The organism is Streptomyces mayonensis (assembly GCF_018982965.1).
GTDB lineage: Bacteria > Actinomycetota > Actinomycetes > Streptomycetales > Streptomycetaceae > Streptomyces > Streptomyces mayonensis.
Map to the genome: position 1 here is coordinate 1 of NZ_JACBYP010000005.1, position 57671 is coordinate 57671.

The 57671-nt window shown below is 72.2% G+C and carries 37 protein-coding genes (1 of these 37 running past the window's edge); 6 read left to right on the forward strand and 31 right to left on the reverse strand.

Features of this window, described 5'->3' with window-relative positions:
- Positions 1–128: 128 nt before the first annotated feature.
- The 26 genes from HZS56_RS02795 to HZS56_RS02920 all read right to left on the reverse strand — a co-directional run bounded on the left by HZS56_RS02795 (position 129) and on the right by HZS56_RS02920 (position 44863).
- Positions 129–929, reverse strand: a complete 801-nt coding sequence (locus HZS56_RS02795; protein WP_216719041.1) for a dimethylarginine dimethylaminohydrolase family protein — start codon at positions 927–929, stop codon at positions 129–131.
- Positions 930–1030: 101 nt separating this feature from the next.
- The gene (locus HZS56_RS02800) at positions 1031–1978 is read right to left on the reverse strand and encodes a methionyl-tRNA formyltransferase (RefSeq protein WP_216719042.1); all 948 of its coding nucleotides are present in this window, start codon (positions 1976–1978) and stop codon (positions 1031–1033) included.
- 64 nt (positions 1979–2042) lie between these two features.
- Positions 2043–3128: a 3-deoxy-7-phosphoheptulonate synthase gene (locus HZS56_RS02805; RefSeq protein ID WP_216719043.1), complete on the reverse strand. Its 1086-nt coding sequence runs from the start codon at positions 3126–3128 to the stop codon at positions 2043–2045.
- Positions 3128–4486, reverse strand: a complete 1359-nt coding sequence (locus tag HZS56_RS02810; RefSeq protein WP_301542970.1) for a DHA2 family efflux MFS transporter permease subunit — start codon at positions 4484–4486, stop codon at positions 3128–3130. The genes HZS56_RS02805 and HZS56_RS02810 overlap by 1 nt, the downstream gene beginning before the upstream one ends.
- A gap of 68 nt (positions 4487–4554) precedes the next feature.
- Positions 4555–14667: a non-ribosomal peptide synthetase gene (locus tag HZS56_RS02815; protein WP_216719044.1), complete on the reverse strand. Its 10113-nt coding sequence runs from the start codon at positions 14665–14667 to the stop codon at positions 4555–4557.
- A gap of 1 nt (position 14668) precedes the next feature.
- Complete coding sequence (locus tag HZS56_RS02820) at positions 14669–15454, reverse strand: ABC transporter ATP-binding protein (RefSeq protein WP_216719045.1); 786 nt, start codon at positions 15452–15454, stop codon at positions 14669–14671.
- Positions 15451–16473 carry a FecCD family ABC transporter permease gene (locus tag HZS56_RS02825; RefSeq protein ID WP_374201061.1) on the reverse strand — a complete coding sequence of 341 codons (1023 nt, stop codon included), beginning with the start codon at positions 16471–16473 and terminating at the stop codon, positions 15451–15453. Before HZS56_RS02825 ends, HZS56_RS02820 begins: the two co-directional genes overlap by 4 nt.
- Positions 16470–17486: a FecCD family ABC transporter permease gene (locus HZS56_RS02830; protein WP_308407974.1), complete on the reverse strand. Its 1017-nt coding sequence runs from the start codon at positions 17484–17486 to the stop codon at positions 16470–16472. Before HZS56_RS02830 ends, HZS56_RS02825 begins: the two co-directional genes overlap by 4 nt.
- A 5-nt stretch (positions 17487–17491) precedes the next feature.
- Positions 17492–18502 carry an ABC transporter substrate-binding protein gene (locus HZS56_RS02835; protein WP_216719047.1) on the reverse strand — a complete coding sequence of 337 codons (1011 nt, stop codon included), beginning with the start codon at positions 18500–18502 and terminating at the stop codon, positions 17492–17494.
- Positions 18503–18625: 123 nt separating this feature from the next.
- Positions 18626–19618 carry a siderophore-interacting protein gene (locus tag HZS56_RS02840; protein ID WP_216719048.1) on the reverse strand — a complete coding sequence of 331 codons (993 nt, stop codon included), beginning with the start codon at positions 19616–19618 and terminating at the stop codon, positions 18626–18628.
- Entirely contained in the window at positions 19615–19854 is a 240-nt protein-coding gene (locus HZS56_RS02845) for a phosphopantetheine-binding protein (RefSeq protein WP_216719049.1), read from the reverse strand. Before HZS56_RS02845 ends, HZS56_RS02840 begins: the two co-directional genes overlap by 4 nt.
- Before the next feature lie 155 nt (positions 19855–20009).
- Entirely contained in the window at positions 20010–21206 is a 1197-nt protein-coding gene (locus tag HZS56_RS02850) for an isochorismate synthase (RefSeq protein WP_308407965.1), read from the reverse strand.
- A 250-nt stretch (positions 21207–21456) separates the two neighbouring features.
- A complete protein-coding gene (locus HZS56_RS02855) occupies positions 21457–21675 on the reverse strand; it encodes an MbtH family protein (protein WP_216719050.1) in 219 nt (72 codons plus the stop codon).
- Positions 21676–21746: 71 nt separating this feature from the next.
- On the reverse strand, positions 21747–23135 hold the full coding sequence (locus tag HZS56_RS02860) for a lysine N(6)-hydroxylase/L-ornithine N(5)-oxygenase family protein (protein WP_216719051.1): 1389 nt from the start codon (positions 23133–23135) through the stop codon (positions 21747–21749).
- Between the two features lie 165 nt (positions 23136–23300).
- Complete coding sequence (locus tag HZS56_RS02865; protein ID WP_216719052.1) at positions 23301–23933, reverse strand: isochorismatase family protein; 633 nt, start codon at positions 23931–23933, stop codon at positions 23301–23303.
- Between the two features lie 12 nt (positions 23934–23945).
- The gene (locus HZS56_RS02870; RefSeq protein ID WP_308407966.1) at positions 23946–25718 is read right to left on the reverse strand and encodes a (2,3-dihydroxybenzoyl)adenylate synthase; all 1773 of its coding nucleotides are present in this window, start codon (positions 25716–25718) and stop codon (positions 23946–23948) included.
- A 166-nt stretch (positions 25719–25884) separates the two neighbouring features.
- Entirely contained in the window at positions 25885–26688 is an 804-nt protein-coding gene (locus tag HZS56_RS02875) for a 2,3-dihydro-2,3-dihydroxybenzoate dehydrogenase (RefSeq protein ID WP_308407967.1), read from the reverse strand.
- Between the two features lie 968 nt (positions 26689–27656).
- Positions 27657–28958: a hypothetical protein gene (locus HZS56_RS02880; RefSeq protein WP_216719054.1), complete on the reverse strand. Its 1302-nt coding sequence runs from the start codon at positions 28956–28958 to the stop codon at positions 27657–27659.
- Positions 28959–30314: 1356 nt separating this feature from the next.
- On the reverse strand, positions 30315–31436 hold the full coding sequence (locus tag HZS56_RS02885; RefSeq protein ID WP_216719055.1) for a hypothetical protein: 1122 nt from the start codon (positions 31434–31436) through the stop codon (positions 30315–30317).
- 30 nt (positions 31437–31466) lie between these two features.
- Positions 31467–34940, reverse strand: a complete 3474-nt coding sequence (locus HZS56_RS02890) for a hypothetical protein (protein WP_216719056.1) — start codon at positions 34938–34940, stop codon at positions 31467–31469.
- Entirely contained in the window at positions 34937–37105 is a 2169-nt protein-coding gene (locus HZS56_RS02895) for a hypothetical protein (RefSeq protein ID WP_216719057.1), read from the reverse strand. The genes HZS56_RS02890 and HZS56_RS02895 overlap by 4 nt, the downstream gene beginning before the upstream one ends.
- 8 nt (positions 37106–37113) lie before the next feature.
- Complete coding sequence (locus HZS56_RS02900) at positions 37114–39678, reverse strand: DUF6603 domain-containing protein (RefSeq protein WP_216719058.1); 2565 nt, start codon at positions 39676–39678, stop codon at positions 37114–37116.
- Between the two features lie 789 nt (positions 39679–40467).
- A complete protein-coding gene (gene dctA, locus HZS56_RS02905; RefSeq protein WP_216719059.1) occupies positions 40468–41826 on the reverse strand; it encodes a C4-dicarboxylate transporter DctA in 1359 nt (452 codons plus the stop codon).
- 246 nt (positions 41827–42072) lie between these two features.
- A complete protein-coding gene (locus tag HZS56_RS02910; RefSeq protein WP_216719060.1) occupies positions 42073–43131 on the reverse strand; it encodes a tartrate dehydrogenase in 1059 nt (352 codons plus the stop codon).
- Positions 43132–43201: 70 nt separating this feature from the next.
- Complete coding sequence (locus HZS56_RS02915) at positions 43202–44107, reverse strand: LysR family transcriptional regulator (RefSeq protein WP_216719061.1); 906 nt, start codon at positions 44105–44107, stop codon at positions 43202–43204.
- A gap of 78 nt (positions 44108–44185) precedes the next feature.
- The gene (locus HZS56_RS02920; protein ID WP_216719062.1) at positions 44186–44863 is read right to left on the reverse strand and encodes a GntR family transcriptional regulator; all 678 of its coding nucleotides are present in this window, start codon (positions 44861–44863) and stop codon (positions 44186–44188) included.
- A gap of 107 nt (positions 44864–44970) precedes the next feature.
- Between HZS56_RS02920 and HZS56_RS38870 the strand changes: the two genes are divergently transcribed.
- From HZS56_RS38870 to HZS56_RS02940, 4 genes are all read left to right on the forward strand, one after another.
- Positions 44971–46137: a mandelate racemase/muconate lactonizing enzyme family protein gene (locus HZS56_RS38870; protein WP_308407968.1), complete on the forward strand. Its 1167-nt coding sequence runs from the start codon at positions 44971–44973 to the stop codon at positions 46135–46137.
- Between the two features lie 168 nt (positions 46138–46305).
- Positions 46306–47655 carry a cation:dicarboxylate symporter family transporter gene (locus HZS56_RS02930; RefSeq protein ID WP_216719063.1) on the forward strand — a complete coding sequence of 450 codons (1350 nt, stop codon included), beginning with the start codon at positions 46306–46308 and terminating at the stop codon, positions 47653–47655.
- Between the two features lie 71 nt (positions 47656–47726).
- The gene (locus HZS56_RS02935; protein ID WP_216719064.1) at positions 47727–49142 is read left to right on the forward strand and encodes an NAD-dependent malic enzyme; all 1416 of its coding nucleotides are present in this window, start codon (positions 47727–47729) and stop codon (positions 49140–49142) included.
- 41 nt (positions 49143–49183) lie between these two features.
- Positions 49184–50068: a fumarylacetoacetate hydrolase family protein gene (locus tag HZS56_RS02940; protein ID WP_216719065.1), complete on the forward strand. Its 885-nt coding sequence runs from the start codon at positions 49184–49186 to the stop codon at positions 50066–50068.
- Here the strand turns inward: HZS56_RS02940 and HZS56_RS39010 are convergent.
- The gene (locus HZS56_RS39010; RefSeq protein WP_374201064.1) at positions 50014–50721 is read right to left on the reverse strand and encodes a DUF3556 domain-containing protein; all 708 of its coding nucleotides are present in this window, start codon (positions 50719–50721) and stop codon (positions 50014–50016) included. The two genes, HZS56_RS02940 and HZS56_RS39010, sit on opposite strands and share 55 nt — an antisense overlap.
- Before the next feature lie 123 nt (positions 50722–50844).
- Between HZS56_RS39010 and HZS56_RS02950 the strand changes: the two genes are divergently transcribed.
- Both HZS56_RS02950 and HZS56_RS02955 read left to right on the forward strand, forming a co-directional pair.
- Positions 50845–52131 (forward strand): PucR family transcriptional regulator, encoded by a 1287-nt coding sequence (locus HZS56_RS02950; protein WP_216719067.1) that lies wholly within the window; start codon positions 50845–50847, stop codon positions 52129–52131.
- A 346-nt stretch (positions 52132–52477) separates the two neighbouring features.
- Positions 52478–53419 carry an alpha/beta hydrolase gene (locus tag HZS56_RS02955; protein ID WP_216719068.1) on the forward strand — a complete coding sequence of 314 codons (942 nt, stop codon included), beginning with the start codon at positions 52478–52480 and terminating at the stop codon, positions 53417–53419.
- Between the two features lie 382 nt (positions 53420–53801).
- Here HZS56_RS02955 and HZS56_RS02960 read toward each other — a convergent pair whose 3' ends face one another.
- The 4 genes in view from HZS56_RS02960 to HZS56_RS02975 are tightly spaced (each overlapping or abutting the next) and all read right to left on the reverse strand, a layout consistent with a single transcriptional unit that may run on beyond the window.
- The gene (locus HZS56_RS02960) at positions 53802–54965 is read right to left on the reverse strand and encodes an MFS transporter (protein ID WP_216719069.1); all 1164 of its coding nucleotides are present in this window, start codon (positions 54963–54965) and stop codon (positions 53802–53804) included.
- On the reverse strand, positions 54962–55774 hold the full coding sequence (locus HZS56_RS02965) for a thioesterase II family protein (protein WP_216719070.1): 813 nt from the start codon (positions 55772–55774) through the stop codon (positions 54962–54964). Before HZS56_RS02965 ends, HZS56_RS02960 begins: the two co-directional genes overlap by 4 nt.
- The gene (locus tag HZS56_RS02970; protein ID WP_216719071.1) at positions 55771–57531 is read right to left on the reverse strand and encodes a non-ribosomal peptide synthetase; all 1761 of its coding nucleotides are present in this window, start codon (positions 57529–57531) and stop codon (positions 55771–55773) included. The genes HZS56_RS02965 and HZS56_RS02970 overlap by 4 nt, the downstream gene beginning before the upstream one ends.
- Positions 57516–57671: the end of a hypothetical protein gene (locus HZS56_RS02975; RefSeq protein ID WP_216719072.1), read on the reverse strand. It continues 630 nt past the right edge of the window; the window shows 156 of its 786 coding nt (coding positions 631–786); its start codon lies beyond the right edge, outside the window — the gene reads right to left on this strand; the stop codon is at positions 57516–57518. Before HZS56_RS02975 ends, HZS56_RS02970 begins: the two co-directional genes overlap by 16 nt.

The window sequence follows — 57671 nt, forward strand, 5'->3', positions numbered from 1 at the left end:
TCGTCGGCGTCGTCCTCATCGGCTGGTCCTTCTGGTCCTCCGTCCGCCGCAACAAACGCCTCGCCGAGGCCGGCCCGAAGAGGCCCAGTGATCCACGGTGACGCCGTCGGCGCGGCGGTGCCGGAGCGCTAGTGCTGTGCCCGATGGTCCAGTGTCAGCGCCGTGCAGCGGATTCCGCCGCCGCCCTTGGCCAGTTCCGTGGTGTCCAGCTCGACCACCTCGAGCCCGCGGTCCCGCAGCTCGCCCGCGAGCCGTGGGACATGTCGCGCCATGGTCACGGTGGTGCCGTCGCTCACGAGGTTGAGGGCGAACCGTCCGGCCTCCTCCACGCTCACCTCGACGAGGTCGGCACCCAGTCCCCGCAGGGTGTCCAGGCTGCGGGCGTCGAGGGCCTCGGGGCAGTACGCCAGCGTGTTGTCACCGATCACCCCGACGGCCAGGTCGAGGTCGTACCACCGCGCGCCGACCGTTCGCAGGGGCACCACTTCGCGGCCCAGCTCGCGGGCGAGCACGGGGAGCATCCGCTCGTCCGTCCGCTGCCCGTGCCCCACGAGGAGCAGCGGGCCGAAGGCGAGAGCGTCGCCCTGGCCGCTGAAGGCGTAGGGCGCCTCGACCGTCTCGATCCCGCGTCCGGTCAGCCACTCCCGGAAGTGGGGTGTCTCCGACCGGCGTTCCTGGGGTGGGCAGCCCAGCACGGCCCGGCCGTCGCTCACCACGGCGGCGTTCGCCGTGAACACCATGTCGGGGCACTCGGGCACCGACGGCAGGTACTCGACCTTGCGGCCGGCCGCGAGGTGCGCGGCCACGATGGCCCGGTGTTCCGCCGCGGCCGCCTCCGGCGTGGGCTGTGCCCCGATGTGCATGTAGGGGTTGATCTCGTAGTCGACGCGGAAGTGTGCCGTGTCGGAGACGAGCAGCTCGCTGTTCACGATGCCTCTCTGCGGTCTGCCGGGGCCCGCGGGGTGTGCGGGCGCCGGCGGTGTCCCGGGACGGGGGCGTGGTACGGCCCGGCCCGGCTTCCCGGCGGTGGTCAGGGGCGGTCGGTGAGGTATCCGCCCATCCTGGTGAAGTACTCGGCGGCGGGCAGCTCCCGCCCGTCCTCGGTGCGTACGCGGGTGACGGCGAGACCGTGGTTCCGGCCCGTCCTGGCGTCCGCGCCGGCGACGATCACGACTCCTTCGCCCTCCCGGTAGAAGATGCGTCCGGGGGTCCCGCCGTAGCGCTTCTCGGAGACCACGGCGGCGAGGATCTCCAGGCGCCTGCCCCTGTGGTGGGTGAAGGCCGCGGGGTAGGGCGCCGACTGGGCCCTGATCAGCCGGTGGAGGTCCTCGGCCGGCCAGTTCCAGTCGATCCGGATGTCGTCCTCGGCGCGCTTGTGGAAGAAGGTGGCCTGCGACCTGTCCTGCGGGGTGAACTCGGTGCGCCCGGACGCGATCAGCTCCAGGGAGCCGACGGTGACCGGGGCGATGAGGTCGACGGTCTTGTGGAAGAGGTCGGTGGCCGTGTCCTCGGGGCCCACCGGGACGGAACGCTGGAGGACGATGTCGCCGGCGTCGAGTTCCTCGTCCATCAGGTGGCCGGTGACCCCGACCTCGGACTCGCCGTTGATGAGCGCCCAGATGATCGGCGAGAAGCCCGCGTACTTCGGGAGCAGGGAGTCGTGGACGTTGAGGGTGCCGTGCCGGGGCAGGTTGTAGACGCGCGGCGGGATCCAGGTGCGCCAGTTGTTGGCCACGATGATGTCCGGGTCGGCGTCCTTCAGGAGCTGGAAGAGCTCCTCGTCGTCCGGCCGGTTGCGGATGATCACCGGGACGCCGTGCTCGGCGGCCAGGTCGGCGACGGAGTCGCTCCAGATCCTCTCGTAGGCGTGCTCGCTCTTCGGGTGGGTCACCACCGTCACCACGTCGTGCGGGGAGTCGAGCAGTGCCTGCAGGGTGCGGTGGCCCCAGGTCTGGTAGCCGAACATGACGACGCGCATCAGGTCGTCCTTTCTGAAGGGTGCGGGTAAAGGGGTACGGGAGAGGTGCGGTGGGGCGGTCGCCTCAGACGGGCGCCGCGGTGGCGGGCGTGGCGGTGGCGGGCCCGGTGGGCGTGTTCCGGCCGGGGCTTCGGGAGTTCCGGCTGCGCCGGTGCCGGGAGGCCAGGGCCAGGGCGTCGAGCAGCGGTTCTGTGCGTGCCCAGCCCAGGCAGGAGTCGGTGACGCTGAGGTCGCGGCGCAGTGGCTCCGCGGTGGGCTCCTGCCGGCCGTCGGAGAGGTAGGACTCGATCATCACGCCGGTGAGGGCCGGTTCCCCGGCGTCGACCCGCCGTGCCAGTTCGGCGACCACCTCCGTCTGGCGGTTGTGGTCCTTGCCGCTGTTCCCGTGGGAGGCGTCCACGACGACGGTCCGCGGCAGGCCGGACGCCGCGAGCAGGTCCGCTCCTCTCGCCACGTGGTCCGCACCGTGGTTGGGGCCGGCTCCGCCCCGGAGCACGAGGTGCGGGTGGGGGTTGCCGAGGGTTTCGGTGACCACGAGCCGCCCCTCTGGGGAGAGCATCGGCAGGGCCTGGGGGTGGGCGGCGACCTGGGCCGCGGCCACCGCGGGGGCGAGGTCGCCGGAGACGCAGTTCTTCATTCCGACCGGCATGGGCAGCCAGGAGGCCAGGCCCCGGTGCGGCTGGCTGGCGACGGTCCGGGCGCCGATGGCGGCCCAGGAGACGGTGTCCGCCACGTACGGGGCGAGTACCGGGTCGACGAACTCGTAGGCGAGGGGCAGTCCCCGGCCCGCGGCCTCGACGAGGAAGGAGCGTCCGGTCCGCAGTCCCGTGGCGAGGTCGCTCTTCCCGTCGAGGGCCGGCGCGTCGAGCAGGCCTCTCCAGCCGAGCCCGGTGCGGGGCTTCTCCAGGTAGGCGCGGAGGACGATCACGAGGTCGTCGCCGAGACGGCGTGCGGCTTCGGCGAGCAGGTCGGCGTAGTCCAGGGCGGCCTGCGTGTCGTGGACCGAGCAGGGGCCGACGACCACGAGCAGCCGTGGGTCGCGGTGGCCGAGGACCGCGGTGACGGTGTCCCGGTGTGCGGCGACGGCCTCGGCGGTCGCCGGGGGAAGAGGGACGGCCGTGTGGAGCTCGGCCGGGGCGGGCAGCAGCATCACGTACTCCTGACGGCATGGGTTCTGGGCAGCCGGGTGGTCCCGGCCGCGGCGAGCAGCCCGAGCCCGACCACCCACCAGAAGGTGTCGGAGAACGCCGCGGTGGCGTCCTGGTGCCGGGCGTCGAGGCGGCTCTGCAGGACCACGGCGAGGGCCGCGGTGCCGAGCGAGCCGCCGACGGTGTTCAGCAGGCTGAGGGCGCCGGAGGCACGGGCGACGTGCGCGGACTCCATCCGGCTGTAGACGATGTTCATCAACGGGGCGCTGATCATGGCCATTCCGAAGCCGCGCACCGCCAGGGAGGCGATCAGTACGGCGTCCGGCAGTCCGTGGTCGAGCTGGGTGAACGGGACGGTCCCGGCGAGGACCAGGCCGACCCCGGTGACGACCAGGGTCCGGGGAGGCACGGCGCCCACGGTCCGGTTGACCAGTACCGAGCCCGCCGCCGCGCCCACGCCCTGGGGCGCCAGCACCAGCCCGGCCTGCCAGGCCGACAGCCCCTCGCCCGTCTGCAGGTAGAGGGGGAGCAGGAAGGCCGTGCCGAACACCGAGGCGCCGAGGACGAGCAGGGCGAGCGCGGCCGGGCCGAACGGCGGACGCGCGAAGAGGCGCGGATCGATCAGCGCGGTGCCGCGGGTCCGCAGCCCGTGCGCCACGAACGCGGCCAGCATCAGCACGCCCGCGCCGGCGCCGAGGACGGCCGGCAGCCGGCGCCCCTCGGCGGCCTCGGTCAGCCCGTAGACGAGGGCTGCGAGGCCCGGGGAGAGCAGCAGCGCGCCGCGTACGTCGAAGGGCACGCCCTTGGCCGCGGGCGCCACGGCGGGTACGTACCGCCGTGCGAGCAGCAGGGCGAGTACGCCGATCGGCAGGTTGACCAGGAACAGCCACTCCCAGGACGCCGCCGCGAGCAGCGCGCCGCCCGCCACGGGGCCGAGCACCGGTGAGAGCAGCGGCACGACGGCCACGACACTGATCACCTTGCCGATGCGGGAAGGGCCGGCGATGCGGGCGAGCAGTGCCTGTCCGGTGGGCGGCAGCAGTCCGCCGCCGAGGCCCTGGACCACGCGGAAGACGATCAGGCTGGTCGCCGACCAGGACAGGGCGCACAGCGCCGAACCGGCCAGGAACAGGGTGACGGCGGCCAGCCAGACCCGCCGTCCGCCGAAGCGGTCGGCGAGCCAGCCGGAGGCCGGCACCGCGGTGACGACGGCCAGCAGGTAGGCGGTGCCGACCCACTGGATGTCCCCGACGGTGGCGTCGAACTCCTGCGCCAGGGTGTCGATGCCGACGTTGACGATGGTGGCGTCCAGGGTGGCCATGAAGGTGCCGAGCACCAGGACGAAGGCGGTGCGGAGCAGGCCCGTGCCGGTCCCGGCCGGCGGCGGGGCCTGTGGTGGCGGGGCCTCGGGCGGCCCGGACGGCTTGCTCACTCTCCCTCCAGCAGCGTGCGGACGTCGCGGTCGAGGTGGTCGCCGAGCGAGCGCAGTGTGGCGAGGAACTCCTCGGCGAGCGCCTGCGCGTCCACCCCGGCCCGGTGGCCGAGGACGCAGGTCCAGCCCTCGCCCTCGGGCATCACGGTGAGGGTGACCGGGTGGTGGGTGGCCTCGCGGAAGCGGGTGCCGGCCAGGGTGAGGCCGGGGGCGGGTTCGCGCAGCTTCTCCCGGTCGACGGGGTAGTTCTCGAAGACGACCATGCTGTCGAAGAGCCGCTGCCTGCCGGTCAGCCGCTCCAGCTCGGACAGGGCGACGTGCTGGTGGTCCAGCAGCGCCCGCCGGCCGTCCTGGAGGGCGGTGAGCACCTCGGCGAGGGTGCCGGTGAGCCTGGCCCGGACCGGGACGGTGTTGGCGAGCAGGCCGATGATCTCCTCGACGCCCTCCAGCTCCGGGGGGCGGCAGGCGACCATGGCGCCGAAGCAGACGTCCGTGCGGCCCGCGTGGCGTGCGAGCAGGACCGACCAGGCGCCCTGCACCAGGGTGTTGGGGGTCCATCCGCGTGCGGCGGCCAGCCGGCCCAGGTCGCCTGCCAGTCCGGCGCCGACGGTGACCACCGCGGGCTCCTGCCAGGCGGGGCCGGGCGTGCCCGTGCCGAAGTGGTCGCCCTCGGGCAGGTCCGCCAGTTCCTCCGCCCAGGCGGTGAGGTCGGGACGGTGCGCGGCCCGCCAGTCCAGGTACCGCGTGAACGGCACGGGCTCCGGCAGCTGTGCCTTCTCCCCCGTCACGCGGGCGGTGTAGAGGGCGAAGAGCTCGGTGAGGATGCGCGGTGCCGACCAGCCGTCGGAGAGGACGTGGTGGGTGGTCAGGACCAGGTCGAAGCGGTCCCCGCCCTGCCGGTTCACGGTCAGCCTGACGAGCGGCCCGGCGCCGAGGTCGAAGGGCTCGGCCAGGTCGGCGGCGAGGACGTCTCCGGCCGGCCGGTCGAGGACCCGGAAGTCCGGCCGCGCCGACTGCGGGACGAGCCCGAGACCGCCGGGGAACACGGCCCCCAGGTTCGGGTGCCGGGCCAGCAGGTCCGCCCCGGCCTCCCGCAGGGCGTCCGTGTCGAGCGCGCCGCTGAGGGAGAAGCAGGACTGGACGGTGTACGGATCGGGGCGTTCGGTGCGGGAGTGCCGCAGCATGACCGCCTGCAGCGGGGAGAGCGCCTGGACCTCGGCGACCCGGCGTCCGTCGCCGAGGGAGACGAGGTCCCCGGCGGCGGCCGCCGTGTCCCGCAGGGCGGTGTGCAGGTGCCCGGCGAGTTCCTCGATCTCGTCGGCCGTGAACAGCTCACCGGGCCAGGTGAGGCGGACGGCGAGCCGGTCGTCCCGGACCAGGGCGTTGACCGTCAGGGCGTGCGGGAGCGGCAGTTCGTCCGTGCCGCCGGAGCCGAGCGGGTCCGCGTCCGGCGGGGACTGCCAGGGGGTCTCCCGGGCGGGTGCCCCGGCGTAGCGGCCGAGGTAGTTCCAGGCGATCTCCGGCCGCACCGGGTCGAGGAGTCCGGCCGTGGTGAGGATGCCGTGTCCGAGTCCGTCGCCCTGGGCGCGCAGCCGCTCCGCCACCGCCGCCGGGTCCTCGGCGGCGTCGAGCAGCACGGGATGGACGGCGGTGAACCAGCCCACGGTCTGGGACAGGTCCACGTGTGCGGGCCGGCCGTGGCTCTCCAGGGCGACCAGCAGCCGCGGGTGGCCCCGCCAGGCGTGTACCGCCCGGGCGAGGGCCGGGAGCAGTGCCGCGTCGGGGGTGGCGCGCAGGGCGCCGGGCAGGGTGGTGACGAGCGCGCGGGTGGACTCGGCGTCCAGGTGGATCTCGTGGTGCACGGCGGTGGCGACGGTGTCCCGGGCCGGGTCGAGCGCCCGGGCCGCCAGTGCCGGGGTGGGCGTGATCCGCCGCCAGTGCGGGAGTTCGGACCGCCGGTCGGCCTCGCGCAGGGAACGCGCCCGGGCGAGGAACGACAGACCGTGCCGGGTGAGGGAGCCGCCCTCGTGGGCGTGCCGGAGGTCGTCGACGAGGATCCGCCAGGAGACGCCGTCCACCAGGAGGTGGTGGGCGATCAGGACGAGCCTGCCCGGTGCCGAGGGTCCGGCGTCCACCCACAGGGCGCGCAGCAGCGGACCGCGGGCGGGCGCCATCTCCGCGCGGGCCCCGGCGGTCCACGCGTCGATCAGCGCGCGCAGTTCCCCGGCGGGCAGGTCGCCGCTGACGGGGGTGCGGTGGAGCACCTCGGCCGCGGTGACGGCGCCGGCCGGCGGGATGCGCAGCAGGTCGCCGGCGAGGTGGGCGCGGAGCACGTCGTGCCGTTCCAGTACGGCGTCGAGGGTGCGGCGCCAGCGTTCCTCGTCCCCGCCGGCGGGGACGGCGACCTCCGTCCACTGGCAGAAGCCGTCGGCCGCCGTGCCCGCGCGGCGCAGCAGGTCCCGCATCACGGGGGTGAGCGGGGCGTCGCCCACCGCGGGGGCCTCGGCCTCCTCAAGGGTGCGGGCGCGGGCGGCGATCCCCGCGATCGTCGCCCCTTCGAAGACGTCGCGGGCGCGCAGTCCGAGCCCCTGCCGGCGGGCCCGGGAGACGACTTGCAGGGAGACGATGCTGTCTCCGCCGACGGCGAAGAAGTCGTCGTCGGGGCCGATCTCGTCGGTTCCGAGGATGTCCTTGAGGACGGCCAGCAGAACGGTCTCGGCCGGGTTCGCGGCCTCCCGGCGCCGGGTCGCGGCGGTCTCGGGGGCGGGCAGCGCCGAGGCGTCCAGCTTGCCGCTGGGGCTCAGCGGCAGCCGGTCGATCACCACGAGGGCGGTGGGGACCATGTGGTCCGGCAGCTGCGCCGCGAGGTGGGCGCGGACGTCGGTGACGTCGGGGGTGGCGCCGTCGGCGGGGATCAGGTAGCCGACGAGGCGGCCGTCGCGCACGACCGCGGCGCCGGCGCGGACCTGCGGGTGCCGTGCCAGCGCGGACTCGACCTCGCCGAGTTCGACGCGGAACCCGCGGATCTTGACCTGGTGGTCCACCCGCCCGAGGAACACGAGTTGTCCGTCCGGACGCCACTGGACCAGGTCGCCGGTGCGGTACATCCGCTCGCCGGGCGGTCCGAAGGGGTCGGCCACGAAGGCGGCCGCGGTCAGCGCGGGCCGGCCCAGGTAGCCCCGGGCCAGGCTGGGGCCGGCGAGGTGCAGCTCGCCCGTGACGCCGGTGCCGACGGGCTGCAGCCCCCGGTCGAGTACGTAGGCGCGGACGTTCGGGTCGGGCCGGCCGATGGGCAGCGGCCCGGCGTCGTCCGGGTCGTAGTGCCAGGTCACCGAGTTGATGGTGACCTCGGTGGGGCCGTAGGCGTTGAAGAGCGCCCGTCGGCCCCTGCCCCAGCGGCGGGCGAGTGCGGGGTCGAGCCGTTCGGCGCCGACGACGAAGAAGACGTCGGGGTCCACGGTGCGGTCGTCGGGCATGGCCGCCAGGAAGGACGGCAGCAGGTTCACGCCGGTCACCCGGTGCTCGACGATGTAGTCGAGGAGTTCGTCGCCCGGTACGCGCACCTCCTCGGGGGCGATCACCGAGGTGCCGCCGGAGAGCAGCGGGACCATGGTCTGCCAGAACGCCACGTCGAAGCCGGTCGAGGCGAAGTGCAGGTAGCGGTCGTGCTCGGTGACGCCGACGACCTCCTCCTGGAGGGCGACCAGGTCGGGCACCCCGCGGTGGGTCACGCCGACGCCCTTGGGGCGCCCGGTGGTTCCGGAGGTGTAGATGACGTACGCCAGGGAGTCCTCGGTCAGCCCGGCCCGCGCCTCGGCCGGGTCGGTGTCCGGCACCCCGTCGAGGGTGGCCGGGTCGTCGAGCCGCAGTACGGGGATCCCGCGTTCCGCGGGCAGGGCGGCGCCGGTGGTGACGGCGGCCGCCGGGGCGAGGTCGTCCAGCATGTACGCCAGCCGGTCCGCGGGGTAACTCGCGTCCATCGGCACGTACACCGCGCCCGCCTTGGCGACCCCGAAGAGCGCCACGGTCATCTCCACGTCCCGGCCGAGGAAGACGGCGACGGGATCCTCGGGCCGTACCCCGCTGCGCAGCAGCGCGTGGGCCAGCCGGTTGGCCCGCCGGTCGAGTTCCTCGTACGTCAGGCTGCGGTCGCGGCAGACCAGGGCCTCGGCGGTGGGCTTGCGGCGTACCCAGGAGGCGAAGACGTCCAGCCAGGGGCCGTACTCGCGGGCGGGGACGGCTTCGGTGCCGGTGCGCAGCATCCGCTGCCGCTCCTCCGGTTCCAGCACGGGCAGGGCGAGCGCCGGCCGCAGCGGGTCGCGGACGATCTCCCGCAGCAGGTGGTGCAGCCAGCGGCCGATGTCGCGCACCCGGGACTCGGGGAAGGCGCTCGGCTGGTAGCCGAGGCCGAGGGTGATCGCCTCGTCGGGGAGCACGATCACGGTGAGCGGGTAGTGGGTGGCGTCGGTGATGTCCACCGCGGCGAGGTCGAGCCCGGGAGCGAAGGGGGTGCGCCTGCGGCTGGAGAGCGGGAAGTTCTCCATCACCAGCATGGTGTCGAAGAGTTCACCGGCTCCGGCGAGGCGCTGGATCTCGGGCAGGCCGAGGTAGTGGTGCTCGGCGAGCCGGACGCTCTCGGCGTGCACCTCGGCGAGGAGGTCGCGGGCCGTCTGGTCCTGGTGGTGGCGTACCCGGACCGGGATGGTGGTGCCGAGCTGGCCGATCATGGACTCCACGCCTTCGACCTCGGCGGGCCGGCCGGACACCGGTCCGCCGAACACCACGTCGGTGCGTCCGGTGAGCCGGCCGAGGAGCAGACCCCAGGCGGTCTGGAGGACCGTGGTCAGGGTGACGCCCTGCTCGCCGGCGAAGGCGCGCAGCCGGTCGCTGAACTCCGTGCCGAGGTCGACGGAGATCCGCGCGGGCCGCTCCACCGCGGCGCCGGCCGTGGCGGGGGCGAGCCGGGTGGCTCCGTCCACTCCGTCGAGTGCCTGCTGCCAGGCCTTCTGTGAGGCGGTGCGGTCGCGGGCGGCCAGCCAGCGGTGGTAGGCGGACAGGTCGGCGGCCGGCGGTACGGCGGGGCCGCCGCCCAGTTCGGCGTAGAGACCGAGCAGGGCGCGGCCGACCAGCGGCATGGACCAGCCGTCGAGGAGCGCGTGGTGGTTGGTGATGGCCAGCTTGTGCACGTCCGGGCCGGTCCGGGAGAGCAGGAAGCGGATCAGCGGCCCGGTGGTGGGGTCGAAGGGGCGCGACAGCTCCTCGCGTGCGGCGGTCTCGAAGTCGTCGTCCTGCCGCCACCGGGGTGCGGCCTCGGCGGGCACCACCTGCACCACCTCGTCGCCCGGGGAGGCGAGGTGGATCCTGAGCGAGGGATGGCGGCGCAGCAGTTCCGTCGCCGCCTCGGCCATGCGCGCCGGGTCGAGGGCGCCTTCGAGGGTAGTGACGGCCTGGACGACGTAGACGTCGGTGTCGTCCTCGTCACGGAGTTCGGTGTGGAGGGCGAGCCCCACCTGGAGCGGGGTGGCGGGCCAGACGTCCGCCAGCGGGCCGCGGCTCTCCAGGGCGGTGATGGTCTCCTGGTCGAGGCGGACGAGCGGCAGGTCGGAGGGGGTGAGTCCGCCGGTGGCGTGCCGGGCGTGCTCCGCCAGGACGGTCAGGGCACGGTCCCAGGCCTGCTGCAGCCGGGCGAGGTCCGCGGCGGCGAGTATCCGGCCGGCCGCCGTCCACTCGACGGCGAGGCGCGGCTCGCCGTCCTCGTGGACGAAGCAGTTGAGGGCCAGCACCTGTTCCAGTGCCTTGGCTCCGGGTTCGAGGACGGAGAAGGCGTCCTGCTCCGGCAGCCGCCAGCCGTCGCCGGAGGAAGTGGTGAACCGGCCCAGGTAGTTGAGGAGCACGTCGGGGGCGGGGACGGCGGCGAGCGGGGCGCCCTGCGGGTCCAGGTGGCGCAGGACGCCGTAGCCGAGGCCGTTGCCGGGGGTGCCTCGCTTGGCCTCCTTGGCCGCGCGCAGCACGTCCGCCGGTCCGCCGGCCGCGGGCACCCGCACCGGGTACTCGCTGGTGAACCAGCCGACCGTGCGGGAGAGGTCGAGGTCCTCGCGGCCGTGGCCCTCCATCGTCACGGTGACCGTGTCGGCGAGGCCCGTGCGGCCGTCGTGGTTCCCGGTCTCGCGGAGTGCGAGGACGAGCGCCGCGAGCAGGACCTCGTCCACGCCGGCCCGGTAGACCGCGGGCAGCGTGGTCAGCAGGGCCCGGGTGACCTCCGGGGAGGCGTGGGTGACCGAGCGGTGGGCCGTGGCGACGGTGTCCCGCGCGGGGTCGAGGGTGCGGGGGCCGAGCCGGGTGGCGGAGTCCAGCACGGGCTGCCAGTGGGCGAGTTCCGCCCGGCAGGCGCCGGTCCGGGCGCGCTCGGCGAGGAGTTCGGCGTGCCGCCGCCAGGAGGCACCGACCGGCTGGGGCTGCCCGCCGGTCGAGGCCGGCTGGGACTGCCGGCCGGTCGAGGCCGGCTGGGACTGCCGGCCGGTCGAGGCCGGCTGGGACTGCCGGCCGGTCGAGGCCGCTTCCAGGTCGGGGACGAGGATGCGCCAGGACACGCCGTCCACGGCGAGGTGGTGGACGACCACGACCACCTCGTCGGGCCGGCCGGCTCCGGTACGGATCAGGGCGGCGCGCAGAAGGTCGCCGCGGCGGGGGTCGAGTTCGCCCGCCAGCCGCTCGGCGACGCTCCCGGCGTGCTCGCCGTGCACCTCGGTGACCCGCGCGGAGACCGTGCCGCGCGGCAGCACCTCGGTACCGGAGTCGCCGGCGGACAGGCGCAGGGCGTCGTGCCGGTCGAGGACGGTGCGCACGCCGGAGCGGAGGTCGTCGAGGGCGAGTTCGCCGACGCGCAGGGCGGTCCACTGCGCGTAGCCCGCGACCACGTCCACGTCGGGGTGGAGGTCGAGCAGCTGGCGGACGATGGGCGGGGCGGTCACCGGGCCGGTCGGCTCGTCGGCCGGTTCGGCGGCGGGGACGGCCTCGGTGGCGGTGGCCGCGAGAGCGGCGAAGGTACGGCGGGCCAGCAGGTCCCGGGGGCGCAGGGCGAGGCCCGCGGCGCGCAGCCGGCTGCTGACGGTGATCGCGGTGATGCTGTCGCCGCCGAGGGCGAAGAAGTCGTCGTCGACACCGACCCGTTCGGTCTCGAAGACCTCGGCCAGCACCCGGCAGAGCACACGTTCCTTCTCGGTGCTCGCCTCCCGGCCGCCGCCCGCCGCGGCGGGAGCGGGCAGGGCGGCCCGGTCGAGCTTTCCGTTGGGGGTCAGCGGCAGGGCGTCGAGCACCACCACGGCGGCGGGCACCAGGTGGTCGGGCAGCCGCTCGGCGAGGGCGGCGCGGACGCCCTCGGGGGTGACCTCGGAGGTGAGGGGGCCGGCGGGCACCACGTAGCCGACCAGGCGGCCGGCGCGGACGTCCGCTCCGGCGGCGCCCACCCCGGGCAGCGCGGTCAGCGCGGACTCGACCTCGCCGATCTCCACCCGGTGGCCGCGCACCTTCACCTGGCCGTCGGCGCGGCCGAGGTAGTCCAGTCCGCGTCCGGGCACCCAGCGGACCAGGTCGCCGGTGCGGTACATGCGCGAGCCCGGCGGGCCGTAGGGGTCGGCCACGAAGCGTTCGGCGCTGGTTGCGGGCATGCCGAGGTAGCCGCGGGCCAGGTGCGGGCCCGCCAGGTACAGCTCGCCGGTGGCGCCCGGGGGCACGGGCTGCAGGGCGTGGTCCAGTACGTGGACACGGGTGCCCGCGAGGGGGTGCCCGATGGTCGGCTCCGTACCCGACAGGACGGCGGTGGTGCTGTCGACGGTGGCCTCGGTGGGGCCGTACATGTTGCGGGCGCTGATCCCGGCGGCGGTGATCCGCCGCCACAGGGCGGGCGGCGTGGCCTCGCCGCCGAGCACGAGCAGCGTCGGCCGCAGGTCGAGCAGTCCCGCGTCGAGCAGCGGGACGGCCATCGAGGGGGTGGTGTCGACCACGTCGACGCCGTCCGCCGCGCAGGCCGCGAGCAGCAGGTCGGCGTCGCGGACCGTCTCGGCGTCGTAGACGTGCAGTTCGTGTCCGCACAGCAGCCAGACGAGGTGGTCGAAGGCGGAGTCGAAGGCGAAGGAATACGTGTGGGCGACCCGCAGCGGCCGGCCCGCGGAGCGTTCCGCCTCGGCGACGACGGTGGAGCGCTGGTGGTGCAGCAGGGCGGCGAGTCCGCCGGACCGGCCGAGCACGCCCTTGGGGCGGCCGGAGGAGCCGGAGGTGTGGATGATGTAGGCGAGGTGCTCCGGGTGCCGGGCGGCGGCGAGTTCGGCGGGCGCCAGCGGGGTTCCGGGGAGCCCCTCAGCCTCTTCCAGCAGGATCTTCCAGTCGGTTCCCTCGATGCCCTCGATGCCTGCCGACCCGCCCGAGGTCACCACGAGAGCGGGGCGGACGTCGTCGACGAGGGCGCGCAGCCGCTCGGGGGGATGCGCGGCGTCCAGGGGCAGGAAGGCGGCACCGGCGTCGAGCACCGCGAGCAGCGCGGTGACCGTCTCGGCGGAGCGGGGCAGCGCGAGGGCCACCACGTCCTCGGCACCGATCCCGCGGGCGCGCAGGGCCCGGGCCAGCCGGTGCACGCGTTGTGCCAGCTCACCGGCGCTCCAGCGGTCCTCCCCGCAGACCAGGGCGGTCCGCCCCGGGTCGGCCGCGGCCAGCGCCTGAAGCGCCTCCGGTACCGACAGTCGCGTGCCCGGCAGGGCGGGCGGCGCCCACTCGGCCGGGAGGCCCGCGGGGTTCAGCGGGACGCGCCCCACCGGCAGACCGTCGACCAGCCCCGTCAGCAGGGTCCGCAGCCCGGTCAGTTTGCCGTCCACGGTCGACTGGTCGTTGTCCCGGGCGTCCACCTCGAAGCCGAGGAGGAGTCCGCCGCCGGCGGTGGGCAGCACCGACAGGCCCATGTCCTCGGGCGGTCCGCCGGCCACGTTGCGCATCACCGCCCGCGCACCGGCGAAGTCCGTCGTCAGGTCGAAGGCCTTGAGGTTGATCCCGCGGCCGTGCAGCAGCGCGCCGGCGCCGGGCACCGCGAGGTCCCGCGGCAGGTCCTCGCCGCGGTAGCGCTGGTGCCTGCGCATCTCGCGCAGGATGCCGGCGACCCGCCGGGTCAGTTCGGCGAGTGAGTCGCCGGGGCCGACGCGGGTGCGCAGCGGCAGCACGTTGACCCCCATCGACGGGGTGCGCAGCTCCACCGCGCCGGTACGGCACATCAGCGGCAGCGCGAAGACGACCTCGTCGTCGCCCGTCACACGGTGCAGGAAGGCGGCGTAGCCGGCGATCACCGCCTCGCCCCAGGTGACGTTCTCCCGCTGGGCGAAGGCGTGCAGCCGCTCCGTGTCCTCGCGGCCCAGTTCCGCGCGGGCGGTGAGCGAGCGGCCGGAGGGCTCGGCGGGTGCCGCCGAGCCGACCGGCTCGGGCAGCGGGGTGAAGCGGTCCACCCAGTACGCGCGGTCCCGCTGCGCGCGCTCGCTCTCCCGGTACTCCCGGTCGGCGGCGACCAGGGCCGCCATGGTGCCGAAGGTGCAGGGCGGGGCCTCGGTGCCGCGGACCAGGGCGGTGTAGTGGGCGGCGGTGCGGCGGACCAGCATGGCGCCGCTGTAGCCGTCGAAGACCAGGTGGTGGCCGAGCTGGGTGTACCAGACCTCGTGGTCCGACAGCCGGATGACGACGGGTGCGTACAGGGGGCGGTCGGTCATCGGCCGGCAGTACTCGGCGGCGCGGGCCCGTTCGTCCTCGACCAGTGCCCCGGCCGCTGCGGCCGAGTCCTGACGGTCGCTCAGGTCGATGACACGGGGCAGCCGCACCGGCTCGGCGCTGACCCACTGGCGGGGCCCGTCCGGGGTGTCGTGCACGCGCAGCCGCAGGCTCTCGGCCTCCTGGACGGTGGCGCGGACCGCCCGGGCCACCGCCCCGGCGTCCACCGGTTCCGGGCCGGATATCTCCACCACGTCCCCGACCAGGTAGTAGGGGGAGTCGGGTTCCAGGCGCTGGGCGTTCCAGATGCCCCACTGGGCGCCGGTCAGCGGAAGCAGCCGGTCCGCGGGGACGTGTGGCGTGGTCACTTCAGTCTCCTTGCAGGGTGGGGACGACCATCGGAGTACCGGCCACCGGGTCGGGGACGATCACGCTCGGCAGGTCGAACACGTCCTTGATCAGCGCCGCGTCCACGATGTCCCCGGGTCTGCCCTCGGCCACCACCTTCCCGTCGCGCATGGCGACGAGGTGGTCCGCGAAGCGGCAGGCCTGGTTGATGTCGTGCAGGACGGCGACGACGGTGCGGCCCCGGTCGCGCAGCCGGGCCAGCAGGTGCAGCAGTTGGTACTGGTGGGTGATGTCCAGGAAGGACGTCGGCTCGTCGAGCAGCAGGTAGGGGGTCTCCTGGGCCAGCGCCATGGCGATCCACACGCGCTGCCGCTGGCCGCCGGAGAGTTCCTGTACCGGGCGGTCGGCCAGCTCGGTGACCTCGGCCGCCGCCATGGCCTCCCGCACGGCCGACTCGTCCTGCTGCGACCTCGGCGACAGCAGCGTCCGGTGGGGGAAGCGGCCGCGGGACACCAGTTGGCGGACCTTGATGTCGTCCGGAGCGAGCGGGTCCTGCGGCAGGAAGCCGACCTGCCGGGCCAGTTCCTTCGAGGGGTACGAGGCGACCTCCCGCCCGTCCAGTTCGACCTGCCCCTCGGCGGGCCGCAGCAGGCGGACCAGGGCGCGCAGCAGCGTGGACTTGCCGCAGGCGTTGGGGCCGACGACGGCCGTGAAGGAGCCGTCGGGCACGTCGAGGCTCAGCCGGGTGGAGACCACCCGGTCGCCGTAGCGCAGGGTGATCTCCCGCGCGGTCAGGCGTGCGCTCACGCGCGCCTCACCTCCTTGGTCAGCAGCCAGATCAGGTAGCAGCCGCCGACGGCGGTGCTCACCACGCCGACGGGCAGTGCCTCGGGCGCCAGCAGCGCCTGGGCGAGCAGGTCCGCGCCCTGCAGCAGGACGGCCCCGGTCAGCGCGGCCGGGAGCAGGGGGGTACCGGGCGAGCCGGTGAGGCGGCGGCCGATCTGCGGGGCGGCCAGCGCGATGAAGGCGATCGGTCCGGCCACCGCGGTCACGGTCGCCGTGCAGCCGACGCCGACCAGCACCATCAGCAGGCGGAGCCGTCCGAGTCCGACGCCGGTGGTGACCGCGAGGGCGTCCCCGAGCAGCGTCTGGTGCAGGGCGCGGGTCCGCAGGGAGATCACCGCGAACAGCAGCGCGATGATCCAGAACGGGACCCGCAGGTCGGCCCAGTCGACGCCGTTGAGGGAGCCGGCGCTCCAGCCCACCGCGGCGATGGCCACGTCGGTGTCGGCACGCAGGACGATCCACGAGTTGAAGGCGGTCACCATCGCGTTGACCGCGATGCCGATGACCACCAGGCGCAGTCCGGAGAAGCCGCGGTCGAAGGAGAGCAGGTACACGACGATGGTGGCGAGGAGCCCGCCGAGCACCGAGAACGCGGCCAGCTGGGCGGCGGTGCCGCTCAGTGCGTAGAGGGCGAACAGGGCGCCGGTGTAGGCGCCGGAGTCCAGGCCGATGACGTCGGGGCTGCCCAGCGGGTTGCGGGTCAGGTTCTGGAAGAGGGCGCCGGACAGGCCGAGCGCCGCCCCGAAGACCAGGCCGGCCGCCACCCGCGGCAGCCGCCACTCGGTGATGACCACGGAGGGGTCGGTACCGGCGAGCGCGGCGAACACCTCGGCCGGGGTGGACCAGGAGGCGCCGTAGCACAGTCCGGTCACGCCGAGCGCGACGACCAGGACGCCCAGCGCCGCGCAGACCAGCAGCGGCCGCCGCTCCGCCCGCAGGCCGAGGGGGAGGCGGACCGTCCCGGGTGCGTAGGTGCTCACAGTGCCCCCGCCCCGTACTTGCGTACGGTCCAGATCAGCATCGGGCCTCCCAGGAAGGCGGTGACGATCGCCACCGGCACCTCGCCGGTGGGCAGGAGGACGCGGGCCGCGGAGTCCGCGGCCAGCAGCAGGACGGGTCCGAGCACCATCGAGTGGAGCAGCAGCCAGGGGACCGATCCCTGCGCGAGCCTGCGGACCAGGTGCGGGACGATCAGCCCGACGAACAGGATCGGTCCGGCCACGGCGGTGGCGGCGCCGCACAGGACGGTGATCAGCACCAGCGTGAGCGCCTGGGTCCGCGCCACGCTCACGCCGAGGGCGCGGGCGACGTTCTCGCCCAGGCTGAGCGCGTTCAGCCCCCGGCTGATCGTGAGGGCCAGCACCAGGCAGAGCGCGATGCCGGTCAGCGGCAGCGTCAGCGGTTCCTGCTCGCGCCCCGCGAGGGTGCCCACCGACCAGAACCGGTAGGTGTCGAAGGTCTCGGGGTCCATCAGGCGCAGCCCCAGGGCGAGTCCGCCGAGGACCGCGGTCAGGGCGGTCCCGGTGAGCACCAGCCGCAGGGGCGAGGTGCGCCCGACCGCCGCCACGAGGAGGGCGGCGAGGACGGAGCCCGCGATGGCCCAGAGCAGCTGTCCGCCCTGGCCGGCGGCGAGTCCGAGACCGGCGCCGACGGTGATGGCGAAGCCGGCGCCCGCGGTGACGCCGAGGACGCCCGGCTCGGCCAGCGGGTTGCGGGCGAGGGTCTGGATCAGTGCCCCGGCGGCAGCGAGGGCGGCTCCCACGGCCGTCGCCAGTACGGCGCGCGGCAGCCGGATGTCCCGCACGATCACGTGGTCGTCGTCGCCCGCGTGGTAGTCGAACAGCGCGCGCAGCACCTCCCCGGGGGACACCTGGTGGGCGCCCACCCCGAGGCTGAGCACGGCGACGACGGCCAGCAGGACCAGTCCGCCGAGGAGCGGGGCTGCCTGCGGCAGGCTCCGGCGGCCTGCCGGCCTCTCGACGGGACGGTCCACGGCGGTCACTTGTCCAGCAGGGGCGCGAACGACTTGTCGATCGCGTCGAGGGTCTTCATGGCGTCGCCGTAGGTGGCGGCCTCGGTGAAGGCGACGGGGAAGGCCCGCTGCTTCTTCACGGCCGGCAGGTTCTTCCACAGCTTGGAGTCGAGGACGGCCTGCACCGCGTCGGGAACGCTGCCGTCGGTGTTCACGGAGTAGGTGATGACGTCCGACGCGCCGAGGGAGTCCGACAGTTCCTCGAGGGAGGGGTACTCGCTCACGGACCTGGAGCCGGGGCCCGGTTCCTTGGGCTTGCCGACGTAGTCCGCGCCGACGTCCTGGGCGGCGTTGGTGCCCCAGGAGCCGTTGAACTCGCGCTGGAAGGTGCCCTTGGAGGTGTCGCCGTACGAGCCGACGTGGCCGAACTTCAGCCCGTCGAGCGCGTCGGCGTACTTCTTCTTCAGCTCGGCCGCCTTGGCGTCGTACGCGTCCTCGGCCTTCTCGTAGGTGTCCAGGACGCCGGCGGCGTCGGCGTGTTGGCGGGAGACCTCGCGCCACTCGGAGGGCACCATCGGGCCGACCGCGACGACCGGGGCGATCGACTTCAGCCGGTCCATGTCGATGTCGCCGAGCACCGGGACCGGCACACCGAGGACGATGAGGTCGGGTTCGGCCTCGGCGATCGCCTCGTAGTTGGTCTCCGAGGCCAGTTCGCCGGCGACCTTGGGCAGCTTGTCGTAGGCGGCCTTCTCCTCGCCGTCCATCATCGGCTCGCCCCGCTTCCACGAGGAGATGCCGACCAGCGGGGCGTCGGCCTGGATCAGGGTCGGCACGGCGTACCCGGTGGCCACGACCCGCTCGGGGTCGGCCGGGATGGAGACCTTCTCGTCGCCCACGGTGAACTCGCGGGTCTTCTGCCCCGACTTGTCCGACGCGTCGCCGGCCGACGAATCGCTGTCCGAGGACCCGCAGGAGGTCAGGGCCACGGCGAGTGCCACGGCACCTGCCAGGCCCGGGATTCTGCGAGCGAACATGGTGCGACTCCTTCTGCTGGGCGAGACCGGCCCGCCGGCGGGGGCGGGGGTCCGCTCGGTCTGTGACTCCCCGGCGGTTGACCGGGGAGGGTCGGGGTGAGTGGGGCAGTGGGCGCGGGGGCCTCAGTGCCGGTGGTCGTCGTGGTGCTCGTGCTTGTGCCGTCCGTGCGGGGCGCGGTCGTCCGGCGCGTGCTCGTGCTTGTGCCGTCCGTGCGGGGCACGGCCGTCCGGCGCGTGCTCCTGCGGCACGTGGTCGTCCGGCGGATGGTCGTGCTCGTCGTCGAAGTCGGCGACGCCGCGCTTCCAGTAGCCGGAGATCTCGTGGTCCGAGCGCGGCAGGCGCAGCACGTCGCGGATCCAGCGGCGCAGGGGCTTGATCTGCCCTGCCTCGCCGGCGATCCAGGCGTACAGTCGCTCGCCCTCGGGTACGGCGATCGTGGTGACGGACCGTTCCAGAAGGCCGCCGGTGCCGGCCGGGCGGGCACCGCGGTGCAGCCAGCGCACCTCCATTCCCTCCGGGGCGGCGAGCGGGATCTCCTCCGTGGCGTCGGCGACTTCGACGAAGGCCCAGCCGCGGGCGTCACGGGGCAGCTGCTCCAGCCAGCAGGCGACCGCGGGCAGTGCCGTGATGTCACCGACCAGCAGGTAACGGTCGTAGACGGGTGGCACGATCAGCCCGCCGGGCGGGCCCGCGACGTGGGCGACGGCGCCGGGGGCCACCTCCTGGGCCCAGTCGGAGGCCAGTCCCCCCGGGTGCGGGGCGATGTCGATGTCGATCTCGCCGGCCACCGGGTCGTGGCGGCGCACCGTGTACTCCCGCGAGGGGGGGGCCGGACGCGGCCAGCGCAGCAGGTCGCCGTCCGGCTCGGGAAGCCGCAGCGAGCCGTCGGGCTCCGGGAAGATCAGCTTCACGTGGTCGATCGGCGAGTGCGACTCGAAGCCCTCGACGCCGGAGCCGCCGAGGGTCAGCCGCAGCAGCCCGGAGCCCACCATGGTGGTGCGCACCACCCGTGTCTCCCGGACCCGGATGGGGTAGCGGACCTTCGCCGGGACGTCCCCCGCCCTTACCTGGGCGATCCGCTCCAGATGGCGGTGCCCGTGGTCGGTGCGCGTCACTCCTTCTCCCCCGTCAGCACGGTGATCCAGTGGGCGACTTCGGGGCGCTCGGCGAGGTCGGGCAGCTCCAGTCCGGGCGCGCCGGCGGACCGCCAGCGCTCGACCAGGGTCATCAGCCGGACCGAGTCGAGGCCGAGGTCGAAGAGATCGTCCCCGGGGCGGATGTCCGAGATGTCACAGCCGATGATCTCGGCCACGTCCGCGCGGATCCGGTCGGACGTCAGTGACTGGTTCACCTGTGGGCTCCTGGGAAGTGTGTGCACGGACCGGACGGCCGGCGCGGCGGGTGGGAAGGGGCGGGAGCGTCGGCGCGGACGACTGGGACGCTCTGTGGGTGCGGGTGTGGGGGCGGGGCGGGGCGGGTGGGGTGCGGGCCCGGGGTGTGGCAGGCTCACGCCACGTCCGCCAGACCGAGCGCCTCCAGCAGGGTGCGGAACTTGGCGGTGGTCTCGGCGAGTTCGGCCTCCGGCCGCGAGTCCGCGACCACGCCGGCGCCCGCGAACACGCGGACCGTCCGGTCACTGACCTCGGCGCTGCGGATGGTCACGGCCCATTCGCCGTCGCCCTTCAGGTCGTTCCAGCCGACCATGCCGGCGTAGTAGCCGCGGTCCCCGGGCTCGATCGCGGCGATGGCGTCGAGGGCCGCGGCCGCGGGCACCCCGCCGACGGCCGGGGTCGGGTGGAGCGCCTCCGCCAGCGCGAGCGCCGAGGAGGCCGGGTCCTCGGCATCGCGCAGCCGGCCGGTGATGCGGCTGGACAGGTGCCACATGGTGGGGGTGCCGATGACCTCGGGTCCGGCGGGCACCTCGAGGTCGGTGCAGAACCGGCCGAGGACCTCCGCCACCTGTGCGGCGGTGTGGGCGTGTTCCCCGAGGTCCTTGGCCGATCCCCGCAGTCGCGCGACGCGTTCCCGGTCGACGGCCTCGTCGCCGGAGCGCGGTGCGGAACCGGCCAGCGGATTGGCGCTCACGGTCGTGCCCCGCCGGGACACCAGCAGTTCGGGGCTGGCCCCGACCACGGTACGGAAGGCGGAGTCGCCGGGCGCGGTGACGTCGGCGGCGAAGGCGTAGGCGGCCGGGTTGGCGTGCACCAGCCGGGTCAGCAGCGAGGGCACCCGGACGGGGGCGTCGGCGGTGAGTTCCAGGCAGCGGGCGAGGACCACCTTGCGCAGCCTGTCGTCCCGGATGAGGTCCACCGCACGGCGTACACCGTCGGCGTAGCCCTCGGGCCTCGGCAGCGGCCGCACCCGCCATCCCGCACCGGTCCGGGCGGCGGGGACCGGCAGGTACTCGGGCGCACCCGCGCGCCGCACCACGGCGGGCACCACCAGGGACGCCCGCGCCTCGGGCCGGAAGCCGATGGCTCCGACCACCACCGGGTCCGGCAGCCCCGCCGCGGCCGCCGACTCCAGCGCCCGGGCGACTGGTGCCGCCCGCGGTCCCGCGGCCGCCGCGACCCGGGAGTACACGCCGTCCGCCAGCATCGTGCCGCGTGCCGAGGAGAAGTAGAACGATCCCGTCAGATAGGCCGCCAGCAGGTCGGCGGCCTCGTACACGGGCTGGGGGCGCACCGCTGTGGATATGGACACGTCCGCGAATCCTTTGCTCCGGCGAAACGGGTGAGGCTTGGGTCGAGCCGATCGTGACGACCGGACTGATCGTGACGACAGGGCTGATCGAACTGATCGGGCTGATCGGGCTGATCGGGCTGATGGTCGGGGCTGGTGGAGTACGTCCTGGTCGAAGCCGGGCCGCGCGGTCCGCGGGGCCACCGCGGTGGGACGGAGTCGGCGCGGTGGGACGGAGTCGGCGCGGGCCCGGGAGCGGGCTGCCGGCACCTCAGCGGGTGCGTTCGGCGTGCGCCACCAGACTGGCCGGACGCAGGTCCGTCCAGTGCTCCTCCACGTAGGCGAGGCAGGCGGCGCGGGTGTCCTCGCCGTGCACCACCGACCATCCCCCGGGTACTTCGGCGAACGCGGGCCACAGCGAGTGCTGGTTCTCCTGGTTGACCAGGACGAGGAAGCGGGCCTCGTCGTCATCGAACGGGTTGGCGCCCATGGGGTCTCCTTGTGGGGGATGCCGGGAGGGGGGCCGCCGGCGGTGGTACGGCGATTGCGCGCGTCCGGGGCTCAGTCGGCCGTGACGGCGAGGTCCTCGGCCGGCTCCGCCCCGGCGGCCGTGACCGGCACGCTCCGTCCGGCACGGTCCAGCAGCAGGGCGTCGCAGATCTCGCCGGAGCGGACCGCGAGCGTGGACAGCAGCGAGGACGTGATGCCGTGCGTGTGCTGCGAGATCGCACCCTGCACGTAGATTCCCGCGCGTACCCGCGACGTGGTGAGGACCCGGTGGTCGCGGCTGATCCGCAGCCGCCCCCGGCCGTCCGTCAGACACTCCTCGGCCAGTGGACCGAGCAGGGTGCGCGGGTCGGCGGGGCGGTACCCGGTCGCCATCACCACCGCGTCGCAGTCCAGGGTGTACGGCTCGCCCTCGACCAGTGGGCGCAGGTGCAGCCGCACATCGCCCTCGCGCTCCTCGACGGCCGTGAGGGACGTCGTGTTGAGGAAGCGCAGCCGCTCGGCACCCGCGATCTTCTCCTGGTAGGAGGTCCGGTACAGCTGCTCGATCAGGTCGGGGTCGACGACCGAGTAGTTGGTGTTGGAGTGGTAGTCCATCAGGGACTGCTTGACGTCCTCCGGCGCGGAGTAGAAGTGGTCCACCGCGTCCGGGTCGAAGATCCGGTTGGCGAAGGCGCTGTCGTCCGAGGGGCTGTACCCGTACCGGCCGAAGACCGCGCAGACGTCGGCGTCGGGGAACTCGCGGTGCAGGAACTCGACGGTCTCCGCGGCGGACTGGCCGGCGCCGACGACGGCGAAGCGGCGGTGCGGGCGGCCGGTCAGCGAACGGTGGTGCGGCAGGAGGTCCCGGTTGTGCCACACCCGCGGGCCCGGTTCGACGCCCTCGGGGAACTTGGGCGTGAGTCCGGTCCCGACGACGAGGTTCCGGGCCCGCAGCGCCTCGGCCGCGGCCGTGGGGTCGTCCACCGGCCGGGAGAGCACCTCGAGGACGTCGCCGTCGCCCGGCAGCCGTACCGAGTGGACCTGCCGGCCGTAGCGCACCTGTTCGCCCATCGCGGCGGCGCACCAGCTCAGGTACTCGTGGAACTCGATCCGGGTGGGGAAGAAGGTCTTCTGGTTCATGAAGTCCACGAGGCGGCCGCGCTCGTGCAGGAACCGCAGGAAGGTGAAGCGGCTGCCGGGGTCGCGCAGGGTGGCCAGGTCCTTCAGGAAGGACACCTGCATGGTGGCGCCGGCGAGCAGCATGCCCCGGTGCCAGCCGAACTCCCGCTGCCGTTCGAGGAAAGCCGTGCGGAGCGCGCGGGCGCCGCCGCTGTGCGCGTTGTGTTCCGCGATGGCGATGGCCAGTGCGAGGTTGGCCGGGCCGAACCCGATGCCGACCAGATCGTGGACCGGCTGCTCGTCGTACCGCTCCGCGCCTGCGTCTGCGTGCCCTGCTGACATCCTCTTCCTTCGCTCGGGGCCCGACGGGGCCGCCTTCGTTGATTCCCGCCCGATGTTTATTAGGTAAGCCTCACCTAACTTTTCTCATTGTTGGCGCGGTGTCAAGCCCGCTCAGCCCCTGATCCGGTACAGCCGTGCCGCGAGGGTCCACGGGCCGACGGGCACTCATCGGTCCGCGAACACGCGGTCCGTGGTGGTCACCACCGCACAGCGTCCCGCCGACCAGCGCAGGGCCATCGCGTGTTCCTCCGGTGAGAAGTCCGCCGTGGCATCGGCGACCACGAAGGACCTGATGTCACGCATCCAGGCGTCGCAGGCCGTCGTCATGACGCCGATGTGCGCGTACACCCCGACGATCACCAGTTGGTCGCGGCCCCAGCCGCGGATCCGTTCCTCCAGGTCGGTACGGGCGAACGCGCTGTACTTCCATTTGGTCAGGACGGTGTCCCCCGGCGCCGGAGCCACCTGCGCGGGCACTTCGAGGATCGCCGGGTCGTCGGCCGCTCCCGGCCCCCAGAAGTCGAGTTGGAGGCCCCGCTGCTCGGGGGTCTGCCCGCCGATCTGGGTGGAGTACACGACCGGCACACCGAGGGCGCGCGCCCGCTCCAGGAGCCGGGCGGTGTTCGTGAGCATCCCGGTCAGCGGCTGGTCCCCGGCCGGGAAGGCGGACAGGAAGTGCTGTTGCAGGTCGTGCACGAGCAGGACGGACCGCGCCGGGTCCGCCGTCCAGGAGACCCGGTTCTCGGGCAACTCGTCGGACGTGGGGAGCGGGTAGGCGGCGATGGCGGGAAGTGCCATGGGGCTGGCCTCTCAGTGCTGTTCGGAGGTGTCCACGTGCTGTTCGGCGGTGTCCACGTGCTGTTCAGGTGCGTCTGCGTGCTGTTCGGGTGTGTCCGCGTGCAGTTCGGCGGTGTTCGCGTGCAGTTCGGGGGTGCCCGCGGCGGAGCGCAGGCCCTTCTTGCTGACCTTGCCGACACCCGTCTGCGGGAAGGCGTCCACGAAGCGGACGAGATCCGGGACCTTGTACGCGGCGACCCCGCGGGAGCGCACGAACGCCTTGACGTCCGCGGGCCGCAGCGGTTCGGCGTCCTCGCGCAGGATCACGTGCGCGAGGGTGCGCTCGCCCAGGAACTCGTCGGGCACCGCCACGAGCGAGACGTCGTGGACGGCGGGGTGGGCGAGGATGATGTTCTCGACCTCCTCGGGGGCGACCTTCTCGCCGCCCCGGTTGATCTGGTCCTTGGCCCGCCCCTCCACCACCAGGTGACCGGTGGGAGTCCGGCGCACGATGTCGCCGGTGCGGTAGAAGCCGTCGGAGGTGAACGACCGGGCGTTGTGCTCGGGAGCCCGCCAGTAGCCCCGGACGGTGTACGGCCCGCGGGTGAGCAGGTGGCCGAACTCCCCCTCGGGCACGTCCCGGTCGGCGTCGTCGACGACCCGGATCTCGTCGTCCGGTGAGATCGGCAGGCCCTGAGTGGTGACGACCGTCTCCGTCCCGTCGTCGAGGCGCGTGTAGTTGACCAGCCCCTCCGCCATCCCGAAGACCTGCATCAGCCGGCACCCGAGTGCGGGCTCCAGCCGTCGCGCCGCCTGTTCGCTGTATTTGGCGCCCCCGACGAGGACCAGGCGGAGCGAGGTCAGGTCGTACTCCGTGCGCGCGGCCGCTTCCGTCCAGAGAAGGGCCAGCGGGGGAACGAGACCGGTGAGGGTGACGGCCTCGCTCTCGATCAGCGGGAAGGCGACGGCCGGCTCGGGCCCGGGACACAGGACGACCGTGCCGCCCGCGTAGAGGGTGCCCAGCCAGCCGGGCGAACTCATCGGGAAGTTGTGAGCCGCCGGCAGCGTCACGAGGTACCGCGTGTCCCCGTCCACGCCGCAGATCTCGTTCGACCCGCGCAGCGAGTAGACGTAGTCGTCGTGGGTGCGGGGTATCAGCTTGGACACACCGGTGGTCCCGCCCGAGAGCTGCAGGAACGCCAGCTCGTGCGGCTCGGGGCCGGGCAGCGGCCCGGACGGCTCGCGGGGCACGTCGGCGAGCGCCGTGTGCTCGCCGGGATCGCCCAGCACGAACACCTCCTTCAGCCGCGGGCAGTTCTCCCGGACCCGGGAGGCGAGCGCGCGGTGGTCGAAGCCGCCGAGCTCGTCCGGGACGACGTACGCCACGGCCTCGCTGAAGGAGCAGAAGTGCTGGATCTCGGTGTCGCGGTGGGCCGGCAGCGCGAACACCGGCAGGGCGCCGATCCTGAACAGCGCGAAGACCACCTCGGCGAACTCGGCCACGTTCGGGAGCTGGACGACGACGCGGTCGCCCCGTCCGATCCCGCGTTCCGCGAAACCGGCGGCCAACCGGTCCGCCGCCTCGTCCAGTTCCCGGTAGGTACGAGTCCTGCGCCGGGGCGCGGGATCCACCAGCGCGACCCGGTCGGGGTGTGCCGCGGCCCGCTCGCGCAGCACTCCGCCGAAGGTCTCGCCGCGCCAGTAACCCCGCTCGCGATAGCGGTCGGCGAACTCGGCGGGCCAGGTCGGGGCGTCCAGGCCCGGGGTGAGCGCGTCCGGCGGGGTGCGGGGCTGTTCAGCGGTCACGGCAAGACTCCGAGGTGGTACGGAAGAAGGACAGGACAGGAAGGTCAGGTCAGGTCAGGTCAGGTCAGGTCAGGTCAAAACATGTCAGGCCAGGACATCAGGGCGTGCGGGAGCGGCCCGTGCGGGGTCCGCTTCCGCGCCCCGACGGCGGCACGGCGCCGTCGGCTCAGGCGCGCAGAGTGGCGCCGCCGTCGACGTAGAGGTCGTGCATGGTGATGTGCCGGGCCCGGTCGGAGGCCAGGAACGCCACGGCGTCCGCGACGTCGGCGGGCTCGGCGATCCGGCCGAGCGGGATGCCCGTCCGGTACGCGGCGAGGTCTCCCTCGATGACGCCCCGGCGCCCGGCCTCGGCACCTCCCGGGGCGTCCTCCCACATGGCCCGCTGCATCTCCGTCAGGGTGGAACCCGGCGAGACGGTGTTGCAGCGCACGCCGCGGGGCGCGACCTCCAGACCGAGGCACTTGGTGAACATCACCGAGGCCGCCTTGGACGCCGCGTACGCCGCCATTCCGGCACGCGGAACGCCTGCCGCGTTGGAGGCCACGGTGACGATGCTGCCCCGGCCCCGGGCGGCCATCCCCCGTGCCACCGCCCGGGAGACGTGCATGACGCCGTGGGTGTTGACGCCGAACACTGCGGCCCAGTCGGCGTCGTCCAGTTCGAGCACGGGACCGCCCCGCAGGACGCCTGCCACGTTCACCAGGATGTCGAGCGGCCCGAGTTCACGTTCGGCCACGTCGACCACGCGCTCCACGGCAGCCACGTCACTCACGTCCAGCTGTCGTGCGACGACGCTGCCACCGGCCTCCGTGTGCCCCTTGGCGACGGCCTCGGCCGCGCCTGCGTCCACGTCGGTCGCACACACCCGGGCTCCCTGCCCGACCAGGGCGTCCACCACGGCGGCGCCTATACCCCGGCCCGCGCCGGTGACCAGGGCCGACCGCCCCTCCAACTCCCGCACCCGGCTCACCTGTCCCCCGCCGTCCGCCCCGCGGGCCCACGGTGTGGTCCGGCGCCACGGCAACGGCCGAGCGCGGAGGCGGGACTTGGCGAACAGTGACCTGACGGCGTCATGACCTCGAAGTCTCCTTGCGGTTCGTACTCTGGCCACGCATGGCAGGACACAGGGCACCCCCCGGGGCGTAACATAGGTAAGGCTAACCATACCTACGCTGTCCGGTGGCTGCCAGCCCGCCGCCCCACAGCGCCGGGCGCACCCGTACGCTGCGGACTGCGGACTGCGGCCCGTCCGCCGAGGCACACGGACCCGGCATTCCCTCAGAACGAGCGGCGAACGAGCGTCACGCCCGGCCGGAGGGACACCTCTGCCGAGCCGCGCCCGCGAGGGCTTCCAACAACACTTCGGCCACCAGTTCCTGGACCACGGCGGTACCGTGCTCCGCCACGGCCTCGGCCAACGTGATCGGCCCCCGCCGCACGGCGCCTGGCGGGACGGGCGGTCGCCGACCACATGCGGGCCGACCTTGTCATCGACGCCCCGCACGCGGCCGAACGGACCCGCGCCGGCCTCACCGGAGCCGTCCTCCACAGCGATCACGGGGCCCAGTGCCGCGGCTGGGCCTCCGCCGACGCCCACCGCGAGGCCGGCGTCACGCGGTCCATGGGCGCGAGCGGCTCCGGCGCGGACTCCGCACTCGCCGCCTCCTGCAACTCGACCCGCGAGCGGGAGATTCTCCACGGCCCGCCGGGCCCGGGACACCGCGCGCGAAGCCCGTCCGGACCTCTTCCGCCGGCTTCACCGCGTGGGACTTCTTGCCGGAGGCGACCACCTTGGGGTGTCCGGGGCCGGAGTGGGACCTACTCTGCGCCCTGTTCAAGGCCCACACCCGCGCCGAAAGGCCGCACCGACCTGCGGATCCTTCAGTGACTGCGGCTGCTGTTGCTGTTGCTGTTGCTGTTGCTGTTGCGCCCGTCTCCTCAGCGCTTCCCGCCGTTACGTCCCGCGAGGACCAGGACGGCTTCGTCCCCTCGCGGGGTTTCGGCGGTCAGGACCAGGGAGGCGACGTCGGGCGCCTTCGGGGCGGTGCAGCGCAGCGAGATCTTCTTGACGGGAGGGAGCAGGTTCGGCAGACCTGCCGTCGGTGACGCACTCGCGGGCAGCAGGGCGGCGAGCACCTTGCCGAGCGGGATGCCGTCCTCGAAGACCGATGTCGCGGTCAGACCCACCGATTCCGGATCCTTGTCCGCCTCCAAGTCGAACTGCATCGACGGCTCTTCCTCCTCCGCGGAGCCGAGGGCGAAGGAGCCCTTGACCGTGACCTCGATGGCACGGCCCTTGTCGGTGCCTTCTTTGGCGGCACCCTCCTTCGCGGCGGGGGCGTCCTCGGCGGTGTCCTCTTTGGCGGTGCCGTCCTTGACGGTGATCTTCATGTCGAGTCCGACCCGGGTCTGGACATCGGAGGTCAGGGGGAACTCGGCGAACGCCTTCGCCTCAAACTTTCGTCCGGATTCAGTGGACTCGACCGTGAAGCTGAGTTCCTGCAGGGTCAGTTCGGCCAACGAGGCCGGAAGACCACTGCCCATGGTCTGCTCGGCCAGGGTGCTGATGTCATGGAAGGAGATGCTCTCGGCCTTCGCGTCCAGCTTCCAGCTCCTGGGGTCCTGGCTTTCCTCCGTCCTCGCCTCGATTTCCGTACTGCCCACGGTGAGCTTGCCCTCCAGCGTGCGTCGGTCCTTCTGCTCGGAGGCGAGGAACAGCACCGGTTCGGCGAGGTCGGGCAGTTTCCACCGGGCTCCGGAGAGGACAGGGGCTCTGGAGGCGACCGAAGTCTTCTCCTGCCCGGCTTCCTCGACCTCTGCGGCTTTCTTCCCCTCTGCAGCTTTCTCTGCCTTCTGCTCCTTCTCACCCCCTTCCTCTTTCGTGCCAGGGACCGCGTTGAACGCGGCCACGAGTGACTGTGCCCCCAGGCTGCGGAGCGGGCTGAGGTCGAACGCGGGGAAGGGCTCCGGCAGGCGCCACCCCGGGGCGTCCACGAGCAGCGTGAATCCCAGGACCGTGCCGTCCGGCGGGTCGGCCCGGAGGAACGTCGCCACTGCTCGGCACGGCTCCTTGCCGAGGGCGCGCACGGCGCAGCGCCCTCGCGCCGTCATGCTTTTCTCGGTGTACTCCAGCACCTTGAATTCCAGCTCGGAGCATGCGAGATGTGTGGAGAAGACGCCGCTGACCACAGGGTCGGCGAAATGGTCGGCCCGGAGCTTCAGGCTCCCCTTCTGTGCCATGTCGGCGATTTCCTCTACGGACAACGGCATTGCTGCATCCCGTCCTCGATGGTGTGTGGCCGCTTCAGCCGCCCGTTTGGTGAACGGGGGCTCGGCGTCGTGCTGGGCGGTGCATGTCGCGTGCCGAGCCCGGTGGAAGCCTGTGGTGCAGGGGTTCCCGGCAATTCCCGGGGGCGGGGATCCGGCCCGGCTCAGGGCGATGCCGGGCCGGGTCTCAGTCGGGGAACACGTGGTTTCCCCACGCGATGGTGACCTTCGCGGGGCCGGTGTTGTTCACGTCGGCGGAGACGAGCGTGGCCCGGTCGGCGTTGAAGTAACTGTCGCCGCCGCGCCCGCCGCTGCCTCCGCCCCCGCCGGCTCCTCCGCCACCGCCTCCTCCGCCGCCGCCTGCTGCGTACGTGCCCGACCAACCTTGCCCGGAGCCTCCCCCACCACCTCCTCCACCGCCCATGCCCGCAGGCCCTCCACTGCCACTGCTCCCGGTCCCGTGGCCACTGCCGTTCACACCGCCGCAGCCACCTTGCCCGCCGTAGCCGCCCTGTCCCCCGTGGCCGCCGTTGCCGCCGCGGTTGAATGGACCATCGCTGTACTTGGGCAGGCCCCCGCGGCCGCCGTTCTGTCCGGATCCGTATCCGCCGCTGTTTCCCTCCTGTCTCCCAGCATGACCGCCGGTACCGGCCTGGGACGGTGTCCCGCCCGTACCTCCGCCTCCGCCACCGCCTCCGTACTGCCAGGTGACGAGGTTGGTTCCCCAGCCCTCGGCTGCGTCGGCCCCGCTACTACCCGGGCTTCCGTCCGCAGCGCTCCCGCCCGGGCTGCCTGCGAACGTGCCGACGGCGGCGCCGGCGAGTCCGGCATCGCCTCCGACGCCTCCCCGTCCTCCGTCACCGCCCCACCCGCCCAGTCCGCCCTCGGCGTAGCGATTCGGAGTACCCGGCCCGCCGCGCGCGCCGGCTTCCCCGTTCTCCCCTCTGCCACCCGAACGCCCGGCGTCCCCGCCACTGCCCGCTCCCGCGATCAGTGTGTCGCCGCGAAAGATCTGTGCCGACGCACCCGACGCGCCCGACGCGCCGTCACGGGCCATACGGACGCGGATGACGTCTCCTGGACGGACGTGGAACAGGGCCCGGATCCCCGCGCCCCTGCCTCCGGTCGCCCCGTTGTCGGACCTGCCACCGGCGCCCTGGGCATGCATCGAGAGGATCGTGACGCCGGCAGGAACAGCGAACGTGTGGTCCATGGTCGTACCACTGTCGGTGAAGTCCAGATGGCCGGCCGGGTTGCGGATGCGCAGCTTGCCGTCGGCCCTGATGTCTCCCTTGGCATTGAGCCGCCCGCCCACGGTGACCTTGCCCGTCATGAGAGCTGCCCCCGAAACGGCGTGCCCTTGGCGTCGCGGAACTGCGCGTCGGTGGTGATGTCGCCGGTCGAGGCGACAGCGCCGGTGACGTTCATGTCGGTGCCGACGGTGAGGTCCTTCTTCGCGACCACGGAGTCCCCGACCGTGAGGGTGCCCATTCCGCCGTACAGGGTGCCGGAGACATGGCATGCCTTGTCGACGACCACCGCACCCTCGATCCTGAGGTAGGGGGTTTTGTCGATGTTGTCCGGGCCGCTCGGCTTGATGCTCTTGACCGTCAGGCGGTCGATGGCCGGTTCTTCGACGGCGACCGCGGTCGAGAGGTGGTGGGTGATGGTCTCGCCGGAGCGCTTGAGCGTCACTCGGACACGGAAGTGCGTGTCGCGGGTGATACCGGTGACGGGGAGCTGCCATTTCTCCTGGCGGGTCAGCTGAACCGGGGGCTTGTCCCCGTAGTAGACGTCGCAGACGGCGTCCGGCGGTGCGGTCCACGTGAGGACGGTCTTCTGGTCCGGTTTGAGCAGAGTGGCAGGGGTGGAACGGGGATTGCCCTGGGCGTCGGCCTCGTAGAGGGCGAGGTCGCCGACCACGTCGGCGGTGAGGGCCTCGGCCGGCGGGAACTTGGCGACAGCAAGGCTGACATGGTGCTCCTCCCAGGTATCGCCCCTGTCGACGCTCACGGTCTCCTGGATGGCCAGCAGGGCCGTTCCCGCGCGCGCGTTGGTCCTGAAGTCCGTGATGCGAAGGAGGAGGCCATGGGTGGTGGGGGAAACCGGCTCACCGTTGACCGGGCGGACCGTGACCTTCGTGCCCTCCGCCGCCGGGAAGGCGGCCGTCTCGTCCTGGGGCAGGGCGAGGAGGACTCCGTCCTGGATCTCGTCGACGGTCCACTGGTCGGCCGGTTCGGCGGTGACGGTGACCTGCTGGCGCGCGGGCACCAGGTGCTTGGGGAGGTCGCCGGCGGGGAGGACCACGCTGATCTGTTGGCACAGGACGTCTCGGGGCCCCGAGTTGGACACGACGACGTAGAGGTGAGCGGGCCGGTCGGTGGCCAGCGTGGCCGGGACCGTGGCCAGGCTGTAGGTCAGGCGGCTGGTGCCGTCGTGCTGGGCGCTCATGTGTGGCTGTTCCTCCGGCTTTCGCGGCGGTTACGGGGATGTGGTGTCGGCGGCCGGCGGGGGCGGGGGCGGGCCGGAGGAGGTGAGCAGGCCGGAACGCAGGACGGGGGCCCGGCCGGTCCAGCGCGGGCCGGTGCTCGCGGCCGAGGTCGCGAAGTGGGTCCAGGTGGCGCCGTCCGTGGCGCGCTCCGCCCAGGTCCACGTCTGGTCGTCGACGGTCCGTACCGGCAGGGCGACGGTGTCCTCCCGTGCGGTGGCCGCCGGAGTGAGCAGCGGTCCGCTGCGCAGGACGGTTCGCATACGGTCCAGTGGTCCGTCGGTGAAGCGGCGGGGGATCTCCAGTGTCGTGGTGGGCAGCAGGCCGGTGGTGGCGTGCACGGGGGCATGCGGGTCGGCCAGCAGCGTCAGGTGCTGAGGTGTTCCGGCCATGACGTGGAGGTGGGTTCCGTCCCCGATGGCGGCGAGTTGCGGATGGGTGCCGTCCGGTGCGGCCACGGTCCGCAGCACGCCGGGCTCGGTGTCGGTGAAGTAGCCCACCAGGCCGTCGCCGACGCGCTGTTGTTCGCCCAGGCGCACCGGCCAGGGGTAGTCGGTGAACTCCGGGCTCGGCGGCTCGGGGTCGAAGACGTGCTGCCAGCCGGGGTCGGTGGGCGGTGGCCCGTCCAGGTCCAGTCGGAGGCGGCAGCGGACGAGGGCCAGCGGGCGCCCGGCCAGTGCGGCCGAGGCCGAGGTGGCGCCCGCGGTGGGCAGGACGTCCGCCAGGGAGGTTTTGAGGATGTCCAGGGCGGCGGGCAGCGGGCTGTCCTCGGCGTCGACGCCCTGGAACCAGGTGATCAGCGCCCGCAGATGCGGTGAGGTGGCGGACAGCGCGGGGACGCCGGCGGACTCGCGCGGCAGTGGTGTCCACACGGCCTCCGGGGCCGGCCTGCCGAGCCGGTAGGCCCGGCGCAGCAGGCCGAGGGCGGTGCCGTCGGGTTCGTAGACGGCGAGTGAGGCGTCGATCGGGTTGGGGACGATCCAGCCGGCGATCGGATTGCCGTCGCCCAGGGAAGCGGCCTGGTAGGTGCCGCGGGTGGCGTCCATGAGCTCGATCCCGAGGCGCGCGGCCTGCGGCAGGCGCGGCGGCAGTTGGACGACGTGTTCCGGGGTGGTGTCCAGGGCCTCGGGAACGTGCTGCGGGCGCAGGCGGTCGGCGACCACGGGGTGCCGGTGACCGCTCGTTCCGCCGGTGCCCGCGGGGGTGATGACGTCCAGGGAACGCCCGAAGGAGTCCACCAGGGTCAGGCGGAGGAAGCGGAACTGTCCTGCCCGCAGCTGCTGGAATCCGGAGGCCGGCCAGCCGGTGAGGTCGTCGGGCAGGGGGCCGGGGTCGGGGCTGGTGCGGTAGGCGTCGCCGATCAGTTCGGCCAGCTCCGGCGGTGCGCCCAGGGGCGGGACGCCCTGGCCGGGGTCCTGGCCGATGAGCATGTCGCGCAGTCCTGCCAGTGAGCTGGACAGGATGTCCCCTTGGTCCACCCGACAGGCCAGGGCCTCGCAGTGGGGGGCCAGTTCGGGGGCGTGGAGCGCGTACTGCCGGATCCGGCCTGCCAGGCTGCGCGGCAGGTGGTCGCTGAGCAGTGTCCGGCCGGTGTAGGTGCGCGCGGGCTCGGGCCTCGGGCCGGTGCAGGTGTAGTCGTCGCCGTCGAATTCCCACTGGCCGTGGGGCAGGGGGTGGTACTCGATCTTCCAGAGCAGGTGGAGCGGGTTCCACGGCTGTTCCCAGGGGTCGCCGCCGAAGGCCGGGGCGGTGCCGGTGCGCGGGGTCGGCACCGCCCCCGCGTCCGGTCGGCTGACCGCGCCCAGCACGACGGGGCAGTTCGGGTCGAGCAGGAACGCCTCGCGCAGCAGAGCGCGGGTGGAGCCCGGCATGACGGAGTGCTCGCCCGCGCCGAGGTCGAGGGTGTTGCACGCGAGGTCGCCCCGTTCGGCGTTCAGCCCGTCGGGGCTGCCGGGGTGGTGGACGGCGGTCACGGTCCGGTCGCCGAACCGGCAGGGCAGTGTGGTGTCGTCCGGGGCGGGCAGGGAGCCGGCGCCCTGCAGGACGACGGCGGGGTCCAACGCACGGTGGAAGGGGGCCGGGGCCACGCGCTTGAGGTCCCAGCCGTCGGGCAGGTGGCGCTGGGCGTACTGGCCGATGGACGCCGCCAGTTGTTCGGGTGTGTCGCCGCCGGGGATGCGGGCCCGGAGGCGTTCGGCCTCCTGACGGCGGGTGCGGACGCGAGCGGCGAGGCTGTCCGTGCGCCGGAGGTCGAGCTCCTGGGCCAGCCGCTCCCGGTAGCCGTCCGGCAGTACGGGCAGACCCTGGAGGCGCCACATGCCGTGCAGCCTCCGGCGCAGCCCGGCCAGCTCGCGCTCCGCCTCGTCGTAGGTGTGCTGCGCGGCGTTCAGGGCGGCCTCGGCCTCCCGGGCCTGCTGCTCGTCGTGGGGCGGTGCGGGCTCTTGCGCGGTGCTGGGCGGCACCGCGTGCCAGGCGTACGAGGTGGTGCCTTCGGCGAATCCGGCACCGAGCCGGATGTCCGCGAGGCGCTGCGTGTGGTCCGGCTCGTCCGCCCGGTCGAGCGTGCCGGACTGGAGCTGGTCGAGCAGTGCGGGGGCGAGGGTGAGGGCGGGGTCGGTGGCCGCCCTGTCGGCGGCCAGGGCGGTGAGCGCGGAGTCGGCACTGTCGGCGACGGCCACGGTCGGGTCGGGCCACTGTTCGTCGGTGGGGTCGTGGCGGCGCAGGACGCTGTGGACGCGGCCGGTGTAGACGGTGCGGGTGCCGGGGGGCGGGGGGCTGTCGGTCTGCCAGCCCAGGGAGGATTCCAGCGTTTCGCGTACCTGCGGGTCGGCGAGCGGGTCGTCGGAGTCCACCGCGTGCCAGCCGATGACCTGGTAGGCCAGGCGGTCGTACGGGTCGGGCAGGAGCGCCAGCGGGTCGTGGAAGGAGAAGACGTTCCGGCAGTGGGGCTGGAACGCGGCGAACGAGAGGGACCCGGGGCCGATCGCGGTCAGGAAGGTGGGCTGCCGCGCGGCGGTTTCCGTCCACCGCGCGGCCTCGGTGTGGCGGCCGATCCTGGTGGGTGCGACCCGGCCCCGGCCGGGCCGCAGGTAGGGCGCGGTGCCCTTGCTGTTGTCTAGGAAGTCGCTCTCGACGACCCAGGCGGCGGTGGCGTACTCGCCGTCGGCTGTGCAGGCGTGCCGGACGACCAGCCAGCGGTTCGGGGCGGGCGGGAGCGTGACCTCGCCGCCGGGAGTGGTGGCCCGCCGGAGTGCCGCCGGAAGTTCCCAGTGCAGGTGCACACCGTCGTTCTTCGGGTCGGTGGCGAACTCCGTGTCGGTGCTGGCGTAGGGCGAGGGGTCCGGGGAGCGGCGGACGCTCAGGAGGCGGTAGTTGGGTGTCCAGCGGTGGAAGGAGTCCCGGCCGCGCACCTGGTCGTTGACGACCAGCGCCCGGAGCCTGACGGGAACCAGCAGGTCGGTGTTCATCGGGTTCCTTCGAAGGAGAGGGTGAGCCGCTGCGGGGCGCGCACCAGCTGCACGGCGAACTCGGCGGGGGTGAGCGTCGTCCGGGGCGCGATCTCCGGCGCCAGTTCCCGGGCCAGGAGGGCCCCGAGGCGGCCGGCGTCCAGGATCCGCGCCCCGGCGGCAGTGGTGGTGATCGGCGCGGTGACCGCGCGGCCGTCCAGCGGCGTGCCGGTCCGGCCGGGGGTCAGGGTGCGCGGTGTCACCGTCGCGTTCCTCGTGCTGCCCACGCCGAAGTGCAGTCCCTGGGCGGGTTCGCTGAGGGTCAGGCGGTCGGGCATCCGGTCGAAGAGCATCAGCAGGACGTCGGCGCCCAGGGCCTCGCTGCGGATCACCTCGACCGGTGCGGTGTCGGCGGCGGCCTCGAAGATCAGGGCGGGCCAGCCCGGGACGAGGGCCGAGCGCAGCAGCAGGCCTGCAGTCGGAACGGGCCCGTGGGTGTCGAGCAGGCCGTCCAGTTCGGTATCGGTGGCGGCATCGGCGTCGCTGTGCCGGTCCAGGCTGCGCGCGCCGTCGAGCAGGGCGTCGAGCCAGCCGCGGTCGACGTGGAACAGGCGGAGACTCTCGGGTGGCAGCATCCGCTGGTCCGGTACCAGGCAGTCGAACGGCACCCCGCTGAGTGTGCGCAGCCGGTTCAGCCACTGGGCCGCCTCTCGCGCGTCCGGCGACGGCTCCTGCGGCGCGGAGAGGTCTCGCGGGGCGTCGGGGCGGTGGGTGGCAGGGGCCGTGGCCGGGGGGCGCGTCTCGTCCTCGGGGGCGCCGAGGGCCGTGGCCAGCGCGTCGAGGGTGCCACCGCGCAGCAGCTCCTCGAACAGCTCGCGCGGTGACCCGCCGGCCGTCGGTCCGGTGGGCAGGTCGCCGCCGTGGAGCTGCCGTTGGTACGTCGCGTACTGGCGGACGGTCGCCCGGCGCAGTCTGCCCCGGTGACGCAGGCGGACCAGGGTCGTGGCGAATCCGGGGTCGGCGAGGGCCAGGGCACGGCCGGTGTTCCAGGCGCAGGCGTAACCGGCGGCGAAGGTGCCGGTGCGTGGTTCGTGGAGCAGGAGGCCGTCGGCGTCGGGGAAGTGGCCGTCCGCCGGGCGGGGCAGCGCGGGCGCGACGCGGGGCAGGAACGGGCCGTTGTACCAGGCCAGGGCGCGTTCTCCGGAGTCCGTGATGTGGGTCGTCGGGACGAGGCCCTGCTCCAGCAGGGAGCCCAGGTGCGGCGGCAGTCCGGTACCCGCGGCAGGGGGACGCAAGGGTGCGGCGCTGTGCTCGCCGTTGCCCTGGGCGAAGCGTTCGGCCAGCAGGCCGAAGCTTTCCCCGGCCCGGGGGCCGGAGGTGAAGGTCCAGCTGTGCAGCGACACCAGACGTACGGGCCTGCCGTCGGCCTGCGCCCCGGGCTCCCGGTGTCCCTCCAGCGAGACCAGGTGGGCCGCGTACCTGGCCTCCTTGGCTCCCGGCGCCTCGGTGGGGAAGCGCGTCGTGGTGACGACCGCGTACGCGGCCGGTGCGGTGTCCTGGCCCTGGGCGGGCGCCGCGTCCCGGCCGCCGGTGCGGGCGTGGGCGAGGAGTCCGAGGTCGTGCGTCTTCGGGAGGAGCTGTTCCAGCAGGTCCTCGGGTACGTCGATGACGTGGCAGGGGGTGTCGAGCAGGGCGGGACCCGCGCTGTCCCGGTCCAGGGCGGGTCCCTTGACCGCGGTGTCGCCGTCGAGGAGCGTTCTCACGGTCACCGAGTGGGTGGTGCCCAGGGCGTTGGGATCACCGGGCAGTTCGCCCTCGCCGAACAGCAGCAGCGCCAGCCAGGGAGCCTTGTCACGGCCCGGGACCTGGTCGGTGAAGGGCCTGCGCTGCCAGGGCAGGGCCGCCGTGTCGAGGGTGATGTGCGGGAGCAGGTCGTGGAAGGGGCCCTGGCTGTGGGGGGCCGGGTACACGGCGTGCACCCATGAGGGGTCGAGACGGAACTGCGGGGCACGGACGTCGACGATCTGTTCCACCGTGCCGAGCCCGTCTTCCGGCAGCTGCGCGGAGGGCAGTCGCTGCTCGACGGTGATCAGGTAGCGGCCTGCCTCGATGCCGGGCTGCAGGCGATCGTCGAAACGGACGAGGTTCTCGTCGGGTGCGAGCTGCCCGGCCGGATGCGTGGTCATGAGGTCCTTCACAGGTGGGCGAGGCGCAGGGGCGGGGAGGAGAAGGCGGCTTCACGGGCGAGGCGGTCGAGCTCCGGGGCGGCGTCGAGCTGGTAGCCGGCGGCGGTCAGGGCATCGAGCGCGTCCCGCCGCAGCGCGGTCTGCTCCTTGGTGTCGACCACAAGTGCGCCGGTGCCGTCGGTCTCCGCCCTCACTCCGCGCACCCCCGTGGCAACCGCGCCCGGGTCGAGCGGCAGTGTCCCCCGGCCCAGCGGGATGTGGTCGAGCGATGCGCGGCAGGTCTCGGCGTCCTCGGGCAGGGAAGGGGGCGGTACCTCGATGCGTGCCCCGCTGACCAGGCCCTCGACGAGGGCGGCCTGACCGTTGCCGAGTACGTCGCCGGGCTTCCCCTTCCCCCACAGCGCCGTCGGCTGCGGGGTGGCGTGGGCGGTGACGCGCCAGCTCCGCAGGCGGTCGGCGGACAGGGCGTCCCAGGTGCCGCGCGTGTTCTTCTTCGCGACCGTCACCGAGAGCGGGACGTCGAGGTCCGTCTTGCCCATCGGACGGATGCTGACCAGGGTTCCCTCTCTCCCGCTCCGGCCGGCGCCGTTCACCTTCAGCGCGGAAGCAGGGAAGGCGCTGTTGACGGTGAAGGACAGGCCGTCGCAGGTGGCGGTCCACGCCTTGGCCGCGTCGGGGTCGCTGCCGGCCGGTTCGTTCTGCTGTCGCGCGGCGGCGTGGTCGGGGTGGAGTCCGTCCACGGGGGCGAGCGTCAGGGGCTGCGACGGCAGCAGCGTGCGGAACTGCTCCCAGCCGATGGGGGCGGGAGGGGTTCTGGGCTCGCCGAAGTCGATCGGGATGGTGATGCCGAGGACCTTCACCCGCGCGGTGCCGCCGAACGGCGGGCCCCACACCGACAGCCACGCGCCCAGCGACGTCTCGCCGCTCCAGCCGAGCAGCAGCCACACCTGGGCGGTGATCTCCGCCCACACGTCCATCTCGTAGTGGAACGGCGCCCACTCGACCAGGGCGTCGAAGCCGATACCGACCCGGGCCCTGGCCCACGAGCCGTCGTAACGGAGATCCAGGCGGCCGCCGGCCATGACGGCCGCGGGGGTCAGCGCGAAGTAGCTGGTGCCCTTCAGGGTCAGGGAAGAGCCGGAAGCCCAGTCCACACCGACGGGGTCCGGGCGCGGATAGTGGGCGGGCGGGGTGTAGCGCGGGTGGTAGCCGCCGATGGTGAAGACGAAGTCGCCGGGGTGCTCACTGTTGCCGAACCACAGGCGCAGCGCCGCCCCGCCGGTCAGGTGCACTGCCGGATCGAGCAGGAAACTCTCCGGGGAGAGCCGGGCATCGACGGCGAGTACGTCGGCGGAACGCCGGTAGACGGCAGAGAGCGCCAGTTCCACGTCGGCGTACGGCTTGCCCAGCTTCTTCTCCGGGTCGGGGAACTGGGCCCTGGCCGTGCCCAGCAGCCCCACCACCAGGTCGTCCGCGCCGAACTCGGCGAACGCCAGGGCCTTGCAGTGCACCGTCTCGAAGATGGCCGCGTTCAGGCCGAGAGCCAGCCAGATGCTGCCGTCGTGCGGGGTGACCCAGGCGGGGGCGCTGTCGGTCCCCCCGGTCAGCTCCTTGAGCACCTCCAGTGGCTCGGGCGGCGTGTCCCGGCCCGCGCGGTCGATACCGGCCAGCAGGGGGAATCCGGCCACCTCGTCGATGGCGGGCACGCGCAAGCTGCTGTTGTAGCCGAAGCCGGCTTTGACGCCGGTGATCCGGAAGGCCGGCGGGCCGCCGAACTTGCCTCCCAACTCGGCGTACAGAAAGAGCGACTGCGCACCGTCGCTCTTCAGGGTTCCGTAGGCGCCGGTCGCCGCGAACGCGGCGCTGGGAGTCCTGATCAGGGCGCTGCCCTCGATCAGGAGGCTGTAGGGCGACTCGCTGCCGACCGGGGTGTTCAGGAATGCGCCGGACATCTCCAGCGGCGGCTTGTCGAAGGTCAGGCTCAGCCCGTCGAGCCGACCGCAGGGCGGGGAATCCTTGCCGTCCAGGGCAAGGCCCAGCCCGAGCCCGTCCACTTCCAGCTCCAGGGGACCGGCGCGCACGCCGGCGTCGCACAGGACCCACACCCTCTCGTCGTGGTAGCTCGCGCCCAGCCGCCGCAGGAGCAGAGGCCCGAAGGAGTGGTCGAGGTCGGCCCAGGCGACGGCCGGTGCCGCCGGTTCCTCGTCGGCGGCCGGCACGGCCTCGGTCAGGGCACGCGGTTCGGCTCCGGCCTTCGGCTTCCTGGTCTCCGTCGAGGACTTGGCGTCGGCGAGGCGGAACAGCAGAGGGGCGCGCCGCTTGCCTGCCCACGTGTAGTCGAGTGCCACCAGGGCGGCCCCGCGGGACTTCTCGGGAAACGCGGGGTGGGTGCCGTCGAGGCGGGACACCTGGTCGTTGAGACCCTTCACCAGTTCGGCTGTGAGAGCCGGGGAGGCGATGACAGCCTTCACGCCCGTGATGCCGAGGTCGTGCTCAGGGGAGATGTAGTCGCTGACAAGGGGGAGAGCGGAGAGTTTGGCGGTGAGCCGGGCATCGACGAGCAGGGCGAACAAGAGATGCCTTCCGGGCCGGAGACGGAAACGGGGGAAGCTGGAGAAAATCGATGTTGCCCCGATGGACCGAAACGAATCTGATGGACCTCTTCGGCCTTCATTGCGAGACGCGTGAGACGCCTCGCGCGGAACGCCCCACAGATTTCGACCCTAGTCATGCTTCGTCGCACCGGACGCCTGCAGAAACGTTTGCGAACGAGGGCTCGGGCGGAGATTCGCCAGAAGAGGTGAATCCCGCAATACACGGATCACTCGGATCACCCACATGATCGACGTCACATCAGTGCACGTCAGTCGGCACTTCGCGCCCGCGGGTGGTCTCGGCGATCAGTGGGCGCGAGGAACTCCTCATGGCTGGCGGCCGGTGCCGGGGTCGAAGACTGACTCGGCCGGACATCGACACGGATGTCGAGGACGATTCTTCCCGTCGTCGGGTGCGGTGCGGCTCCTTCTGGGCACGGGGATACGTGACCCTCGCGGCTCACTGGGTGTCCTGCCCATGAGTCGAATGGATCTGATCGACAAGCGAGGCACTCCGGAGGCCGGTCGACTCCCCTTTTGCGGAAGCGACAGGTGACTCCAACCGGCCGCAACTCATTCGATCCCGGTGCGCATCAGCTGACCAAGCGCGGCTGTCGGCCGGGGGACAGCGGTACTTCGTGTGGAGAAGGCAACCTGGTGGACCGCGGGAACGACTCGGTGCCCGGTCAAAGGACCAGGCACCGAGCGGCGTACGCGTCTGGCGTACGCGTGCCCGGGCCGGCGCGACGGAGCCCGGGAGACGGGGTGTCAGGTCTTGCTGGGGACCTGCAGTGGGGGCGCGTCGGCGGGTTTGGCCTGTGGTTCGTGTGTGCCGGTGTGCAGGACCTTGTTGACGTGGGCGGTGTCGAGGGCGTTTTCCCAGCGGGCGACGACGAGGGTGGCGACGCTGTTGCCTGCGAGGTTGGTCAGGGCGCGGCACTCCGACATGAACTTGTCGATGCCGAAGATCAGCATGATGCCGGCGGCGGGGACGGTGCCGACGGTGGAGAGGGTGGCTGCCAGGGCGATGAAGCCGGCGCCGGTGATGCCGCCGGATCCCTTGGAGGTGAGGATCATGACGGCAAGCAGGCCGAGTTGCTGGCCGATGCTGAGGGGGGTGTCGGTGGCCTGGGCGATGTAGACGGCAGCGAGAGAGAGGTAGATGGAGCTGCCGTCGAGGTTGAAGGAGTACCCGGTGGGGACGGTCAGTCCGACGATGTCGCGGCGGATGCCGAGACCTTCCAGCTTCATCATCAGGCGCGGCAGGGCGCTCTCTGAGGAGGAGGTGCCCAGCACGAGGACGAACTCTTCGCGGAGGTGGCGCAGCAGCCGGAAGATGTTGATGCGGAGTGCTGCGGTGACGGTGCCGAGGACGACGATCACGAAGAACGCTGAGGTGCCGTAGAAGAGGCCGATGAGGTGCCCGAGGCTGGTGAGGGTGGAGATGCCGTATTCGCCGATGGTGTAGGCCATGGCGCCGAAGGCGCCCACCGGGGCGGCCAGCATCACGTAGTGCAGGATCTTGAAGACGACCGTGCTCAGGCGCTGGATGCCGTCCACGAGCGGTTCGCCCACGGGGCCGACGGCCTTGAGAGCGACACCGAACAGTACCGAGAAGAAGATGACTTGGAGGATGTCGCCGTCGGCGAAGGCGCCGACCGCGCTGGTGGGCACGAGATCGGTCAGGAAGTGCCACCAGGTCTGGTTTTCGCCGTCCTTGACGTACTGGCCGGCGTCGCCGGCGAGGTGGAGGTCGCCGGGATGGGCGTGGACGCCGGCGCCGGGCTGGAAGACGTTGACGGCGGCCAGGCCGACGAGCAGGGCGATGAGGGTTCCGGCCTGGAAGTAGAGCAGGGACTTCAGGCCGACTCGGCCCACGCGGCCGAGGCTGTCGACGGAGCCGATGCCCGCCACGATGGTCAGGAAGACGATCGGCGTGATCAGCATTTTGATCGCCGCGACGAAGGTGGTGCCGACCGGTTCCATGGCGGTGCCCACGGAGGGCCACAGCCAGCCGGTGAGGACACCGGTGACGATGGCGGTCAGGACCCAGAAGTACAACTGCCGGTACCAGGGCCTTTGGGGGCTGTCGGCGGCGTGTGGTGCGAGCGTTGCGGGTGCTGCCATGACGTTTCTCCTCGTTGAGGAACGGGCGCAACCGGGACGCGTCCGGTCTTCCGCGGGAAAGGGCGGGAGTCCGGTGGGGCGCGGCTCGGGAAGACGGAGGCGACGGCGAGTGCCGTCAGGGGCCGTGGCGGCGGCGTCCGTGCCGCGCGGCGTGTGTGGCTCCGGGCATGAGGGGCTGCATGTGGGGCTGGGCGGACCCGTGCGGAACACGGGCCCGCCCCCCCCGGATGGTGGGGAGGTCCTCGGCTACAGCACTTCGAGGAGCTTGTCGGTGAACTCGGCGGTGGTGGCCGTGCCGCCGAGGTCGCGGGTGCGCAGGTCGGTCTTGGCCAGGACGGCGGCGATGGCGTCGGTGATGTCCCTGGCGGCCTGCGGATGGCCGAGGTGGTCGAGCATCATGGCGGCCGACCAGATCGCGCCCAGTGGGTTGGCGATGCCTTTCCCGGCGATGTCGGGGGCCGAGCCGTGCACGGGTTCGAACATGGAGGGGAACTGCCGCTCCGGGTCGAGGTTGGCGGCCGGGGCGATGCCGATCGATCCGGCGACTGCGGCCGCGAGGTCGCTGAGGATGTCGCCGAACAGGTTGGAGCCGACGACGACGTCGAAGCGTGAGGGCTCCAGCACGAACTTGGCGGCGAGGGCGTCGATGTGCTCCTGGTCCCAGGCCACCTCGGGGTGGTGGGCGGCTCGTTCGGCGACGAGCTGGTCCCAGAACGGCATGGTGTGGACGATGCCGTTCGACTTGGTCGCCGATGTCAGACGGCCGCCGCGCTGGGTGGCGAGCTCGAAGGCGTAGTCCAGGACCCGGGTGACACCGGTGCGGGTGAAGACGGCCTCCTGAACGGCCATCTCGTCTTCGAAGCCCCGGTTGAGGCGCCCGCCGACTTCGCTGTACTCACCCTCCACGTTCTCGCGGACCACGACGAAGTCGACCTCGCCCGCCACTGCGCCGCGCACCGGGCTGTCGATGCCTTCGAACACCCGGATGGGCCGCAAGTTCACGTACTGGCGGAAGCTGCGCCGGATCGGGATCAGCAGCCCCCACAGCGAGACGTGATCGGGTACTCCGGGGTAGCCCACTGCCCCGAGCAGGATGGCGTCCTTGTCGCGGAGCTGGTCGATGCCGTCCTCGGGCATCATCGCGCCTTCGCGCAGGTAGCGCTCGCACGACCAGTCGTCGTAGCTGGTGTAGCTGAGGGTGAAGCCGTGGCGGCGGCCCAGGACGTCGAGGACCTGCTGTGCGGGCGGCAGGACTTCGGCGCCGATGCCGTCGCCGGGGACGAGGGCGATGCGGTGGTTCGTCATGCCGTCGATTGCAGCAACGGGCCGGGCACGGCGTCCAAGACGCAGTTCGGATCTCCCTTATAAGCAGGTCCTATGAGTTCAGGTCCTCTGAGCCCGGCGGCTGGGTGGTGCGGGCGGTGTCCAAGAACGCGGCGGCAGCAGGGGACACGAGACCGCGGCGGCTGACGAGGCCGACGTGAAGGGCGGTTTCCGGGGTGATGTCCAGGACGCTCGCCCCGGCCTGCCGGGCCAGGCCGCGCCAGGACTCGGTGACCACCGCGAGCCCGACGCCCGCCAGGACCAGGGGCAGCAACGCGACCCGGTGCTCGATCTCTGCAGCCACGGTGAAGTCGACCCCCTGCTCGTGAAGGGAGTCGACATAGGCGCGCATCCCGGTCCCCGGCTGGCCGACGATCAGCCGGCGCCCCGACAGCTCCTCGCCCGACACGCTCCCTCTGCCGACGAGCGGATCCTCCGGTGGAACGAGCAGGACGAAGCGCTGCCGCCCGAGGGAGAGCGAGGCGACTTCCTTCTCCGGCAGCACACCGGTCGCGGCGAGCAGCCCGAGTTCCACGGCCCCGGTCCGGACGGCTTCGACGACGTCGCGCGTGGTGAACACCGCCTTCACCGCCACCACGACCTCCGGGTACCGGCTGCTGAAAGCACGGATCAGTGAGGTGAGGGGCTCGACGGCCTGCGAGGGCATCGACGCCACGTCCAGCCGCCCCGATCGCAGTTCGTGTACGGAAGCGACGCCGGCCCGGGCAGTTTCCAGACTGCGCACGGCCGCTCGGGCCGGCTCGATCAGGGCACGCCCTGCCTCGGTGAGCACCGCCCGCCGCCCGATCCGGTGGAAGAGCTCGGAACCCAGATCCCGCTCCAGCGCTCGAACCGCCTGCGACAGGGAGGGCTGCGACACGTACAGGGTGGTGGCCGCACGGTTGAAACCGCCGGAATCGACGATCGCCAGGAAGTACTCGAGCTGGCGGATGTCCATCGCATCTCTCCGGATGGGCTGGTGCGCGCAGTGGTCGGGGTGACGGCCCTCCCGTGCAGCGCCCGACCCGTGCTCGGTCTACGGATGGTTTTCGCGGACCTCGAGCGCGCTGATGGCGGTGGCGGTGAGGCTGTTGGCGATGTGGTCGTGCATGAGCTGTGCGGCCTGGTCCGCCTGGCCGTCGACGACGAGGTCGACCAGGCGGTGGTGTTCCTGGAGGTCGCGGGTGCGGGGTTCGTCGCCGGGCGGCAGGTCGAGTCCGAGACGGCGGTAGCGGTCGGACTTGTCCCACAGATCGTCGAGCATCTTGATGAGGACGTCGTTGTGGGAGGCCCGGTACAGGGTCTGGTGGAAGACGCGGTGGGCGGTGAGGGCCCCTTCGCCCCACTGGCGCGTGACGGGCAGGAGCTGGTCGACAGCGGCCCGCAGCGCGGTGATGTCGGCGTCGGTGCGGCGTGCGGCAGCCAGCTTGGCCGCGGTCGGGTCGAGCGAGAGGCGGACCTCGAAGAGCTGGCGGGCCTCGTCCGCGGTCATCGTGGACACCCGTACGTCCCGGTGGGTCTCCACCGTCAGAAGCCCCTCGCTGCTCAGGCGCCGGATGGCCTCCCGCAGCGGGGTGATGCTCATGTTCAGCGACTCGGCGAGCTCGTACTGCGCCAGGCGGGACCCGGCCGGCAGACCCCCGGTGAGGATCTTCTCGCGCAGCTCCGCGTAGGCGAGATCGCTCTTGCTGAGGAACATGTTCTGGCTCTGCATGACCCTTGACCGTTCCCTTCCCGAGGTTCCCCACCCCTTGACACTCCCCCGGGGTGCAGCTCACTCTAACAGCCCTCGCATCTTATAAGTTACGAGAAAGGCTCACTGTGAAGATCACCAACGTCTACGAGGGCGTCGTCCCGATCAGCTCCTCGATTCGCAACGCCTGGATCGACTTCTCCTCCATGGACTGCTCGATCGTCGCGATCGAGAGCGACGTCATCCGGGACGGCAAGCCCGTCGTCGGCTACGGCTTCAACTCCAACGGCCGCTACAGCGCCGGCGAGATCCTGCGCCGCCGCGTCCTGCCGCGCCTGACCGCCGCCGAACCCGGCAGCCTGCTCAACGAGGCCGGCGAGCTGGACCCCACCAAGGCGTGGGACGTGATGATGCGCAACGAGAAGCCCGGCGGGCACGGAGAGCGCTCGGTCGCGGTCGGCGTCGTGGACATGGCCCTCTTCGACCTCGCCTCGAAGATCGCCGGACAGCCGCTGTACCGCTACCTGTCCGAGCGCCACGGCGACGGCACGCCCGACGACTCCGTCTTCGTCTACGCCGCCGGCGGCTACTACGCCCCCGGCAAGACGCTCACCGACCTGCAGAACGAGATGAAGGCATTCCTCGACCAGGGCTACGACGTCGTCAAGATGAAGATCGGCGGCGCCGACCTCGCCGAGGACCTGCGCCGCATCGAGGCCGTCATCGAGGTCCTGGACGGCGACGGCTCCCGCCTGGCCGTCGACGTCAACGGCCGCTTCGACCTGGCCACCGCCCTCGAGTACGGGCGCGCCATCGAGCCGTACAACCTGTTCTGGTACGAGGAGATCGGCGACCCGCTCGACTACCACCTCAACGCCACCGTCGCCGAGCACTACGCCGGTGCGATCGCCACCGGCGAGAACCTCTTCTCCCTCCAGGACGCCCGCAACCTGATCCGCTACGGCGGCATGCGCCCCGACCGCGACACCCTGCAGTTCGACCCCGCGCTGAGCTACGGCCTGACCGAGTACCTGCGCATCCAGGACATGCTCGAGCAGCACGGCTGGTCCTCGCGCCGCTGCATCCCGCACGGCGGCCACCAGTTCTCCCTGCACATCGCGGCCGCCCTCAAGCTCGGCGGCAACGAGTCCTACCCCGGCGAGTTCCAGCCCACCGGCGGCTTCGCCGACGACGCCGTGGTCGAGAAGAGCCGCGTCGGCCTGACCGACATCCCCGGCATCGGATTCGAGGGCAAGGCCGCCTTCTACAAGGTGCTGCGCGCCCTGCACGGCTGAACCTCACCGCACCGCGACCGCGCGCCCGCTGCAGGCGGGCGCCGTCGCGCCGGCGCAGCTCCATCGACGCGCCACGTACGACACCGGGGACCGCGAGCCGCAGCGCACCGTCCCCGGAACCCCACGGGACAGGGCTACACACGATCGTCGTGCAAGGGAGCACCAACGATGACATCCACTACCGCCACCGACCGCCCGCCCCGGTCGAGGCTGAGCCGCCTGCTGCGTGAACTGTGGTTCCAGGTCGTCCTGGCCGCCGTCCTCGGTATTGCCGTCGGACTGGTCGCGCCGGGGTTCGGTGAGGAACTCAAGCCGCTGAACGACTGGTTCATCGCGCTGGTCAAGATGATCGTGATCCCGGTCGTCTTCTGCGTGGTCACCACCGGCATCGCCTCCATGGACAACCTGCGCAAGGCCGGCCGCATCGGCGTCAAGGCGATCGGGTACTTCCTGGTGCTGTCGCTGGTCTCGATGCTGATCGGCCTCGTGGTCGCCAACATCTTCCACCCCGGCACCGGCCTGGACGTCGACCCCTCCACGCTGCGGGCCGACGACGTGCCGGAGACCGCCACCGAACACGCCACCTTCACCGGCTTCATCTCCTCGCTGATCCCCACCTCGCTGCTCGGGGCGATCACGGGCGACGCGATCCTGTCCGCGCTCATGGTCTCCATCGTCTTCGGCGTCGCGCTGAACATGGCCGGTGAGGACGGCGCCCCGCTGACCCGCGGCATCAAGGCCCTCTCCGACGTGGTCTTCCGCATCGTGGGCTGGGTGATGCGCCTGGCACCGCTGGGCACCTTCGGCGCACTGGCCACCGTCGTCGCCACGTACGGCGCCGAGAGCCTGAAGCAACTCGCCTACCTGATCATCCTGTTCACTGCTACCTGCGTCCTCTACGTCCTGGTGATCCTCGGCGCCATCATGCGTGCCTGCCGCATGAACCTGTTCGCCCTGATGCGCTTCCTCAAGGCCGAACTCCTCGTCGCGCTGAGCACGTGTTCCAGCGAGGCCGTGCTGCCGCAGTTGGTGAAGAAGCTGGAGACGCTGGGCGTGGGCCGCCCTGTGGTCGGCATCGTCATCCCCTCCGGGTTCTCCTTCAACCTGGACGGGTCCGCCGTCTACCTCACGATGGCCTCGATGTTCCTGGCCCAGGCCATGGGCATCGACCTGTCCTGGCAGCAGCAGCTCGTCATGGTCGGCGTCATGATGCTCACCAGCAAGGGCACCGCGGGCATCGCCGGTGGCGCGTTCATCGTGCTGGCCAGCACTGTCACCGCGGTCGGCCACATCCCGCTGGCCGCGCTGTCGCTCATCGTGGGCGTCGACCGGATCCTCAACGAGGGCCGCGTCTTCATCAACGTCCTCGGCAACGCGGTGGCCACCATCGTGATCGGCAAGTGGGAGAAGGACTTCGACGCCGAACAGGCCCGCTCCGTGCTGCACCCGGACAAGGACAGGACGCCGCCCCCGCCGCCCGCAGCCCTCGACACCACCAAGGTCGGCGCCGACAGCTGACCCGCCCTCTTCCCGCCGACCGCCGGGCGACTTGGACACCCGGCGCCACACACCAGCAAAGGAACGTTCCGATGAGCGCGCCCAGCGTCTCCTACTCGATCACCATCCGGCTCGAAGTCCCCGCGGGCGGCAGCGCCGTCTCGCAGCTGACGGCCACCATGGAAGCGCTGGGCGGCTCGGTCACCGCACTCGACGTCATCTCCTCCGACGCCGACCGCCTCGGCCTCGACGTCACCGTCGCCGCCACCTCCACCACCCATGCCGAGGAGATCGTCGACAAGCTGCGCGGCATCGAGGGCGTCACGCTCGGCAAGGTGTCCGACCGTACGTTCCTCATGCACCTCGGCGGCAAGATCGAGATGGCGTCCAAGCACCCCATCCGCAACCGTGACGACCTGTCCATGGTCTACACGCCCGGCGTGGCCCGCATCTGCATGGCGATCGCCGAGAACCCCGAGGACGCCCGCCGCCTGACCATCAAGCGGAACACGGTTGCGGTCGTGACGGACGGCTCCGCCGTCCTCGGCCTCGGCAACATCGGCCCGATGGCCGCCATGCCGGTCATGGAGGGCAAGGCGGCCCTCTTCAAGCGCTTCGCCGGCATCGACGCCTGGCCGATCTGCCTGGATACCCAGGACACCGACGCGATCGTCGAGATCGTCAAGGCCATCGCCCCCGGTTTCGCCGGCATCAACCTAGAGGACGTCTCGGCGCCCCGCTGCTTCGAGATCGAGGCCCGGCTGCGCGAGGCCCTCGACATCCCCGTCTTCCACGACGACCAGCACGGCACCGCCATCGTGGTGCTTGCCGCGCTGACCAACGCGCTGCGCGTCGCGAACAAGGACATGGGCGACATCCGCGTCGTCATGTCGGGCGCCGGCGCCGCCGGCACGGCCATCCTCAAGCTGCTGCTCGCGGCGGGCGTCAAGAACGCCGTCGTGGCCGACATCCACGGTGTCGTGCACGCGGGCCGCGAGGACCTCAAGGACGCCGCGAGCGACTCGCCGCTGCGCTGGATCGCCGACAACACCAACCCCGAGGGCCTCACCGGCACCCTCAAGGAGGCCGTGCACGGCGCGGACGTGTTCATCGGCGTGTCCGCCCCGAACGTCCTGGACGGCGACGACGTGGCCGCCATGGCGGACGGTGCGATCGTGTTCGCGCTCGCGAACCCGGACCCCGAGGTGGACCCGGCCGTGGCCCGCGAGACGGCGGCGGTCGTGGCCACCGGCCGCAGCGACTTCCCGAACCAGATCAACAACGTGCTGGTCTTCCCCGGCGTCTTCCGCGGCCTGCTCGACGCCCAGTCGCGCACGGTCAACACCGAGATGATGCTGGCCGCCGCCGCGGCCCTGGCCGGCGTGGTCGGCGAGGACGAGCTCAACCCGAACTACATCATCCCCAGCGTCTTCAACGACAAGGTCGCCGGCGCCGTCGCCGACGCCGTCCGCGACGCCGCCACCAATGCCGGCGCTCACCACCTCTGACACCGACCGACCACTGCCTCACACCAGCGGAAACACACGTCATGAAGCTGATGCGCATCGGGCCTGCCGGCTCCGAACGCCCTGTCGTTCGCAACGACGCCCACACCTACATCGACGTCGGCGATCTCGTCGACGACTACGGCACAGCCTTCTTCGCGGCAGGCGGCCCCACACTCCTGGCTGGAGCCGTCGCCGAGCGCCGCGCCGCCGGCCGACTACACCCCTTCGACGGCCAACGCATCGGCGCACCGATCGCCCGCCCCCACCAGATCCTGGGCGTTGGCGCCAACTACCGCACGGTGGACTCGAACCGGTCGGCTCCCGAGGAACCCCTCGTCTTCACCAAGGCACCCAACTCCCTGTGCGGGCCCAACGACGACCTGATCATCCCGCGGGGCTCACACCACACCGACTGGGAGGTCGAGCTCGGAATCGTCATCGGATCCCGCAGCCACTGCCTCACCGACACCCACGAGGCCCTCGCCGCCATCGCCGGATACGTACTCGTCAACGACATCAGCGAGCGCACCTTTCAGCGCGAACGCGGCGGCCAATGGCTCAAGGGGAAATCCGCGCCCACCTTCACCCCCTGCGGCCCCTGGTTGTCCACCCCCGACTCCGTCGGAGACCCCGTAGAGCTCGACTTGTGGCTCGAGCACAACACCACTCGCCGCCAAGACGGCAACTCCCGCGACATGATCTTCAGCCCAGCCTGGATTGTCCATCACCTCAGCCAGTTCATGGCCCTGGAGCCCGGCGACCTCATCAGCACCGGAACCCCCTTCGGAGCCGGCAAGGACCTCACCCCGCCCCAGTACCTCACTTCCGGCGACACTCTCACATGCGGTGCGGACGGGTTGGGCATCCAGCATCAGAGAGTGACGTCGGCCGACCGCGGGAGGATCAGAGACCGTCGTGCATCGTAGTGGTCCCTTCGGGCCAGCAGTCGCACGCAGCCACACCACAGGAGTTGGCCGGCTGGATTGGTGTGACGACGCGGATCCCGGAGTTCGACAAGCAAATCGATGCTGAACTGGAGCGGTTGGGGCACCCCAGTACTCCCCCGGCAGGAAAGCGATGGCCCTGGCCCGCGCGCCGCTGCCGTCCTCGACCACGTCGAGGACGGCAGCGGGATTCGCACATTCAGGGCATGCCGGCCAGTCCTCCATGCCCTCGCTGCGGCCCGAACGTGCACGACGATGTTGCGGTACCAGGAGCCGACGTCACTGACCTCGATCCCGGACATCACCGACGCGCTCCAGATGCCGGCACCGAAGTGGAGGCCGGGCGTCTTGATGATGTAGACGGTGTGCAGCACGCGCGGTGTACCGGACCCGTCGTCGGCCCAGTGGATGGCAAGGATGCGAACGCGCTCACGCAGGGGAAGCCTCAGGAAGACCGCCGGCTCGACCGGCTGCGGCGACGGGTTGCTGGATCCCCATGGGTGCTCCTCGTGGATGGTCGTCCGGGCGGCACGCAGGAGTCGCTGCCCTGCCGGCGTTGGCACGCCGTCGGCCCAAAGGGCCGCGTCACGCGATCCGGAAGCACGGATTCTGGAAGCCGGTGAGACCTGGCACACTGTGCGCGCGAACCAAAAGAGCTGGTAAGCATTGGGCTTCGTACGCTGCTGTTCCGGCAGTGACAACCCAAGAGTCCGCCGCGCACCTGTGCCCGGGGACCGACGCAGGACGAAAGGCCGACCATGGATCCCTCGGCGAACGGCGAGGAGATCGCCCGCCGCGCGGCCGCCCGCGTCGCCGACATCGCCGCGGCCACGAGCGCGCAACTCGACGACGTGGCGCGCGTGCTGCAGGTCGAGCTCGCCGAGTCGATCTCGGAGCTTCGCGGGGACCAGCTGATGCTCGGCCTCCTCTACGCGAGTGTGGAGAGCAACGTGAAGACGTTCTTCGACATCGCGCGGTACGGGGTTCCGGTCGACACGGTGGAGGCACCATGGCCGGCCGTCGAGTACGCACGACGCCTTGCTCAGCGCGAGATCTCCTCGAACGCCCTGCTGCGCGCATACCGCCTCGGTCATCGGCGCGCCCTTGAGTGGGTGGCCGGGGAGCTGGCCGTCGTCGAGCCGGACGGCAGGGTCTCCTTCGCTGCGTTGCAGCTGCTTCAGGAAGCCGCCTTCGCCTACATCGACCGGGTTTCCGAGCTGGTCGTCGCGGAGTACGAGACCGAGCGGGAGCGGTGGCTGGCGAATCGCAACACGATCCGCGCGGCCACGCTGAGCGCGCTCCTCGCCGGCGAGGAGGTGGACGTGGCCACGGCGGAGCAGGTACTTGGCTACCGACTCCGCCAGGAGCACCTCGGACTCGTCCTCTGGGCGGACGAGCGGATGGCCTCGACGGGACCGCTGGAGCGTCTTGGGCAGCTGACCGGCGAGATAGCCCAGGAGGTTGGTTCGGAGGGCTCGCCGCTGTTCGTCCCGCAGGACCGCTCGCTCGGCTGGGGCTGGGTGCCGCTGCCCGCAGGGGCGAGCATCGACCTCAACCGCTTGGCCCGAAGTCTTGCTGGGGCGGGGGATGAGGTGAAGGCGGCGATCGGCGCCGTCGGGACGGGACCGGCGGGCTTCCGTGCGACACATCGTCAGGCATTGCAGGCTCACCAGGTCGCCGTCGTCGGAGCTGATCGGGCCCACCGGATCACCTCGTTCACGGCCCCCGGACTCCGGGCAGCCGCGATCCTCGCAGGCGACCTCACGATCGCCCGCGACCTCGTCACATCGATGCTCGGGGGGCTGGCGCAGGACGACGAAGGTGTCGAGCGGCTGCGTGAGACCCTCACCGTCTTCCTCCAGCAGAACCAGAGCTATGTCTCGACCGCTGCGAAGGTTCACCTTCACAAGAACACGGTCAAGTACCGGGTGGACAAAGCGGTGCGGCTGCGAGGGCGGCCGATCGAGGAGGACCGGTTCGACCTCGAGCTCGCGCTCGCCGCATGCCGCTGGCTCGGACCTGCCGTGCTCCCCCGATCTCCGTGATCTCCACCAGATCCCCGCACGGATGAGAACGGATTGGTCCGCGCGCACTGAGGGAGCCGCTCTTTTTGGTGTGTCCGACCGAGGACTTCTTCGTCTGCACGGACGAGTCTGGGCCCCTCGCCATGGCGGAGGCAACGCCGTGAGCAGTGCGAGGATCACCAGCAGCACGGGGTGCTTCGCGAGGCTCCCGGCTCTTCCCGAGCGATCGGCGCGACGCCCATGACAGCGTGGTGGCGCGGCGGCTGCCGAAGTGGCGCGCATGCGCGGCGTGGACCGGCGTCCGCCGGTCAAGAACCGCCCATCGCCTTGAACATCGTCAGACGACGCAGTCAGAGAGGAGTGCAGCATGGCCGAGCCGCACGACGGCACGTACACGACGTCGGAGGAGTGGTTCGACTCCGGCGGCACCCGCTGTGCCGCTCGCGTCCACCGGCCCACCGCTGCGGATCAGCCGTTGCCCGTCGTCGTGATGGCGCACGGTTTCGGCGCGGTGCGGGCGCTACGGCTCTATGCCTACGCCGAGCGCTTCGCCGCCGCCGGATACGCCGTCGTCGTCTTCGACTACCGGGGTTTCGGGGAGAGCGAGGGTGCGCCGCGCCAGGTCCTGGACATCGCGATGCAGCACGAGGACTGGCGCGCCGCCCTCCGCTTCGCCAGGTCGCTTGAGGGGATCGACTCCGCACGAGTCGTGGCATGGGGTACCTCGTTCGCCGGCGGCCACGTCATCACCATCGCCGGCCGAGGAGAGCCTCTCGCCGCCGTCATCGCTCAGGTCCCGCACGTCAGCGGCCCGGCAGCCGTGAGGTCGACCGGCCTGCGGGCCGCCCTCAGGGTCGGCGTGCCGGGGATTCGTGATGCGATCGCCTCCCGGCTCGGTCGTGAACCTGTGTACGTCCAGAGCGTCGACCGTCCCGGACGCACCGCGATGATGACGTCACCGGACGCCTACCCGGGCATGCACACGCTCTTCCGCGAGTCGGGGCTGAAGGAGGACACCTACCCCCGCACGGTGGCAGCCCGCATCGCCCTGAAGATAGGCCTCTACTCGCCCCAGCGTTGGGCCGGCAACATCGAGTGCCCGGTCCTGGTCCAGATCGTCGCGCAGGACGCGATCACTCCCCGGCGCGTCGCCGAACGCGCAGCGGGCAGGATGCGGCACTCCACCGTCCGCGTCTACGACGGTGGCCACTTCGACCCCTACGTCGAGCCCCTGTTCGACGCCGTCGTCGCGGACCAGATCAAGTTCCTGCACCAGCACGTCCCTCTTCTGCCGCGAAGGCACGCATGAATCCCGCCCCGAACCGCTCTCGTCACCAGATCACCTCCGAGGCGGAAGCCGTCGCCATCCGCGGGCTCGATGACGCCACCAGCACCGCGCTTCGCGCTGGACATCACTTTCCTCCCGACGGCCGAGGACTGGCTCTGCCTCCCCAGCGAGTACGCGTCGGCCCACTTCCGCTACCACTCACACGAGTTGGGTATGCGGCAGAGCTGCGGCCTCACCCCGGCCGAGACCAGGCAAAGGCATCAACGCACCCTCGCGACACAACCATCGAGTGTCCAGGAGTACGAGCAGACTTCACGCGCCGGCATCCACGTCGGCCTGCTCCAACTCGCCTGCAGCATCATCTGCTTGAGACGACTCCGCAACCTCACTTCGAAACGATCGGTCAGACCGGTGCAGGCGCGGGCTCGGTGGGCCGGTCCTTGCGCAGGAGGCGGAGTTCGGTCACGACTGCCGAGGCGCAAAGGACCGCTGCCATCAACGGGAGCCAGCGCGGTGCCGCCTGCCCGAGGAACAGTCCGCCGGCCCCGCCGCCGAGTGCGGCGCCGACGTAGATGACGGAGCTGTTCAGGGACACGGCCACGGGGCCCGCCGGCCCGGCCAGTCGGAGCAGGCGGTGCTGTTGGGGTGCGGCGTACATCCAGCCGGTGACACCCCACAGCACCATGGCGACGAGCGCCCCCGGGAACGACCCGCTCAGCTGTGGCATCGCCAGGAAGGCGACCGTCATCCCTGCCACCGAGACCAGAACCAGTCGCCGGCCCGCCGGACGGTCCAGGTACGCGCCGGCGAGGGAGTTGCCGACCAGGCCGCCGAGTCCGAAGGCGAAGAGCAGCACCGCGAGCCGACTGCCCTCGCCGGCGGTGGCCCCGGCGAACACCGTGGCGGCATAGGTCAGCACCGCGTACTCCGCGATCACCGCGAAGATCGTGACGGTCAGAACCATGCGGACCAGAGGTCCACGCAGGGCGGCGAACCTTTCCCCCGGCCGTTGCGCGGTGTGCTGGGAGCCGACGCCGCGCAGCCCGGCTGCGAGGGGCACGGCCACGGCGGCGGTGGCCGCTGCGAGGGCCGCCAGAGTCGGACGCCAGCCGAAGACGTCTGCCGCCCAGGTGCCCGAGGGCACCCCCACCACCGACCCCATCACCAGGCCGCTGGTGACCAGCGCGAGGGACTTGCCCGAGCGACCTTTCGGGGCGAGGGCCGCCGCGAGCGAGCTCGCGTGCGGAGTGAACTGGCTGGCCCCGGCCGCGACGAGCAGCCGCCCGGCCATGGCGGTCGGCAGCGAGCCGGCGACCGCGCACACCACGTTCCCCAGGGCGACGGCGACCAGTGCCGCGGTGAGCGCGGCCCGTGGTGACCGGCGGCTGAGGGGGCCCGCGAGCAGCGGGCCGAGAACTGCGTACCCGACGGAGAACACCGTCATGAGCTGTCCCGCCGCCGATACGGAAACGTCCAGCGAGGCGCCGATCTGGGGAAGCATGCCGGCGATGACGAACACGTCGGTGCCGATGAGGAACGTTCCCACGGCCAGCAGCAGAGGTCTCATATGTCCGTCCTGGTCCGTGCCTGCCCGATGCAGTCGGTCGTAGGGGCGACTGCGGTACGTACCGCCTCCACGATCGGCGGCGGGAAGCCGTCCAGATAGAAGTGACCGCCGGCGAAGTCCCGGGTGCGGAACTCCGCGGTGGTGTGCTCGGCCCAGGCTTGCAGGTCGCCGTGGCTGAGTTCGTCGTCCCGGCCCGTCCAGGCGGTGATGGGGCAGGAGAGCAGCGCGGGGCAGCTGCCGGGCCGGTAGGCGGCGGCAGCCCGGAGGTCGCTGCGCAGGGCCGGCAGGGTCATCGCCAAGAGCTCGGGATTTCCGATGACCGCCGGGTCGGTGCCGCCCAGCCTCAGCAGTGCCTCCACGGCGGCATCCTCGCCGTCGGCGGACAGTCGCAAGGACGTGCACCGGTACGGCGCCTGCATGCCGGAGACGATCAGCCCCGCGGGCGGGGCACCGTAGCGGTGCTCGAGCCGGGCGGCCGTCTCGAAGGCGACCAGGGCGCCCAGGCTGTGTCCGAACAGGACCGGTGCGGAAGCCGGCCGCGGCTCGGCGAGCAGCCGTGCGATCTCGTCCGCGAGCTGTGCGACGTCCTCGAAGGCGGGCTCGGCACAGCGGTCCTGGCGCCCCGGATACTGCACGGCCAGGACCCGGACATCGGAGGCGAGCGCCGCGGAGAGCGGGAAGTACTGGCCCGCGCTGCCGCCCGCGTGGGGGAAGCACACGAGCGTGCGGGCCTGTTCGCGGGCGCCGTGGAAGGCACGGAGCCAGGCGGCGCGGTCGCTCGCCCCGTTGTGGGCGGTCGGAAGGGTCATGCGGCGGCTCGTTCCGTGATCAGTGCGGCGATCGCGTCCACTGTGGGGTCGTACAGGAACTCCTGTACGGACACCTGGACTTGAAAACGCTGATGGAGGCGGGTCACGACCAGCGCAGCGGAGAGCGAGGTACCCCCCAGGTCCATGAAGTGCCGGTCGGGAGGTATGTCGGCAACGCCGAGCACCGTCGACCAGATGACGGTGACGGCCGAGCGCACATCGCCGGGCTCGGGGAGTGTACCGGCGCTGTCGTCAGCGTCGCCGGGGGCCGGCAGGCGGCTGCGGTCGATCTTCCCATTCGGGGAGAGCGGCAGCTCGGGTGCGAGGACCACGTGGTGCGGAACCATGTAATCGGGCAGCAACCCGGCGGCATGAGCACGCAGTTCGGCCGCGTCGGGTGCGCGCCCGGGCACGGCCACGACATGGGCGACCAGCCTGCGTTCCTCGCTGCCAGACGATGTCCGGGCCACCACGGCGCACTCCCGCACCGCGGGGTGGCGGAGCAGGGCTGTTTCGATGTCACCGGGCTCGACCCGGTATCCGCGGATCTTGAGCTGTCCGTCGGCCCGGCCCAGGTACTCCAGGGCTCCGTCGGTCCGCTCCCGCACCAGGTCACCGGTGCGGTACGCGCGTACGGTCCGGCCCTCGACCAGGATGCTGCGGAACCGCTCCTGCGTCTGCTGCGGGTCGTGCACATAGCCATGGGCGAGGCCGACCCCGGTCAGCCACAGCTCGCCGCCCTCCGCACGCGGGACGACATGGGCCGTCATGCCGGGAAGGGGCCGCCCGATAGGGGGAAGGTCGGGCCAGGAGCGCGGCGGACCGGTGAGAGTGTGGGCGACGGCGACATGAGTTTCCGCCGGACCGTAGTGGTTGTGCAGACGCGCCGCGGGCAGCCGTCCGAACAGTTCCCGGATGGCGGGTGTGATGTGCAGCGCCTCGCCCGCCACCGCCACCTCGCGAAGCGCGCCGGGCAGTATGCCGAACTCGACGGTCAGATCCGCCAGACGGCGCAGTGCCACGGGAGGCAGGAAGACCCGCTGGATCTCGCGTTCGCGGCACAGCTCCCACACGCACTGCAGGTCGACGCGTTCGGCGTCGGACGGTGTGTACAAGCAGCCCCCGCTGCACCAGGCCGTGAACACCTCCTGGACGAACACGTCGAAGCCGAGCGGGGCGAACAGCAGCGTGCGCAGTGGCTCGGAAGACGTGCTGGCCAGCGTCCACTCGATCAGGTTGTCCAGGCAACGGTGCGGCATCAGGACCGCCTTGGGCCCGCCGGTGGACCCGGACGTGAAGACCAGGTACGCGGGATCCTCGCTGCCCGGCTCCGCTCGGTGAGGCGCCGGGGCACGGTGCGCGCTGCCGGGCGTGGCGTACTGCCGGAGGGGCAGCACGACGGGACCGTCCGGCACGTCCGGGGCTCGCAGACCCGACTCGATCAGCGCGAACCGGGCATGGCTGCGCCGCCACATGTGCTGGATACGGTCCGCCGGATACTGCGGATCCACCACACAGAAGGCCCCGCCCGACCGGAGTACAGCGAGGAGGGCCACGCCGAGCGCGACTCCGCGGGAGGCCTGGATGAGCACTACGTCCCCCGGGCGCACCCCCTGTCGCGTCAGATGTCCGGCCAGGTCGGCCGATCTGCGGTCGAGTTCGGCATAGTCGAGGCTGCCGTCGGGTGCGACCAGCGCGGCCGCCCGGGGGTGGCGACGTACCTGGGCGTCGATCATCTCCACTACACGGCCGGGCAATGCTCTGTCTTCTCCCTCGTGGCCGACGTGAGCGGGAGGCCCAGCGCATCGAGGACCGACGCACGCGTCTCCTCGGACCTGAGCAGTTCGAACCGGTCGCAGCTCAGGCGCAGTGTGCGCTGCCGCCCGTGCCCGGCCGC

Bases quoted from the DNA above. Each gene is read 5' to 3' on its own strand.
- HZS56_RS02805 (WP_216719043.1), bottom strand. From the start codon at position 3,128: ATGCTGCTGCCCGCCCCGGCCGAGCTCCACACGGCCGTCCCTCTTCCC.
- HZS56_RS02915 (WP_216719061.1), bottom strand. From the start codon at position 44,107: ATGGACATCCGCCAGCTCGAGTACTTCCTGGCGATCGTCGATTCCGGC.
- HZS56_RS02890 (WP_216719056.1), bottom strand. From the start codon at position 34,940: ATGAACACCGACCTGCTGGTTCCCGTCAGGCTCCGGGCGCTGGTCGTC.
- HZS56_RS02920 (WP_216719062.1), bottom strand. From the start codon at position 44,863: ATGCAGAGCCAGAACATGTTCCTCAGCAAGAGCGATCTCGCCTACGCG.
- HZS56_RS02895 (WP_216719057.1), bottom strand. From the start codon at position 37,105: ATGACCACGCATCCGGCCGGGCAGCTCGCACCCGACGAGAACCTCGTC.
- HZS56_RS02940 (WP_216719065.1), top strand. From the start codon at position 49,184: ATGAAGCTGATGCGCATCGGGCCTGCCGGCTCCGAACGCCCTGTCGTT.
- HZS56_RS02880 (WP_216719054.1), bottom strand. From the start codon at position 28,958: ATGGCACAGAAGGGGAGCCTGAAGCTCCGGGCCGACCATTTCGCCGAC.
- HZS56_RS02800 (WP_216719042.1), bottom strand. From the start codon at position 1,978: ATGCGCGTCGTCATGTTCGGCTACCAGACCTGGGGCCACCGCACCCTG.
- HZS56_RS02960 (WP_216719069.1), bottom strand. From the start codon at position 54,965: ATGAGACCTCTGCTGCTGGCCGTGGGAACGTTCCTCATCGGCACCGAC.
- HZS56_RS02885 (WP_216719055.1), bottom strand. From the start codon at position 31,436: ATGAGCGCCCAGCACGACGGCACCAGCCGCCTGACCTACAGCCTGGCC.
- HZS56_RS02955 (WP_216719068.1), top strand. From the start codon at position 52,478: ATGGCCGAGCCGCACGACGGCACGTACACGACGTCGGAGGAGTGGTTC.
- HZS56_RS02860 (WP_216719051.1), bottom strand. From the start codon at position 23,135: ATGTCAGCAGGGCACGCAGACGCAGGCGCGGAGCGGTACGACGAGCAG.
- HZS56_RS02935 (WP_216719064.1), top strand. From the start codon at position 47,727: ATGAGCGCGCCCAGCGTCTCCTACTCGATCACCATCCGGCTCGAAGTC.
- HZS56_RS02865 (WP_216719052.1), bottom strand. From the start codon at position 23,933: ATGGCACTTCCCGCCATCGCCGCCTACCCGCTCCCCACGTCCGACGAG.
- HZS56_RS02930 (WP_216719063.1), top strand. From the start codon at position 46,306: ATGACATCCACTACCGCCACCGACCGCCCGCCCCGGTCGAGGCTGAGC.
- HZS56_RS02835 (WP_216719047.1), bottom strand. From the start codon at position 18,502: ATGTTCGCTCGCAGAATCCCGGGCCTGGCAGGTGCCGTGGCACTCGCC.
- HZS56_RS02950 (WP_216719067.1), top strand. From the start codon at position 50,845: ATGGATCCCTCGGCGAACGGCGAGGAGATCGCCCGCCGCGCGGCCGCC.
- dctA (WP_216719059.1), bottom strand. From the start codon at position 41,826: ATGGCAGCACCCGCAACGCTCGCACCACACGCCGCCGACAGCCCCCAA.
- HZS56_RS02910 (WP_216719060.1), bottom strand. From the start codon at position 43,131: ATGACGAACCACCGCATCGCCCTCGTCCCCGGCGACGGCATCGGCGCC.
- HZS56_RS02855 (WP_216719050.1), bottom strand. From the start codon at position 21,675: ATGGGCGCCAACCCGTTCGATGACGACGAGGCCCGCTTCCTCGTCCTG.
- HZS56_RS02965 (WP_216719070.1), bottom strand. From the start codon at position 55,774: ATGACCCTTCCGACCGCCCACAACGGGGCGAGCGACCGCGCCGCCTGG.